The sequence below is a fragment of the Arthrobacter hankyongi genome (assembly GCF_022012395.1).
Classification (GTDB): domain Bacteria; phylum Actinomycetota; class Actinomycetes; order Actinomycetales; family Micrococcaceae; genus Crystallibacter; species Crystallibacter hankyongi.
On record NZ_JAKLTQ010000025.1, the window covers coordinates 1 to 56479 of the forward strand.

Consider the following 56479-nt stretch of genomic DNA (forward strand, 5'->3'; position numbering starts at 1 on the left):
GGCCTGTTCTGTGAATCAGAAGCCTGTGGGGTACCGTCATGGATATCATCCTGGTCCCGGGGTCTGGCTGGATGCCTCGTCACGGTCCCAGCTCACCCCGCCGCTGGCCCGGCGGGACACCGGATCCACCCGCCCACCTTGCCCGGCATCGGGTTGCGCGACCATATCGACTCTGTCACAGCCGTGGTGGGCGCCATTGACGGCCCGGTGGTCCTCGTCGGCCACGCCGGCGGATGACGAGGCGTTGCTCACAGGGGACAGGGAATGTCGGTCCAGTTCAATTTCGCCGGGAGTGTCCAGGATGCCCGAAAATAAATGGCAAGGGGAAGCCGGTGCCAGCTAGGTACATTCGGGTCCTGAAAACCGACGGGTCGCAGATTATCGATCTTCAGCATGATGTCCTGGCAGGCGAGGGAACGAACCCGGGAGGTCTATACGAGGACTATGTCTTCGGCAATTGGGACCCAGAGCGAGAAGTCAGTCAGTTTCCGGACCGCTGCAGTAGGTGCAGCGCCCTTCGGTTTCGGCGTCGGGGCAGCTTTGCCTGACATCGAATCGTGTCCCTTCCAGTTTCTCTGCTGGAACTAGAATTCTCCGTTGAAGTGCTTCCACCAGGTTCTCCTTTTCCGCTAGAGCAAGACTCAAACGAGTGTACGTTCGGTTATTGAGGTTAATTGCGTCGTTCGATCAGCCGCTTTGCCTGACAGCCGGATAGACTGTTCCTTATGCCCGGTGACCCAGTGGGTCAGGGCGTTTTCCTGCTGAGGAAGTTCTCCTGCTGATTTTGATGGAGCACCATGGCGAGGAATTCACCGACCAGGTCCGCTGCCTCTTGGGCCGCGTCTATGATCCCGGTAAAGCGGAAAAATCCGTGGATCATTCCGTCGAACCGCCGGAGTGTGACGGCGTTGCCGGCTTCTTCGAGGCGGGCGGCGAATGCCTCGCCCTCATCCCTTAGCGGATCGAATTCCGCCGTGATCACTAAGGCCGGAGGGAGATCTGCCAGCGGTTCGTGAAGCACTGAGGCAGGGTGTTCCGCGCCCGCCCGGCTGCCTTGGAGATAGCACTCCCAGTACCACTGCATTGCGTCAGCCGTGAGGTAGAGGCCGGTGCCGAACCGTTGCATGGATTCGGCACTCATCGTCGCATCCGTAATGGGGTACACGAGGACCTGGGCGCTAATGCGGGGCAAGCTGCCGTCGCGGGCACGCAGACAAAGGGAGGCGGCAAGGTTGCCTCCGGCGCTGTCGCCGGCAACGACAAGCGGGCCGGACTGTGCCAGTTCTCCGGCTCCGCCGCTCGCAACCCAGCGGAGTACCGATTCAGCGTCCTCGATGGCCGCCGGGTATGGATGTTCCGGAGCCAGGCGGTAGTCGACGGCGACCACCGTCAGCCGCGTATGGTTGGCAAGCATACGGCAGACGCCGTCGAAAGTGTCAAGCGTGCCGATCACCCATCCGCCGCCGTGGAGGTAGACCAGGGCCCCCGGAAGCGGATTCTCTGGCACGCTTACGCGGACCGGCACGTCCGGATAATTGTTTGTCCCAGGAGCGTGCAAGCTTATTGAAGAGGCGACGTGCGGCAACTGCCCCACGAGCATCGGCGACATCTCGATGTGCGCCCGGCGCGCAGCTGCCACCGCTGTCTCGCCGTGGTCCTGCCGAGCCGGATCGGCCGTCCCGGCGCCCGCTCCGGTCAACGCCAGCACGCGTAGTGCTTGGGGATGGAGGCCTGCCGGAAGTCCTGCCTCCCGTGCAGCGGAGGCAGCGGATGAGTTCGTGGTCACCATGCCGGTCTCAGAACGACTGTTCGTCGCGCAGCTCACGTGCCTTGCGCCCGTAGAAGACAGCAGGGGCACCGTCGCCCAGCTCTACCGAAACTACCCGGCCGATCAGGACGGTGTGGTCACCCGCATCGATTACCTGCTCCGGGAGGCAGACGAGCGAGACCAGGGCGTCGGGCAAATGGGAGAGCCCGTATTCGTTGCTTACGAAGCCCGACGTGAACTTGTCATCGATCTTGGACGCGAAGCGCATGGCAATGTCCCAGTGCTCGGATCGGAGGATCGAAATGGAATATTCAGTGGCCCGCAGGAATTCCGGGTGGCACCGCGCGGACTTGTCCAGGCACACCAGGACGAGCGGAGGGGTGGCCGACACGGAACTGAAGGCCGTGGCGGTGAAGCCGTGGCTGCGGCCCTCGCTGTCCACCGTGGTAACGATGGTGACGCCACTGGCGAAGCGGGTCATGGCTTCGCGGAAGATCGCCGGGTCGACCGATTTGGCAGTTGCTGCCGCGACGGATGTCGTAGTAGTCATGGCTCCTCCTTGGGATGGACGATAATGGGTGTTTTTCATGGTGACGGTACGGCCGGGGGCGGGGCGGGGAAGTACTTGCCCCGCCCCCGATCCGGACTAGACCGCAGCCGTTTCCTCGCGCGCGGCCGGCGAAACGATCTGGGGCTCGACTTCCTCCTTGAGGAGTTTGAGCGACTGCGCCCACGGTTCCGGGTTGGCCGAATAGTCAATGCCAAGGACCAGCAGGGTTTCGAAGCCGCCGCATTCCTCCTGGAGTTCCGAGAGCTTTTCGGCCACGGTGTCCGGGGAACCGATGGCCCACTGGTGTTCGAAGAGGTACTCGACCGTGACGTCCTTGTCATCGACGGAATCATCGTGCTTCATGTGGCCGAGGAAGTTGAACGCCCGGTAGAGGGGCAGCATGTACTCCTCGTAGTAGCGGCCCAGCTCGCCGTCCAGGCCATACTTGCGCGCCTCCGCATCCGTCTTGGCCACGAAGACCTCCTTCACCACCCGCCAGTCATTGCGGTTGGGCGTGCGGCCGGCCTTGGCTGCACCTTCTTCGACGGCATCCCAATGGCTGCCCATGTATCGCTTGTTCATGCTCAGGGACATCGGAATGTGGCCGAGTTCCCCGGCGATCTTGAGCGTGCCGGAGCGTTCGCTGAAGCCGGCCATGGCGATTGGAGGATGCGGCTCCTGGAAGGGGTACATGTGCCAGCCGAGCTTGCCTTCGGCGCCCCACTCCTCGGCGATGCGGTCCACGGTCCAGAACTTGCCCTCGTACTTCCAGGGAGTCTTGTCCGTCCAGAGCTTCTTCATAATTTCCAGGGATTCCCGGGCCATAGCCCGGTGCTCGCCGGTCATGCCGTCCACGCAGAATGCCGCCCAGTCGGAGGGAATTGCGCCGGACCCGACACCCATCATCAAACGCCCTTGGGCCAGGTGGTCCAAGGCCGCGATGCGACAGGCCAGCTCCATGGGGTGATGGTACGGCAGCGCGTGGGCGCCGACGGCCAGCTTGATCCTATTTGTCTGCATCAATGCCTGGGCAATCAGCAGGTCCGGGGCGGGATTGTTTTCGTACCGGCTGGTGAAGTGTTCGCCGAGCCAGACCTCTTCGTAGCCGAACTGCTCGAGCAGGCTGATCTGTGAGAGGTCGTAGTCGTAGCCTGCCTTCAGGCTGTGATCCGGGAAATGGCCGGGCTGCATAAACATTCCTAGACGCATTGCTACTGTCCTTTCGGTGATGTGGAGAGCGATGTGGATTGGTAATGAAAGCTTCCGCCCCTGCGATCCCGGGCGGGTGTCGCAGCTTGCGACGACGCTGTGTCAGTTGGGCCGGCTCCTGGCATCCGGTAACGCGGGGGCGGACAAGGTGGCGGCAGCCGCCGGCAGTTCGGCCCGCGCGCACGCCTCGGCAATCTGCCGGTCCTGCTCGACCGTCCCGCCGGAGACGCCCACCGCACCGACCACATGCCGTCCGCGGATTATGGGCACACCGCCGCCGATGATGCTGAAGCGGCCAGTATTGGCCAGGCTCGCAGTCAGGACAGGGTCCCCTTCGAGCGCCTCTGCCCACTCGTGCGTGGGCCGGCCGGCGAAGGCCGCCACCGAAAAAGCCTTGTCCTGGGACAGCTGGATCGAGATCAGCGGTGCATCACCGAACCGGCCGAACGCCAACAGCCAGCCGTACCGGTCCGCCACTGCCACGCAGACGGGGATTTTCAGGCGCGCGGCCTCCTGCTCCGCCCGCCCGAGCGCGGCCTGCGCGCCCTGCCAGGTCAGGACACGGCGTGCAGCGTCCCCGGTTCCGTCCTGTCCGGCCATCAGATGACGAACAGTAGCAGCGTGCCGAGCAGGAGCATCGCGTAAAGCGGGGCGCCCTTCCAGACTCTGCGGTCCGGCCCGGAACCCGACTGGCGACGGTTCAGGGCGACGACGACGATAATGATGAGCCCCGTGACCATCAGGTTGGTCCAGGGATTAACGTTCAGCAGGTTTAGCAGGTTCGACACCAAGGCGATGATGAGCACGCCCACGTACGTGCCGACGATGGAACCCTTGCCCCCGGAGAGCAGGGCGCCTCCTACTACGACAGCGGCGATCGCGGAGAGCTCGTACCCGTTGGCAAAGTTGGGATCGGCGGTATTGAGCTGTGCCATGCCCAGGACTCCGGCGAGCCCGGCCAGCAGCCCGCTGATCACATAGACGCTGATCCGGTAGAGCCGGACATTGACCCCGTTGCCGAAGGCCGCCTCTTCGTTTCCTCCGATGGCATACAGGTTCCGTCCGAACACGGTCCGGCTCAGCACGAGCTGTGCCACGATGGCGGTTCCGAGCATGATGAGGATAGGCACCGGCACAGGTCCCACGGATCCGGTGGAGAGCACGGACAACCCCTCGGTCTTCAGGTAGAGGGGCTGGGCGTTGGTCAGTTGGAACGCCACCCCACGGGCGATAGTCAGCGTTGCCAGGGTGACTATGAATGGTTGCAGCCCGGCGGTGGTCACCCCCAACCCGTTAATTAGCCCGAAAAACCCGCCGGCCAACAGGCTGATGAGGATCACCCCGGTTAAGCCCAGGCTCTGGAACTGGGCGCCGACCACAGCTGCCGCTGCCGCGACCGAGGCCACGGACAGGTCGATTCCGCCTCCGCCGGAGAGGACCACCAGGGCCTGGCCGATGGCCAGCAAGCCCAGGACCGCCGACAGGCGCAGGACATTGGAGAAGTTCGTCGCAGTCAGGAAGGCCGGGGAAAGGACGGTTCCGGCGACGATGAGCAGCAGAAGCGCCGGCAGCATTCCGGAGGCCGCCATCAGGCGCATGGCCCGGCTACCGGCCCCGGTCCTGCCCGGGGATGCACCATTTGGAGGGAAGCTGCCGGCAGGTCCGCGGTCCGGGACCTGGCCGCTGTCCCGCTGCAGGGCGTTGTTGGTAGTGGTCATGATTCTTGACTTCCCATCGCAAGTTGGAGGATCGATTCCTCGGTGGCGGTAGCGGACTGGACTTCGCCGACCAACCGGCCCGCCCGCATCACGAGGATGCGGTCGCAGATTCCCAGCAGCTCGGGCAGTTCGGAGGAGATGACCAGTACCGCCGCACCGGCGTCGGTCAGCGCGCCGATCTGGCGGTAGATGTCGGCCTTGGCGCCGACGTCGATGCCGCGCGTCGGCTCGTCCAAGATGTAAACCTGCGGCTTCGCGGCCAGCCATCGGGCCAGGATGACCTTCTGTTGGTTGCCGCCGGAAAGCTGCCCCACGGGTACTCCGACCCCGGTCGCTTTGACGCCTACTTCCTCGCTTGCCCGCGAAGCATAGGCCTTCAGCCGCCGGGTCGATATGACGCGGCCGCGGGAGAGCCTGCGCAGGAACGGCAGCACGATATTGTCGGAAATGGAGAAATCCAGGATCAATCCCTGTGCCTTGCGTTCCTCCGGCACCAGCGCCAGCCCGGCGGCAATGGCATCGCGCGGGGACTTGATGGAAACAGCCTTGCCCTGGATCTTGACGGTCCCGGCGCTGACCTTGTCGATCCCGAAAATCCCCCGCGCAACCTCGGTCCGCCCTGCCCCCATGAGCCCGGCGAGACCAACGATCTCGCCGCTGTGGACTCCGAAGCTGATGTCGGAGAACGAGGTGTTGGTGAGCCCTTCGACGGACAGGGACACGCTTCGGTCAACCTCGTGCTGGGACTTGGTGTCGAAGAAGCGCTCGATCGTCCGTCCCACCATCGACCGCACCAACTGCTGTTCGCTGGTGTCCCTGGCCGGCACCCGGTCCACCACCCTTCCGTCACGAAGGATGGTGATGGTGTCGGCTATCCGGGCCAGCTCGGGAAGCCTGTGGCTGACATAGAGCAGGGCCGCTCCGTCTGCCTTCAGTGCCTCCATCACGTCGAAAAGCCGTTCGATTTCCGGATCGGTCAGCGCCGCCGTCGGCTCATCGAGGATGAACAGCCGGCCCTCCATCGCCATGCCGCGGGCAATCATGACCATTTGTTGGACAGCCGGCGGATGCGTGCGCATCTGCGAGCCTGGGTCGATGTCCACGCCCAACCGGGCGAGGATCGTCTCCGCCTGTCGCAGGAGGGACCGCTGGCGCACGAACGGTCCGCGCCGAGGCAGGGAACCGAGGAAAATGTTCTCGGCGACGGAGCGGTCTCCGGCGAAACTCAGCTCCTGAGGCACCATGCTAATGCCTCGGCGGCGGGCATCAGCCGGGGACTTAAGTGCCCGCTCCTCCCCCGCCAGCAGCAGCGTGCCGGTGTCCGGGGCGTGGACTCCGGCGATAACCTTCAGGAGCGTGGATTTGCCGGCGCCGTTTTCCCCCAGCACGGCATGGCATTCCCCGCCGTACAAATCCAGGTCCACGTCTGTCAGGGCATTGACGCCGGGAAACTGCTTCGAGATTCCACGGAGGGAGACGAACGGCACCATCCCGGGCCGGGAATCCGGGTCCACCGCCGGATCCCCGGCAGGCCTTAGCTCCTGCCCTGACGCAGAAAGCTCGGCCCCGGACGCTGTATCCATCTCAGCCCACCGGCTCGGTTTGGTCCACGGGAGTGGTGTGCTGGCTGAGGATCTCGGCATGGTTGGCCTTGATGTACTCGGCGCAGCGGACAGCCACCGCCTGCAGGGTGCTGGTGGGGTTGACCGCCGCGCTCGTCGGCAACGAGCTCCCATCGGCGATGAACAGATTGGGTACATCCCACGTCTGATTGAACTTGTTGGTGGTCGAGTTCTCCGGGGTGCTGCCCATCCGACAGGTTCCCATCAGGTGCCAGCCTGGCTGTGGAAAGTCGACGCCGCCGTTGCCGCTGGAGGACGCGTCGATCAGTCCGCCGCTGGCCGCCGCCGCCTCGCGGGCGCGTTCCCGGCCGAAGGTCAGCAGCCGCTGGTCGTTCTCGTGCAGCTGATAGTTCACGTGCACACCGGGCAGGCCGTCCGAATCCGTGATGGAGGTATCGAGCGTGACCCGGTTGGTTGCTACCGGAAGGTCTTCCCCCTGGATGTACACCAACAGATGGTTACCGAAGTGCTGGTTGAAGAACTCGCGGTGCCGCGGGCCCCACGGGGCCGTATGGCCGCTGTTGGCGCCCAGCGCGGCATGGGCAGCACCCGAGGAGCGCCCCACCTGTATGGAGAAGCCGTTGACAAAGCCGCGGCTGGGATCGGAGTGATAGAACTCCTGGCTGTAGAGCACTGCTGCCTCCGGCCCCTTGAAACCTTCCGTAGGCCCGTCGAACCAGAAGTCCTCGAAGGCCCAGGCGTGGTACATCAGGTGCTTGCCGACGAGTCCGTTGCTGTTGGCCAGACCGTCCGGATGCTGCGCCGACGCGGACATCAGCAGCAGCCTGGGCGTCCCCACGCCGTTGGCGCAGACGACGACTATCTTCGCCTTCACCTGGTGCCGGGCACCGGTGTCCCGGTCGATGTAGATCGCGCCCGTGGCCTTTCCGCCAGCGGTGGTGATTTCCTGCACGCGGGCCCGCGTCCGCAGGTCCACCCCGTTGCGCAGGGCCTTGGGCCAGTAGGTGACGTCAGGAGTGGCGATGGAGTGCCGCGGGCATCCGGCCAGGCAGGGGCCGCAGGCGTTGCAGGCCAGGCGGCCGTCCTTCGGCCTGGTCAGCAGCGCATGGTCGGCGGGCCACCAGTGCCAGCCAAGCTTCTCGAAGGCCTTGGACATGCGCAGCCCCACCTTGCCTGGGGCCATCGCAGGGCCCCAGCCCTCGGCCCGTAGGGGGTTGCCCGGGTCCCCGACCTGCCGGGCGACGCCGATTTCGGCATCGTTGATGGCGTAATAGGGCTCCAAGTCCTCATAGGAGATCGGCCAATCGATGGTGCCCTCCAGCCCGTGCTCTGTGCCGCGGCGGAAGTCCACGGGCTTGAACCGCGGCCAGGCCCCTGCATAGATTTGGGCGGAGCCTCCCACCGCGTTGTACATCAGCGGCGGGTTGGCGCCGCTGGACGGGTAGTCCTCACCTCCCTGGCGGACATTGGGGTCATGGCTCCATGCGCGGCGCTTTTCGAGCTCCCATTCCCTGGACATGTGCGGGCGGTCCATCGGGTGGAGCCAGTCGCCCTGCTCAAGGCAGATGACTTTGATGCCGTCATCACTGAGGCGCTTGGCGACGGCGCCGCCTCCTGCACCGGCACCGATTACCAAGACATCTGCTTCATCAATCCTGTTCATGCGGAAAGACCTTTCTGCGCGAAAGTCGGTTGGAAGGCAAGCGGCACCACTTCCTCGGTCCGCAAGTAAGTGCCGCGGACCTTGGCTAGGGACTCCTGGTCCCAGGCCTCGAGTCCTTCGAGGTATCCTGCGGGCTGCGGTGTCTGGCGGTAGTCCTGGCCGGCGGCCAGTTGAAGGTTGATCGCGCGCACCACCGCCGCGTGGGAGTAGTAGCCGAAGTAGACGAGCTCCCGCAGCACCGCGAACGCGTCCGCCTCCGAAGATTCGAATGCGCGCACGGCTTCATAGCCGCGCCGAGGATCCGGATCCAAAAGAGCGTCCGCGAGGGAATCAAGCCGGGCGCCGATCTGCTCGGCAGCGAGCCGCGGGTACCATTTCGGTTCCATGCCGGCGGGGGTGACGTAGCGGGCGATGAATCCGCTGATCTCGACCTCACTCGGGGCCGGGAAACCTTCCCCTGCCGGAATGAGCGTGTCCGCGAACGCATCCAGGATCCGGGCGTGACGTTCGGAAAACCGATAGTCCGGAGTGCCGCCCATCGGGGGCTTGAGGCTGATGCTTACTGGAGTTGGCATGTCCATGTCCTTTCTGGGGGCAACGGCTGCAGCAGCAGGTTGCGGTGGGTCGGGAAGCGCGGCCGGCTCAGCCCGGCCAGGTCAGCTGCAGTTCCTTGGCGGCACTTTCCTGGGTGATGACCGGGGGCTGCTCCAGCGCCAGCTGCTTCGGAACCTCCTTGTCGGTCAGGTGGTAGACGGCTGCGCGGAACGCCACATCGGCGTGCACAGGTGACCAGGGCGAAATCGCCGTGAAGGTTCCGTCGATGGCGGCCTGCACAGCCACGTCCCCGTCGACGACGGTGAAGTGCGGGATATCCGAGCGCTTGTAGTCCTTAAGTGCCTGGGCAACGCCGAAGCCGATTTCGCTGTACTGGGTAAACCAGCCGTCGATCTGCTGGCCTTGGTGCGACTGGAGGTAGTCCAGGGCCACCTTGTACCCTTGGCCGCGGCTGTAGTCGGTGGCCGCACTGTACTCGACCTTGATATCGGGGTACTTCTCCTTCAGGTGCTTGGCGAGCAGGGTCCGCCACAGGATCTGCGGCGAGGACCCGATTGCCCCGTCCGTCTCGACAATGGTTCCCTTGCCGCCGAGTTTCTTGCCGATCGCATCCGCCATGTCGGAGGTGGCCTTGTCGTGGTCCAGATAAATCCAAGTGCTGTACTGGTCCGTGGCTACGGTCCGTTCCATCCCGACGACCACCGCGCCGGACTTGGTCAACTTTTCGATCTCCGGGGTGAGCGGTTCCACCGAGTACGGCCAGATCAGGAAGGCGTCGGCCTTTTGGGCGGCGCAGGATTCCAGGTCCGCAACCTGCTTGAGTGGATCATTGTTGGTGTTGTAGGTCAGCAGCTTGACGTTGGGGTGCTTGGCGGCCTCCATCATCACGCTTTCCTGCTGGGCAACCGCCCAGGTGGACCCGGTCAGGGCTTGGGAAAAGCAGAACGTGTATGTCTTGTTAGGGTCCCCGATGGGTCCGTCGGGCAGGGGCAGCACCTTCGTATACGGCAGTGAAATGTCGCGTCCGGTCACCGGCCCCTTGGCTGCCGCCACCGGGTCCGCGCTGAAGTGGGGAGCATCTTTAGGCGCCATCAGGAACTTGTCGATCTGTGCTGCCGCTTCGTCGGCTGCCGGGGCGCTGCCGGCTGCGGCCTGTTGCGTAGTTCCTTGTCCGCATGCAGTGGTCAGCGCGAGCAGGCCTGCGCATGCCAGCGCCAGTACGCTGCGGGGGTGACGTCGTTGTCTTCCCATCTTTTCCTCCATCGAGTTCTGCCCCACGGTCGTGTGACGAACCTGAATTTAGGCTCCGGGGAAACGGGTCAACTGTCGCGTTGTGCGACAACCCCGTCCCAGTTCTGGACGAGCCGGCGTGTCGAGGGTGCAAAAGCGCCGGCGACGCGGAGAGTGTCCCAGATTGCGACACTCTGAGACAGTCTTGCTCTGGGATGATTAGGTCATGCCTTTACGGCTATCGCATCCCATTGCGATTGGGGAAGAACCGCAATAAAATACGCCGCGGCGCCACCCGCAAAGATGCCAACCACAAAGAAGTGGAGGACTGAACCAACGATGTCGACCTCAACGCCTTCGCGCGAACTTGTGAACCTCCGGGACCGCCTGCTGGAGACCGGCCGCTGGCCGGAACATCACACCCTCCGGAGCGAGATCGCCAATTCCTGGCGGCGCTGCCTTACCAGCGGGGTCGATCCGGAGCAGCGGAGCACCACGGCTGTCTCGGTTAGCAATCCGGATGCGATAGTCGCCCGGGCCTCCCGGGCCGTCATGAAACGGCGGTCCGACCTGCTGCAAGACACTCCAGTAGGGTTGCTGGTCGCGGACCGCAATGCGACGGTAGTAAGCCACTGGAGCGGCGACCAGCGGTTGGCCGGCATATTGCGCAGCGCCGGAAGCGATGAGGGCAACCTTTTGGACGAATCCGTGGCCGGTACGAACGGAGTGGGAACGGCCCTCGAAGAGCAGGCTATCGTCCGCATCAGCGGAGCCGAGCACTTCACGGATGCGTTCCAAAACTTTTCCTGCGTCGGAGTGCCGCTGAGGCATCCCATCACCCGGCGCATCCTCGGAGTCCTCAACATGACTTGCCGGCTCGAGCATGCCAATCCCTTGCTGCTGCCCTTTGCGCTGGAAACCGCCCACGAGATTGAAAGCCAGCTGTACCTGGACAGTTCCAAGACCGAACGGCTGCTGCTTGAGCAGTTCCTGTCCGCCCAACGGCGCAGCGACCGGCCGATCGTCGCACTGAATGACCGCCTAGTGATCACCAATCCCGCTGCGGCGCGCATCCTCGATGACGTGAACCAGGGCAACCTGTGGGAATTGGCGGCAAAAGCTATCCACAGCCGGACCACGACCGTGGAGAATCTCCAGGTGCCCAACGGTGACGAGGTGAGTATCCGGTTTTCCGCCGCAGAGGAAGGCGGATCCGTCATCGGGGCGGTGATGGAGATACTGCCTGCCGCCAAGCGTCCCGCCCTGCACGCGGCGGTGCGGTCGCGGACTGCGCCCGAGCCGCTGGAGGGAATGGCGGGAAGCAGCCCTGCCTGGCGCCAGGTGGAGGAATCCGCCCTCCGGTTGCGTGGCAGCACCTTGCCGATGCTGCTGCGGGGTGGTCCCGGTACCGGCAAAACCGCCCTAGCGTCGGCCATGTTCGCGCAGCAGAAGGCCGACGGGAGGCTGGTTGTCCTCGACGGCCGCCTGCAGGCCATGGAGGGAGCATCCGCCTGGGTGCAGTCGGTCCGCGACGCCATGGCCTCCCCGGACACCGTGGTTGTCCTCAGCCATCTGGAGTCCCTCAAGCCCCGCGCGGCGCAGGGCGTCTCGGCGCTAATCGATGCCCAGGCCGGCGGACGCGGCCGGCTGGTCGGCACCGTTTCGGAAGAGGGGGACCTGGACGCGTCAGTACTGCGGCTGATTGAACGCCTCTCGGTTGCCACGCTGCGCCTGCCCCCGCTGCGGGACCGTCTGGAAGACCTGCCGGAATTGCTGCAGAAGCTGTCCAGCCGGCATATTTCCAACGGGGCCCACGTGCGCTGGACGGATGAGACGGTACAAATCCTGAGCCGGCTGATGTGGCCGGGCAATATCCGGGAATTGGACAACCTGGTCCGGCTCGTCGTCGCCAAGCACCCGGGCGGGGCGATCCGCGCCGAGCACCTGCCAGGCGAAATCCGGAGCCAGGCCTCCCGACGCCAGCTGACAATGCTCGAACGGCTCGAGTACGACGCCATCATCGCGGCGGATGAGCGCGCTAAGGGCAACAAGACCGAAGCAGCCGCCCTGCTGGGCATCTCACGTGCCACGCTGTACCGGAAAATCCGCGCCTTCGGCATCAACATGGGAACCTCGGCCTTCTAAGACGGCCAGGGGGCGAACCTGATACGCCGCGGTCGCAATTTGTGACAACTTCTGGGCTCCAGGCCCATACAGACTGGCAGGACAGCACGGCATGTCCCGAAGGTCACTGCCAGCGGCATGCCGGACCCACCCCGAGCCCAGGAGTTGCACATGACCTCATCCGATCTACTTGCAGGAATTCCGCGGCCATTCCTCGCGCCCCGCCAGGTCCTGGTGGGTGACGGTGCTGCGGCCGAAGCCGGCACGGCACTGGCCGCGTGGTCGGTGCCGGCCGGGGCCGTCGGGGTGATAGCCGACAGCGCCGTCGCCGAGTTCGGCATCGCGGAGCCCCTGCTCCAGGGTCTCGAGGCCGCGGGGTACAGGACGCATTTGTTCGCGCTCCCGGTGGGAGAGCCTACCCTCGCCGCGGCGCAGGACGCACTTGATTTCCTCAGGTCCATGGGGCCGAAGGCAGTGGTTGGAATCGGTGGTGGCAGCGCCATGGACGTAGCAAAAATCGCAGCCCTTGCCGCTACCACGGACAAGCCGGTCGCGGACTTCCTGGGGATCGACCCGGAGGCCGAACCAGGGCTTCCCCTCGTCCTGGTTCCGACCACCAGCGGCACCGGTGCCGAGGTAACCCGCATTTCGATGCTGGCGGACGAGCAGGGCCGAAAGGTCATCTGCAGCCATCCGCTGCTGGTTCCGTTGCTGGCTGTCCTGGACCCCGAACTAGTGGTCGGGCTCCCACCGGCGGTCACGGCAGCGACCGGAATGGACGCCATGGCCCACGCCGTGGAGGCGTTCCTCTCCCGAAACCGCAGCCCGCTCTCCGCGCAGGCGAGTCTGCAGGCCATCCGGCTGCTGCGCGAGTGGCTGCCGCGGGCAGTTGCCCGTGGCAGCGATATGGACGCGCGTCGCGCGACGCTCTACGGCGCCCACCAGGCGGGCTTGGCCCTGAACGCCGGAGTAATCCTCGGTCATTCCCTCGCCTACACGATCGCCAACCGCAAGCACCTGCCGCACGGCGTCACCTGTGCCATCGCCCTGCCCTACTGTGTGGCATACAACGCCGGCAGTGAACTCCCTGGAGCCGATGATCTGGCTTTGGCCATCACAGAGGGCCGGTCGGATAGCCTGGACGATGCTGCCGTCGAGCTCCGGCAGCTGGCCGAGCGCCTCGGGCTGCCTACGAGCCTCGCAGACATAGGGATCCCCGCGGACGAGGCCCGCGAGATGGCTCAGGAATGTATTCACCGCTACCCCCGCCCCGCCAATCCGCGTCCCTTCGCCTTGGATGCATTGACGGACCTGGTGGCGGCCATGGCGTGCGGCGAGCTTCCCGGCAGCGGATTGCCAGGTCTTCAGAAAAACGAAGGAGTGAACGCATGAGGGTCAGCATTGAACAACTCACGGACGGCAACTGGTCCTCGGGCTTCGATGCCGGAGAGGTGGAGGACCTGAATCCGGCCGACGAGGGGGACGTTATCGGCACCATCAGCCTCGCCGGACCAGACGCCGCCCGGCACGCCCTCGATTCCGCGGCCGCCGCCTTCCACCGGTGGCGCCGGACTCCGCTCGTGGAACGGGGTGCGATCCTGGCGCGCGCGGCCGACCTGCTGCGCGACCGTGCTGAAGCGATCGCCGCCGACATTACGCGGGAGAACGGCAAGCTCCTGGTGGAGGCGCGCGTCGAAGTCGCCAAGAGCGCAGATTTCCTGGACTACTATGCAGGCGTCGGGCGTCTCTCCTATGGAGATCTGCTCGACGACGGGCGGCCTGGCACCCAGGTGTTTTCCCGCCGGGAGCCCATAGGCGTCATCGTGGCCATCGCCCCGTGGAATGATCCGATACTGACGCCGGCACGCAAGCTGTCTCCCGCCTTGATTGCCGGGAATACCGTCGTCGCCAAACCCTCGATCCAAACACCGCTGGCGCTGCAGCATTTCGCCCGTGCCCTGCACGACGCCGGACTGCCGGCCGGGGTGCTCAACACCGTGCACACATCCAACGACACCATGGCCTCCGCGGTGCTCGCGGATCCGCGGGTTTCCGGGGTGACCGTCACCGGTTCCACCGCGACGGGCTTCGCGCTGGAGAAACTGCTGGCAGGACGCAGCGTCCGGTTCCAGGCGGAGATGGGCGGCAAGAACCCTGCCGTGGTACTGCCGGACGCTGACCTGGACCTCACTGTGCGGACCATCGCCGCGGCGGCCTATGCCCAGGCAGGACAGCGCTGTACCGCCACCAGCCGCGTCTTGGTGCACCGCCAAGTCCAGGACGAGTTCCTGGACCGCATGGCAGAGGCCGCGGCCGCCCATCGCCCGGGGCCCGGGAACGCTGCCGGCTCCACCATGGGCCCGCTCATCAGCCGGGCCCATCAGCGCAGCGTACTCGAACATGTCCAGCGGGCGCAGCTCCAAGGTGCAAAGGTCCTGACCGGCGGGGAGGCACCCACGGCGGACGGAACTGGCGCCGGATGCTTCGTGGCCCCCGCCGTCGTCGCCGGAGTCACTGAGGAGATGTCACTGTGGCGGGATGAGGTTTTCGGCCCCGTACTGGCCGTCAGCACCATCGATGACCTCGACGAGGCCATCGCCAAGGCAAACGACACCGCCTATGGCCTGTCCGCGGCCATCTTCACCGGGTCCCTCGCCGCCACGCACCGTTTCATCGAGGAGGTCGATGCCGGACAGATATCGGTGAACCTTCCGACCTCGGGCTGGGACGTCCACCATCCCTTTGGTGGATTCAAGGACTCCGGTTCGGCCTTCAAGGAGCAGGGGCTGGACGGGCTGCGCTTCTACACCCGGACGAAGACGGCCGCCATCGGGCATGGAGGGTCGTGGTGAGCGTACTCGTCGTCGGTGCAGGGATCGTCGGGCTGGCGGTCGCCCGGCAGCTCCTGCTTGACCGGCCCGGGGAGGACGTCAAGGTGGTGGACAAGGAGGCCGTCGTTGCGGCCCACCAGACCGGGCATAACAGCGGCGTCATCCATGCGGGCATCTACTACACCCCGGGCTCCCTCAAGGCCGAGTTGTGCCGGCGGGGCCGGAGCCTGCTCACGGATTTCTGCCTCGAGCAGAAGGTGCCCGTCTCGGCCGTGGGCAAGCTCGTTGTCGCACTTAATGAGCAGGACCGGCACCGCCTGACCGAAATCCACAGGCGCGCCGAGGCGAACGGGGCCACCGAAGTAGTGATGATGGACGATGCCGGGCTGCGGGAGATAGAACCGCATGTGGCTGGAATCGCTGCCCTGCATTCACCGGCCACTTCCATAGTGGATTTCGCGGAAGTATCCCGGGCACTGGCGGCGGACATCGTTGCCCGCGGCGGCCGGATAATCCTGGGTTCCGAAGTCACCGGCTTCCGGCAGGAGCGTGACTGCGTGGTGGCCGAAACCACTACCGGAGAACTGAGCGCGGACAGGGCCATCGTCTGCGGGGGTCTGCAGTCCGCGAACCTCGCCGAGAAGGCCGGCTCCGACTCAGATCCGCGCATCATCCCCTTCCGAGGCGAGTACTATCAGCTCTCCGAGGCAGCAGCTTCCAAGGTCCGGGGGCTGGTCTACCCAGTGCCGGATCCGCGCTATCCCTTCCTCGGGATCCATCTGACCCGCCGCATCGGCGGGACCGTGGACGTAGGGCCCAACGCCGTGCCGGCCCTCGCCCTGCAAGGTTACCGCCGCTGGGACATCTCCGTCCGGGACCTGCAGTCCATCCTGGGCTGGCCAGGTTTCTGGACGATGGCACGGAAGAACTGGAAGATGGGGACTACCGAAATCGTGGGTTCGCTCAGCAAACGGTACTTCGCAGCCCAGGCGCGGCGGTACCTTCCGGACCTGACAACATCGGACCTGCTCCCATGGCCCGCCGGCGTGCGTGCCCAAGCCGTCAGGCGCAACGGAGAACTGGTCGATGACTTCTGGATCACCGCCCACAACAGGATTACGCTGGTGCGCAATGCGCCGTCGCCAGCGGCCACCTCCGCCCTGGCAATCGCCGAGCACATCTGCGCCGAGGTCTATGGAAGGGCAGGCGCTTGACGGCGCCGGGCCTGGTCTCCTGCGGCTACCAATCCCACACCGCCGAGTCACTGGTGGAGCGGCTGCTCGACCGCCGGGTGGGGTTGCTGGCCGACGTCCGGCTCACGCCCATGAGCCGGACGAGAGGCCTGGCGAAAAAGGCACTCGCCGCGCACCTTTCCGGGGCCGGCATCGAATACGTCCATCTGCCCTCTTTAGGCAATCCCAAGGAGAACCGGGCAGGTTTCGCCAAGGGAGATCCGCAGGCGGAGCTGAGGTATCTGGCTCTGCTTGAACGGGAACCCGCGCTGCAGGATATGGACTGGCTGGCACGGCTGGCACGAGGATCCGTCGTTGCCGTGATGTGCTTTGAACGGCAGGAAGAACACTGCCATCGGCGCGTGCTGCTCAAAGAGATGGCTGCACGGGACGTCGTGCTGCTCCCACCGATTTGAGGTGGCCACCAGACCTGCCGCGTCCTGCGACTCTAGGCTGCATGCAGCCCTGGGTCTCAGAGTGCCGGGCCTTTGATACCGGTATTGAACTGGGAGATTGGTACGGGCTGGCCTTTTACAGAGGTGCGGCCTCGGTGGTGATTCTAGCCGTGGTGCCAAGTCGGAAACTGGCAATGCGTTCGGCCTCTAAGCTGCCCGATACCGCGAAGCCCCTTCCTTGAACAGGTGCGGTTGTAGTGCCCGGCCCTGCTGTTCGGTGTAGGGCCGGTAGGACGGCGAATGCTCAGACTAAGACTTGACGCTATGAAGAAGAGTGAGCCGAAGGGTTGGAATTTCGGTGGCAGATGAACCGTTTGAACGGCGTAGTGTGTCTTGGCGACTTCCGGACTTCTTGGCGTTGTGCTCGTGGCGGTCTTTATCGGGGCAATCGCCCAGCGGATTGCAGGGCTGGGCTTCGCACTGCTGATCTCCCCGTTCCTGGTGATCCTCCTTGGCGCCCACGGGGGAGCGCTGATGGCCAACGTGTGCGGGCTCGTGTCCTCGCTGCTGATCATGTTCCGGGTCTGGCGCGACCTGGACTGGAACATGTACAGGTGGCTTGCGGTACCCGCGGTTTTTGGCAGCGTCCCGCTTCATTCGCCGCTGTCTACCTTCCATCGGCGCCTCTGGCGGTGACCGTTGGCGCGGTGGTGCTGGTGGCCCTGAGCGTGTCCTTGGTCCTGCAGCGCACCTCCGTGGTGGTGACGGGCAATTCGTCCAAGGCGCTGGCCGGCTTCGCCTCCTGAGTGACCAACGCCGTCGCCGGGGTGGGCGGACCCTCGGTCAGCGCCTACGCGCTGTTGTCCCGCTGGCCGCAGCCTCCGTTCGCTGCCACTCTCCAGCCGTTCTTTGTGACCATCGCCGTCGTGACGCTGACCGCCAAGCTTGCCCTGGACCCCGGCCAGATGCCTCCTTTCAGCGCCTTCGCCTGGATCCTGATCACCGCAATGATAGTGGCTGGCATCTACACCAGGGAGAAGCTGCAGCGGTTCATCGCCGATGCCCATACCCGGTTCGGCGTCATCGTGATCGCCTTCCTGGGAGCTGCTGCCGCGCTGGCCAAGGGCCTGGTCGATCTCTAGGACGGTACCCGATGCCCGGCCCAGGGGATATCCGCACTCAGGCCCGGGAGGCTGTTTCAACCTACGGCGCCGGCTGCTTCACTCAGGGTTCAGAAAAACAATGAGTGACGCAGCCGCCGTCAGGCAACGGCCAGACAGCCGGCTGGGCACGCCGATGGGGGTGCCTCTATGGTTTTCGTCAAGCGGCCGATGAGATGGGCACGGGCTGGGGATCTTCATAGAGGGTGCCGTCACGAAGCATGGCGAAGAGGACGTCTGAACGGCGGCGGGTGAGGGCGATGAGGGCCTGGTTGTGGCGTTTGCCCTCGGCGCGCTTGCGGTCGTAGTACGCCCGTGAGCGCGGGTGGTGAAGGGCCGCGAAGGCGGAGAGGAACAGGGCGGGTTTGAGTTTCTTGTTGCCGCGCCTGCTGATAACTTTGCGGGGCGAAGCCGGCATCCGCGGCGATCTTTCCCACCGGCGTCGTTCTTTGGGTTGGATCGGTGAGGTTGTTCCTCGCCAGTTCCAGCCGCCGGCCGAGGATATAGAGACTGGGCGGTTCTCCCGCCTCGGCGAAGATCCGGGTGAGGTGACGTTCGCTGATGCCAACGGCCGCGGCAACCTCGGCCGTGCTGAGCTGCGGATCGCCCAGGCGATCCTCGATCATATTTTCTTCCGCGGCCGAACACGGCGGCGAGGAGTGCCTTATGGGATTCGGGGCACTGGCCCGGGCATTCATCGCCATCTTCGACGGCGCGGCGCTCCAGTACATGGCCGACCCGGACGCAGCAGGGCACAAAGACCGGTTCTTCATGATGATCGACGCCATCCTGGCCAAAGCCGGGGTCTGATTCTCAAGGAGGGCGGCAGCCAGGCGGGGAGGGGAACCTGCCCAGCCTGATGTCTTTCACCGGGGCAAATCCACCCCGGAGCACTGCCCTGCACGAGGAACATAGGTTTACGTAGCAGGCTCGCTACTGCTTCTTTATTCACGCTTCCGCACCATAGGTCAATCACCATGTACTGGACTCGGAGCCCTGCGGATACGCCGATAGCCGAGCGTTATGTGCGGACCCAAAAGGCCGCCAACCTTCGGACTGCCTGCCAGCAGGCTCCGTCCCGGCTCATGCAGTGGCATTCTTGGCGGCGGATCTGGCAGTCCGAGTTTCCGGCTGGCGTTCCATCGCAGCTACCAGGTCGATGCCCGCTGCCAGTGGCAGTCGCGGGCCATTCGCAGTGAATCCGGAGACATTCCCGGACAGTCCGGCCGCGGTTGCCTGCGGCGGGCCGGTTTAGACCACGGCCTCGGAAGCGTTCGGGTCGATGGGCTCCGGCCCGGGGGCTTCCCGTCCGGACCAGGTCTTGAAGACGGTCCAGCCCACGGCGGTGAGCGGGACGGCCAGCAGGGCGCCGACGACGCCGGCGAGCATGGCGCCGGAGGTCAGGGCCAGCACGATCACCAGACCGTTCATGTGCAGTACCTTGCCCATCAGCAGCGGTTGGAGCACGTGATGTTCGAGCTGGTTCGCCCCAATCAGCACGGCCAGCACGATCAGGGCCGGGACCGGGCCGTTGGCCACCAGCGCCACCAGTACGGCCAGCGTGCCGGCCACGGTGGCCCCGATGATCGGGATGAAACCGCCGATGAACACGAAGACCGCCAGCGGCAGCGCCAGCGGCACTTGCAGGATCAGCAGGGCGGCCAGCACGATGAGGGCGTCAATGGCGGCAATGATGGCGGTGCCCCGGACGTAACCGCCCAGGACCGTGCCGCTGCGTTCGGCCGCCAGCTGTGCCTTGGCCTGGTGCCGTTGTGGCAGGAAGCCGATCAGGAAGCTGCGGATCTGTTCGCCGTCCTTAAGGAAGAAGAACAGAATGACGGCCATCAGGACCATCCCCGCCAGGATTTCGCCGGCCGTCCGCAGGCCCGTGACCGCATCGGCACCGAGCGAACCGCTGCTGAAGAACCGTTCGAGTTGCTGGCGGATGGTTTCCAGTTGGGTGTCGCTCAGGGCCAGCGGCCCGGTGTTCAGGAACGCGTGCAGCCTGTTGACTCCGTCTACCGTCCGTGCCGCAAGCTCGGCCGACTGCTGCCGGATCAGGGCGATAATCCCGCCGATGATGCCGGCGAATACGGCGAGAATGATGACGAAGGACGTGCCGACAGCCAAGGCCCTGGGCCAGCCGGCCTCAGTGAGCCGGCGGACGGCAGGGGAGATGGCCGAAGCGAGGACCAGGGCGATCAGCAGCGGATTCAGTACCAGCGGGACCCGGGTTGCGGTCCAGGCTACGGCCCAGACCAGCGACGCCACGAGCAGGACCTGGAGGGACCTGGTAGCGGCCCGGCCCAAGGCGGTCGACCAGAGCCGGGCCAGGACGGGCGCCGCAGATTGCTCTCTGGCGGGACCGGCCGGGGCTGCAGGAGTGCCAGAGGGATCGGAAGCGGGTGCCGGATCCTCCGGCCGCTCAACGGTCACCGCGGCCCCCGGCGGCTCGGACGGCCTCGGTATTGGTGATCATGGCATCTCTCCTTTGCCTCTGCTGACAGCATCAGGTCTGGCCGCTGGCCCCGCTGATGTCAACAGCCCGCCCTGCCCGGAAGACCGCCCAGGGATTAAACAAAGCACGCTGGGTATTCGACGGCAAGGGGTCGGCAGCCGGACTCCTGTACCGGTTACCGCCGTTCGGACAGCCGCGCGGCCAGGAGCCCGCTGCCGGCGAACACCAGGGTGGCGGCGAGGACCAGGAACAGGGGCGCGGTCCAGCCGCCGGTGGCGGTGTGGAGCCATCCGGCCAGCGGCGGGGCGACGGTGGCGGCGAGGTAGCCGCCGCCTTGGATGCGGGCCGAGGCGGACGCGGCTTCGTTGTCGCTGCGGGCGATGCGCGGGACGATGGAGAAGATCGCGGTGAAGCCGCCGCCCTGGGCGATCCCGCCGACGACCGCCCACAGCACGTAGGCCTCGGGGGCGGCCAGCAGCCCGGCCGGCAGCACAACCCAGCAGGCCGCGATGACCGCCACCGGCACCCAGATCCTGGTCCGGGCGGCCAGCAGCGGCACCCCGAAGGCGCCGATGATGGCCGCGATCTGGAACAGGGATGCCGCGGCGCCGGACGCGCCCGGGCCCAGCCCGCGGGTGTCGGACAGCAGCAGCGGCAGCCAGGCGGTGGTGGTGTAGTAGGAGGCGGACTGCCCGCAGAAGGTCAGGACCAGCAGCGCGATGATCCGCCGGTTGCGGGCATGCTCCGCCGCCGCGCGGGCCGTGGCGGCCAGCGCCCCGGGACCGTCCGAGGTGCGCGGGGTCCGGGGCGCCGCCGTCGTACTTCGGGCGTACTCCGGCTCGCCGGGCCCGGCACCTGCCCCGGCGGCGCGCCGGCGCGGCTGTCCCCGGAACAGCCAGTAGGCGAGGCCTGCGGCGGTCACGGCGCCCCAGGCAGCGATCGCCCAGCGCCAGCCGACGAGCCCTGCCAGCGGCGGGGTGCCGAGCAGGACGGCCATGGAGCCGACGTTCATCGTCGCCGAGTACGCGCCGGTGGCTGTCGCGGCCTGACGCCACGGCACGTCCCGGCGGATGATCACCGGCACCACGATGTTGCCCAGCGTCATCGCCGTTCCGATCAGCACCGTACCCGCCAGCACGACGGCGGCCGGCCCCACCGAGCGCAGGACCGTACCGGCCAGCACCCCGGCCAGGCACAGGATGACGGTGGCCTCCGGGCCGAAGCGGCGGATGGTCCGGGTTGCCAGCGGGGTTGCGAGCGCGAAGAGCAGCACCGGGATCCCGGTGAGCAGGCCGGCACCGGCCGCTGACAGCCCGGTGCCGGCCTGGATGTCGCCGATCACCGCGGTGGGAGCAATGATCGGGGCGCGCAGGCTCAGGGACATGACCACGATCCCGGCGAGCACCCAGGGCAGCGCCGGGCGCGGGACGGCTGGGCGGTGCGTGGCGGCCTCCTTTGTCGGCGCGGCGGGTCCCGGCTGCAGCCGCGGCATCCCCGGCAGTTGATGATCAGGGACGGGGAACCGCTGCAGATGTGCGGGTCTTATCGTTTCATGAATTCGGTTCGTGGGAGGTGCCGCCGGTGCTAGGCCCGGGCGGCCGGGGCGGGGACGCTGCCGTCGTCCTCGTAGGCCGCGGCTCCGGCCAGATCGCGGGCCGCGACGTAGCCGAAGGTCAGGGCGGGCCCGAGGTTGATGCCCCCGGCCGGGTAATGTCCGCCCATCACGCTGGCCTGGTCGTTGCCCGCCGCGTACAGCCCGCGGATCGGCCGGCCGGCGCCGTCGAGCACCCGGGCACGGGCATCGACGTCGATCCCGGCAAAGGTCCCGAAGCTTCCGGGCACCACCTTCACGGCATAGAAGGGGCCTTTTTTGATCGGGGCGAGCGAGGGGTTGGGTGTGGTCTTCGGGTCGCCGCCGTAGCGGTTGAACTCGGTCTCCCCGCGTTCGAAGTCCGGGTCCCCGCCGCGCCGTGCGTTCTCGTTGAAGCGCTCGACGGTGTCCCTGAGCCCCTGCGGGTCGATGCCGCAGTTCCGGGCCAGTTCCTCGATGGTGCGGCCCTTCTTCAGATAGCCGGAACGCAGATACGGGAACAGCGGAACGGGCAGCGGCTTGGCCATGCCCAGCGGGTACTTGCGCACGAACCGGGCATCGGCGATCTGCCAGGACTCGGCAGGTTCCCCCTCGGGCGTGGCTTCGATGAGGGCGGCGACATAGTCGTAGTAGCCGTTGGCCTCGTTGACGAACCGCTTGCCGTCGCGGCGCACGCCGATGCTTCCGGGCTTGGCGCGGTCCATGATGTGCGGGAAGATGCCCTGGCGGCCGCTGGCGTAGGGCACGAGCGAAACCGGGCACCAGGCGGCAGGGGAGGCCAGACCGGTCTTGAAGTGCGCTCCGACCTCCTGCGCCATGGCGAGGCCGTCCCCGGTGGTCTCCTCCGGTGCCAGCGTCCAGTGTTCGCGGCCGGTGGGGGTCTTGGGGAAGAGCTGCCGGCGGCGCTCGACGTCGTGCGGGAACCCGCCCGTCGCGAGCACCACGCCGCGGGCGGCGCGGATCGTGTACCGGCCCCCGGGGCCCTCCACCTCGGCGCCGGCCACGGTGCCGGCGGCGTCCGTGAGCAGCCGCCGGGCCGGGGTCGAGACGCGGATGTCGACGCCGAGGTCGTCGGCGGACTTGAGCAGCCGGCCGGTCAGCGCAGTGCCGTTGACCAGCTGCATGTTGCGGCGGTGGACCAGCAGGTCGAACACGTGCGGGACGAAGCGCCTGGCGGCGTGGAGCAGGCCGGTGACGCTGCCCTGGGACGCGGAGAGGAACTTCGTCAGGTCCGGCCCGGCCATGATCCCCATGCCGAGGAAGGAGGTCTCGTACAGTTGGTGGCGCATTTTGGCCCGCAGCCCGGGCCTGATGTTGCGCGCGTTGTACGGGGCGGGGCCGACCGAGCGGTGCCCGGTGCCGGCGCCCGGCGTCTTGCCGTAGATGTCCCTGATCCTGGCGCCGGGAGTGAACTGCAGGCTGGTCTTCCCCTGGAAGAAGCCGACCATGTGCGGCACGGCTTCGAGGAACGCCTCGACGCGGTCGGCGTCGTAGTTCTCCCCCAGCCGGTGGCGCAGGTAGGTGCGGAACTGCTCGCGGTCCTCGTCCACGCCGTCGGCCTTGGCCAGCGGGTTGCCGGGCGTCCACGCCCAGCCGCCGGACCATGACGTCGCCCCGCCGCAGACCGGGGCCTTTTCCACGACGGCAACTTTCAGCCCGTGGTAGGCAGCGGTGACGGCGGCGGAGAGTCCGCCGGCCCCGGAACCGATGACGAGGACGTCGACGTCGAGGGGCGGCTGGGTGGCGGGGGTATTCATACTGGGGCTCCGTTTGGTTGTTCGGTGGGATGTGCGGCCGTGTGGCCTAGTGGCCGTAGTCGTCGGCGTCCAGGCGCGGGCCTGTGCCCGTGTCCAGGGCGTCGATCGCGGCGCGTTCGCCGCCGGTGAGGGCGAAGTCGAAGACATCGAGGTTCTCGAGCTGGCGGGCGTCGCTGGCCGACTTCGGCACGGCAATGCGGCCGGAGTCCAGATGCCATCGCAGCACGACCTGCGCCGGTGTCTTGCCGTACGCAGCGGCCGGGCCCGTGACTGCGGGGTGGTCGAGGAACGCACCGGCACGTCCAAGGGGGCTGTAGGCCGCGGTGGCGATGCCGAGCGCCGCATGGTGGTCCAGTTGGCCCCGCTGCAGGTGGTGGGGGTCCACCTGGACCTGGTTGACTGCCGGCTTCAGCCCCTCGGCCGCGACGCGGTCCAGGTGCGCGGGCTTGAAGTTGGAAACGCCCCAGGTGCGCAGCAGGCCCTCATCGACGAGATCCTGCAGGCCGGCACAGGTCTCGACGTAGCGGTCCAGCTTCGGGTTGGGCCAGTGGATCAGGAACAGGTCCAGATATTCGAGCCCCAGCCGCTCCAGCGCCTGGCCGTAGGCTGTCCGCACAGCGGTACGGGAGTGGCCGGCCACGCTGAGCTTGCTGGTAATCCAGAGCTCGGAGCGGTCGATTCCCGAGCGGCGGATGCCTTCCCCCACTGCGTCTTCGTTGCCGTACTTCTCCGCGGTGTCCACGTGGCGGTAGCCGTTGGTGAGGCCGCGGGCGACGGCGTCGGCCGCGGCCTCACCGGCCAGCGGCCAAGTGCCCAGGCCGATCATCGGAATCCCGGCGCCGGGCGCCAGCTCGAACCGGGCCTGCTCGGCGGTGCTGTTGTTCGTCATCTCTCTCCTTGGGGTGTCGCTGCCTGTAATGTCACCGCTGAACGGCGGCGCGGAGGCCGGCGGCCTCGTCGAGTACGCGCTCTGCGGCGGCCTTCAGCTGCATGGCCCAGCCGAGTGCGCCGGTCCGGGCCACGGTGCTGTCCGAGGGGGCCTCGACGCTGACCGGCATGTCGGCCGGCAACGCCGCCACGATCTCCGCCAGGCGGAAGCCGCCGGCGCCGGGCACCCCGCGCTCGGAGCGGGACTCGGTAACCAGCCCGTCGCGGTTGGCCGGCCGCCGCTCCGGTCCGTCGCACAGCTGGAGCATCGGGACCAGGTCCGCGTTCCGTGACAGCTCCTCGAGCGTTCCGCCGAAGCGCCGGAAGTGCAGGGTGTCGAGGACGATCCGGCAGCCGGCGTGCCGGGCGAGTCCCGCCGCCGCCGGGAGGGAGTTGACCGCCTGGTAGGAAATGGGCTCGAGGGTCGGGACAATCCCGTACCCCTTGCCGTCAGCGGTCATCTGGGCCAGGGTGTCCGCCAGCCGCGGCCGGTCCGTGTCGCTGGCCGCCACGGTCAGCGATGTGGCGCCGAGGGCCTGGCCCGCCTCCATCATGGGCAGCCAGGCCTCGCGCTGGTTGCTGCCGTCCAGCAGCAGGAACTCGATGTCGCGGACCCGCACGCCGGTATCGTCCATCCGGGCGAGTGTCTCGGCCAGCATCGGGGAACCGGGCTGCAGGTTGTAGGGCCGCTCCGCGGCGGTCACCGGACGGACCCGGGCCCCGATGAAGTCGAAACCGGCCGCTGCGGCCAGGGAGACCAGCTCCGGCGGCGAACACTGCAGCAGGGAAAGCTGGGCCAGGCCGAGGCAGCGCTTCGCGGCGCTCATCGGGCCGCTCCCAGGACCGCTAGGTCCGCGGCGGCAACTTCGCCGAGTGCCGGGGTGGCGCCGGCATCGGGATCCGCACCCGCCAGGTAGGCTGTCGCACGCTGCCCGGCGTCGAAGCCGCTCTTGATGGCGTTGGAGGTGATGGCCGGTTTCTGGTCCACCAGGGTGCCGGCCAGGGTGGCCGGCACGCCGGCACCCTTGCTGAGCGCGGAATCGCGTCCCTCGGGGCTGATCAGCGGGCTGAGCGGGACGACCGAACGCGAGACCAGCAGTTCGCCGGGGGCGTCCAGCCATTCCTCGCCGCCCGGGCCAATGACGCGGACCTGTCCTCCGGCGAACTCGACGATGCGGGAGTCCAGCACGATCCGCACCTTCGGGTTGGCCTGCAGCCGGGGAACGGCAAGGATCTTCGCGCGGCGCCCCGCCTCGGGTGCGAGCACCTCCTGAGGACCGATGAGCAGCACCGAGGTGCCCCGGTCCGCGAGGGTGTCGGCCACACTCATGGCCACCGAATCCGCACCCCAGATGGTCACGGCCGCCGGTGCGGCCTCGGTGCCGTCGAGGACGCCCGGGTGCGCCGCCAGCCAGGCGCGCACATCCGAGACCAGCCCGCTGCCGGCGCCGGCGAAGGTCTGTGCAGGGCGGAGGCCCCCGGTAGCCAGGACAATGGCGTCCGCCCGGTGTTCGGCGGCCAGCCGGTCCAGCCGCGTGGTGTCCACCCCGGTGCCCAGGCGGACCTCGATGCCCAGGCGCTCGTTCTCCTCGGCCGCCCACGCCGTGAAGCGGTGGAAATCCGGTGTGGACTTCATCCGCTCGGCCTGGGCGAAGTCGCCGCCCAGCCGGGCGCCGGCGTCGAGCACGGTGACCTGGGCGCCGGCCTGGGCGAGTTCGCGGGCCGCGGTCAGGCCCGCGGGGCCGGCGCCGACGACGACGGCGCGGGATCCGGGCCGTACGGCAGGTGTGGGCACGGGAACCCGGGAACGGCCGACGGCCGGGTTGACGGTGCAGGTGACCTGGCCGATGCCGAGGTTGTCGATGCACACGTTGCAGGCGATGCAGGGGCGGTAACGCTCCCCGTGCAGAACGCCGCGGGCGAAGTCCGGGTCGGCGTGGAGGGCACGGCCGAGCGACACGAAGTCGCACATCCCGTCCCGCAGCACGGCATCGATGATTTCCGGGGAGTTCAGCCGGCCGGCCATGCCCAGCGGCAGGCCGTACTTGCGGTAGGCGCGGGCGTAGGCCCCCAGCAGCCCCGGTGCCCACTCGCCGGACTGGACGATCCATTCGCCGGCCTCGTAGCTGCCGGCCGAAAGATCGACGAAGTCCAAGGCGTCGGTGTTGACCTTGTCCATGACGGCGAGCTGGCCCGCGGCGTCGAGGCCGTCCTCGACGCCTTCGAGGACCGAAATGCGGATGCCGACCACGGCCTGCGGAACGCGGCTGCGGATTTCGTCGATGACCAGGTTCACGAATGCTTCGCCGGCACCGAATTCGTCACTGCGCCAGTTGGTGCGCGGGGACATGAACTGGTGGATGAGGTAGCCGTGGCCGCCGTGGATGTTGATCACGTCGAATCCGGCCGCAACGGCGCGGCGTGCCGCCTCCCCGTAGGCAGCGGCCAGCTCGCGGACCTCAGCGGTGGCCAGTTCGCGCGGCAGTTCGCCGCCGGCGACGTCGCAGGCCAACGGCGAGGGGGCCACGTTCTTGAACCCGGATACCTCGGTTTGCGCGGTGCGGCCGCCGTGGTTGATCTCGACGGCGGCGAGGGCGCCTTCGGCATGGACGGCGTCCGTGAAGGCCTTCATGCTGGGCACGGTGGCGTCCGTGTGCAGGCCCAGCTGGTGCGTCCGGCCCTTGCCGTCGGCGCGCACGTAGGTGGCCTCGGTGGTGACCAGCCCGAGTCCCGCACGGGCGCGGGTGACCAGGTAGTCGAGGTACTGCTCGGTCATCCGGCCGTCGGTGGTGCCGTAGTTGCGCTCCATCGGCGAGGAGGCCAGGCGGTTGCGCAGGACCACCGGGGTGCGTCCGTTGCGGCCGAGTTCAAGCGGGCGCCGGGCGTGGGCCGACCCGCCGGCTGGGGTGCTGTTCACGAGGTTCTCCTTCTAACTGCGGGGATGGTTGGCGGCCGGTGCCGCGGCCCGGGCGACGACGTTCCCGGGCGCCTCCGGCACTCCTGGCGGGAAGGGCGCGAAGCGGACCGGGACCCCGGTGCGTGCGGACTCGTAGACGGCCAGCAGGATCCGGAGGGCATTGTTGGCATCACGGCCGGTGACGGCCGGGTCCGTGCCGCGGGCCAGCGCTTGGACGAAATCACGGATCTGGCTGGTGTGGTGCGGGATGAGCCGGGCATTGATGGAGGACAGGTCGACGTTGGCCTCGGTGTCCTCGGGGTGTGCGGGCGTGGCCCGCACGGTCTCCCCGGTGGCCATGATGGTGACGCGCCCGTCCGTGCCTTCCGGGAACTCGCTGAGCTCCGCGGTGGCGCCGGTGGTTCCGGTGATGCGGATCTGGACGCCCAGGGACGGGGTGGCGGCGGTGGAGGCCGAAAGGGTGGCGATGCCGCCGGAGGCGAACTTGAGGACGGCCGAGGCTGAGTCTTCCACCTCAATATGCCCGCCGTGCTTGAAGGTGTTGATGGTGCCGTAGACCTCGGCGATGTCGCCCATGTACCACTGCAGCAGGTCGATGTAGTGGATGGCCTGGGTCATCAGTACGCCGCCGCCGTCGGTGTCCCAGGTGCCCCGCCAGGCGTCCTTGGCGTAATAGTCCGGGTCACGGTGCAGCAGGACGGAGGCGTGGCCGATCACGGGGGTGCCCAGAGTGCCGTCGTCGATCGTGGCGCGGACACGCTGCGCGGCCGGCCAGAAGCGGCGCTGGAACAAAACGCCGAGCTTGACGCCGGCGGCGTCGCAGGCGGCCACCATGCGCTCGGCGGACGCGAGGTCGATCGCGATCGGCTTCTCGCACAGCACGTGCACGCCCGCGCCGGCGGCTTCGAGGACCACGGCCTCGTGGGTCGGGTGCGGCGTGCAGACCGAGATGATGTCCAGCTCGAGGTCCAGCAGCGCGGAGACGGAGCCGACGGCGTTCCCGACCCCCCAGGCGGCGGCGGTGGCCCGGGCGCGCCCCGGGTCGACGTCGCAGACGCCGACGACCTGCACGGCGTCCAGGGCCGCGAAGGCCTCGAGGTGGTTGCGGCTGATCATGCCGCAGCCGACGACGCCGACGCGCAGCGTGCGCCGGGGGATCTGCTGGTTCACGGAAGTGCCTTTCGACGGGAAGGAGTGTGCGGGTGGGCGGCCGGCGCCTAGTAGGTGGCGCGTCCGCCCGAAAGATCGAAAACGAATCCGGTGGTGTAGGAGGCGTCCGGGGAGATGATGAATTCGATCAGGGATGCTGCTTCGGCGGGTGTACCGAAGCGCCCCATCGGGATCTTCGCTGCCTGTGCTGTTTGCTGGTCTGCCGGGACCTGCCCGAAGAGTGGTGTCAGGATATTGCCGGGGGCGAGGGCATTGACTGTGACCCCGGAGAGGGCAAATTCCTTGGCGAGTGATTTGACCAGACCGAGGATGCCGGCCTTGCTGGCCGAGTAGGCCGGCATGTTGGTGACGCCTTCTTTGCCCGCCGTGGACGAAATGTGCAGCAGCCGCCCGTAGCCTGCCTGCGCCATCCCCGGCAGGACCGCCTGGGAGACGATGAAGGCGCCCGTGAGGTTGATCCTCATGATCCGTTCGAATTCATCTACCGGGGTCGCGAGTGCCGAGGCGACCGGCCCGAGAATGCCGGCACAGTTCACCACGGCGTCGAGCCGGCCCAATGTCTGCACGGCGGAGGCAACGGCGGTAGCCACGGACCCGGGGTCCGTCACGTCCAGGGGAAGCGACGGGCCGGAGTGTCCTTCAGGCCAGTCCGCCGACGGAAGATCCGCTCCGATCACGGCGGCGCCGGACCGTCTGAGGCGTTCTGCCGTGGCCCGGCCGATGCCGCTTGCTGCTCCGATCACCAGGCAGCGTGACTCCGCGATGGAGCCCGGTGCCCGGGCAGCGGTGTTTGGTGCTGTTGCTGAAATCATGGGTCTCTCCGTCACGTGGTGCGGCCGGCGGTGCGCCGTCAGAGGACGGGCAGGCGGACCGCGTCTTGGAAGGTGGCCAGCATGCGGTCCGCGTCGGGGCGAATGCCGGTGAAGAGCTCGAAGGCCGCCGCGGCCTGCCCGACGGCCATTCGTCCGCCGTCGAGCACCTTGCAGCCCTGGCCGCGCGCGGCCTTGATCAGCTGCGTTTCGAGCGGCCGGTAGACCACGTCGGCGACCCACAGCCCGGAGTGGATGAGGGCGGGATCGACGGGAACACCTGGATGGCCGGTCATGCCGATCGGCGTTGAATTGACCAGTCCGTCCGCCTCCCGAATGCTCGCGGCAACAGAGTCTGTTCGGGTAACGGACACCTCGCTGCCCGGGAAGTGCGGGGCAAGCCGCGCGGCGAGGCTCTCGGCCCTGGCCGGGTCGATGTCCGCAATCACCAGATGCCCGGCTCCGGCACTCAGGAGCCCGAACGCTACCGCTGCGCCCGCGCCTCCCGCCCCGATCTGGACGATCGAGTCGGTTGCGGCGTACGGGAGCCCGGCCCGGAAGCCGTGCATGAAGCCGAGGTGGTCCGTGTTGTGCCCGGTTGCCTGCCCGTCATCGAAGGTGATGGTGTTCACCGCGCCCAGGATGGCTGCGTCGGGGGAGAGATCGTCCAGACCGGCCTGCACCAGCTGTTTGCTCGGGTGCGTGACGTTGAGTCCGTCGTAACCGAGTTCCGCGGCGTTGCGCACCAGCGCGGCGGAATGTTCGGCCTGCCGGCCCAGGAGGTCGAGGTCGATGATGCGGTAGATGTAGGACAGACCCAGCCGGTCCGCTTCCGTTTCGTGCAGGCGGGGTGTCAGCGAGCCGGTGATTCCGGCACCGAGCAATCCGACGACATATCGATGGGGCATCACACGGCCGCCTTGTCGGCCGCGGGCGACGGCGTCTGGAGCCGCTTGCCGGATTTCTTCAGTCCCAGCAGGGCGGTGGGCGTCCTGAACGTCTCCGGTCCCGTGAGCGTTGCGATCGCCGAGACGAGGCAGGCGAGGGCGCCGAACGTTGCGACGGGAACCCAGTTGGCCTTGTCGCCGCCGATCAGAAGTTCGGAGATCGCAGGCGCGAACCCGGCGAGCAGCAGGCCGAACATGAGGCTGATGGCCATACCCGAGTAGCGGACCTTGACCGGAAACTGTTCCGGAAAATATGCCGGGTAGATGGAGTTCGCTCCGGTGTAGGCAATCCCGATGAGCAGGATTCCGGTGAGGAAGATCAGCGGAATGTCCGCGGCGGACAGGGCGGAGAAGAACACAAAGATCATCACCGACTGCAGCACGAGCCCGGTGAGGAAGACGGGCTTGCGGCCGATCCGGTCCGAAAGCATGCCGCACAGCGGCCCCATGGCAACCGCGGTGAGGTTGGCCGCCGCGATGACGGTGAGCATCAGGCTCTTGTCGACGCCGGCAACCGTTGTGGCGTACGAGAGGGCGAAGACATTGACGAGCGTATTGAGAATGGTGAACAGCGACATCGCGGTAATGCGGAGGACCGTCACCCAGTGGTGCCGGAACAGGGCGACGAGCGGTACCTTGACCACGTCCTCGTTTTCCCGGGCTTCCTCAAAGACCGGGGGTTCTTCAAGGAGGCGCCTCAGCACGAACGCGATGACGGTAACGATCGCGCTGGCAAGGAACGGGATGCGCCAGCCCCACGCCAGGAGCTGCTCCTCCGGCAGCGACGCCACGGGAATGAAGACGAGGGTGGAGAGCACGATGCCGAACATGATGCCGCTCATCGTCCAGCTCGTGTAGAAGGCGCGCTTCCGGTCGGGGGCATGCTCAAGGGTGAGCGAGCTGGAACCGGGGGACTCCCCGCCGGCGGACAGTCCCTGCAGCAGCCTGAGGGCCACGATCAGGAGGGGCGCCGCCATGCCGATCTGGCTGTACGTCGGAAGGCAGCCGATGAGGAACGTTGACACGCCCATCAGCAGCAGGGTCAGGAGCAGAACGCGCTTGCGGCCGAACTTGTCGCCCAGATGCCCGCAGATCACGGCCCCGAGCGGACGGGCGACGTAGGCGACACCGACGGTCGCGAACGACAGCAGCATCGATGACGGGCCCGGCGCGAAGAACAGCTTCCCGAAGATCAGCGCCGCAGCCGAGCCGAAAATGAAAAAGTCGTAATACTCCAGGGCGCTGCCCACAAACCCGGAGACTGCCGCAATTTTCGCGTTGTTCCGGGGACGTGCCGGTGCCGACGTCGTCATTGACATGGTGTTCCCTTCGTGTGAGAGGAACCTGGACCACGCCGCGCCTCGTGGCGGCAGTGCTGGCTGGTTCCGCCGCCCGATGCGGCCTACCCACAAGTGTGACGACTGGCACTTTGTAAGTCCACGACTGAAATGGTCTATCACTATGCTGTTTTCAGTCTAAATAAGGAGGGTTAGTCACTCCCGGGCTGTGGAAAGGTTTGGTCGATGACGGCGAGGACGGCAGCGAGGACGGCCGAGTCGTTCTCCGAGGACCAGGCGATCGCGTGGTTCATGTAATGCTGCGGATCATCCAAGGCCACAAAGGTGGCTCCCGAAGGGATGATGCTGGCGATGCCGCTGTTCATCAGGGTGACGCCGACGCCGGCTGCAACGAACGTCAGCACCATGTAGGGGTCCGATAGCTCCTGCACCACCCGCGGCCGGAACCCCGCCGCCATGCAGGAGGCAAGCAGCACCTCCGACATGGCGGAGGAGCCGTCCATCGGCGGGGAAATGAAGTCGTCGTCGGCCAGGCTTTGCACCGGTATGGATGTTTCCCCCGCCAGCGGATGGTCCAGCGGGAGCACTGCCCCGATTTTCTCCCGGGCCACCAGCCTGGCGGTGACCGAGGGAGCGGGCGATTCGGGATAACCGACGAAGGCAAGGTCGAGGGTGCCGTTGGCCACGCTCGCCAGACCGTCTGCCGTGCGTACCCTGCTGGTGAGTTCCAGGTGGATGTCGGGGTAGCTTCGCCGCAGGGCGCGGGTCAGTGGCGGAAGCGTCAGATGATTGACCGCTCCCGAAAAGCCGACCCTGATCGTGCCCCGGATGCCTGCCACCTCCGTCTGGGCGGCCTCGCGGGCCAAGCGCATCTCCTGAAGCACCCGGTACGCCCGCGGCAGGAGGGCGTGGCCGGCGGGCGTCAATGCCACGCTTCGGGTGTTCCGTTCGAAAAGACGCGTGCCCAGATCGGACTCGAGCTTCCGGATCGTCTGGCTGAAGGGGGACTGCGCCATATGCAGGCGAAGTGCCGCGCGGCCAAAGTGCAGTTCCTCGGCAACCGCGACGAACGCTTCAAGCCATCGGATTTCGGTCATGTTCAGCCGCCTTGCTCGAAACCTCCTGTGCGGGCCCTTCAGGACTGCGGGAGGAAGCCCATATTGCCGTAAAGCAACACAATAAGCCGATGATTATGTTTCACTCCAACCCTGCGGGCGCCGGGTTTGCTCTGTCTGGCGCGGAAGGCCGCACAGCCTGTTCATAGTGGCGTTGCCTAGGGTCTGTATCAGGCATCCGCAAACATCACCGGAGGACTTATGGCGCACGACCCGCAGCATGACCAGGTAGGCAGATACGAAGGCCGCCCCTTGGTGCGGCCGGAGGAAGAGGTTGTCGACCAAGGGCTGGGATTCGATATCGACACCCTGCTGAGCCGGCGGCGGATGCTGGCGTTTCTCGGCCTCGGCGCGTCCGCGGTAGGCCTCGCCGCCTGTGGTGCCGGCTCGGGCAGCTCCGCAGGCCCGGTTTTGAGTCCGTCGTCGGCGGCGTCCGCGGCTTCGGGGGAGATTCCCGACGAGACCGCCGGCCCTTATCCCGGTGACGGATCGAACGGGCCGGACGTTCTGGAGCAGAGCGGCATTGTCCGCAGCGACATCCGGTCCAGTTTCGGGGAATCCACCGGCACCGCCGAGGGCGTGCCCATGACGCTCGAGCTGACCGTCTCCGACCTCGCCGGCGGGGGCGTCCCGTATGAAGGGGTGGCAGTCTACGTCTGGCACTGCAACCGCGAGGGCGGCTACTCCATGTACTCGGAGGGAATCACCGACCAGAACTACCTGCGCGGTGTACAGATTGCCGGCACCGAGGGAAAGGTGCGCTTCACCAGCATCTTCCCGGCCTGCTATACCGGCCGGTGGCCGCACATCCACTTCGAGATCTACCCGGACCAGGCCAGCATTGCCGACTCCGCCAGCGCGATCGCCACCTCGCAGGTCGCCCTGCCGCAGGATGTGTGCGACACCGTCTACGCAACCACCGGCTATGAGACGTCAGTCAGCAACCTCGCACAGCTGAGTCTGGACAGCGACAATGTCTTCGGCGATGACGGCGGTGCCAGCCAGCTCGCCACCGTAACCGGCGATGCTGCCAGCGGCTATACGGTCACCCTCGCCGTAGGCGTCGACACCACCACAACCCCAACCGGCGGGCAGCAACCCGGCGGTGCCCCGGGTGGGACCCCGCCAGCCGGTCCGCCTCCCGGCAGCCCGTCCAGTTAAGCTCCCGGCCCCGGCCGCCAGGGGCAGCACCGGCCGTCAACGACGCCGGGAATCACCCCCGCCGCCGGACCGGATCCCGGCGTGTTCGAGGATCCAGGCACCGACGATCCCGAGCACTTCGGCGTCGACGCCCTCGCGGATCTGGCGCTTGTAATCCTTGAGCGAAGGAACCCCGGGGTCGCGGCGCAGCAGGTGCGAGACGTCCGCAACCTCGTGGGTCGTCACCGGGCCGGGCACCGTGGCTGCGATGACGGCCAGGTCCGCAGGGTCCACCTGCAGGTCCTTGGTCCCGGTGACGGCAAGCACCGGCACCTGGATCCGTGCCAGCGACGGTGCGGGGTCGAAGTCCAGGAACTCGCGCTGCCAGCGGGCGTTGATGCGCCGGCCCTGCATGCGCACCACGTCCTCGGTGGTGGACCGGAGCTTCGCTACCGATTTCGCCTGCTGCTTGACCAGATCGGTGCGCAGCAATTTGAGCACGATGCGGGGGAACGCCGGCAGCGCATGGACGATCCTGGCAGTCTGCCAGCGTGCCGTCTCGAATCCGGAATGCGCGGAGGTGGACAACAGTACCGCCCCGTCCAGCCGGTTGTCCGGGTCGGAAGCCAGCACGGCGGCATGGTAGCCGCCTTCGCTGTGGCCGATGACGAACACCGGCAGGCCCTCGCCGGCCTCGGCCACCATCCGGTGCAGGGCGGCCGCGGCGTCCTCGGCGCTCTGTCCGAAGCCGGCGGCCAGGAAGCTGCCGCCGGAGGATCCCGTCCCGCGTTTGTCGTACCGCAGCGACGCGACGCCCCGGGCGGCCAGATCGTGGGCCAGATCGCGGCTGATCCCCAGCGGCATGCGCCGGTGGTCGGCATTGCGGTCCACCGGGCCGGACCCGGGAAGGATCAGGGCCGCGGCCGCGGGGATGCCCCGGGGCATGGTCCACGTGCCGGCAAAATCCACACCGCCGGAGGTAAACCGCACCTCGCGTTCGGTGAAGCCAGGTTCCGGCGGCAGGCCGGCGCCGGCGCGCAGGCCTGCCGCGGTCCCGGCAGGGTCCTCGACGCAGACCACGACGTTGCGGTAGCCGGCGCCGGCCAGGACCAGCCGGATGGCCGGCACGCCCTTGCGGGCGACGGCGAACGTCTTGCCGCCGCGACCCCGCCAGGTGCCGATCCGGGTCCTCCCCGGGAGCGCCAGGCCCGGGGCGCGCAGGCCGCGCACGCCGTCGAACGAGTCCGCCAGCACCTGCACATCCTTCACGGCCGACAGCGGGAAGTGCAGGTCGGAGTGGAGTCCCGCGATCTTCTCGCCGCGTGTCAGCTGCACGCGGACCTCGTTGCCCTGCACTGTTATTGCCGCCATGGTCTGTCCCTCCGGATCGCGAGTGCCGTCTTCTAGTGTCCAGCGCCGGGTCACTGCCCGGCAGTTCGATTATTATCGTTTGTGCGAACAATGTCAATCATGAGAATATAGGCCCATGGCACCTTCCAGCATTGCTGACCTGATCCTGCATCCGGTGCGCCTGCGCATTATCCAGGCGCTGCTGGGCGGACGGCAGCTGACGACGGCGGAGATCGCTGCGGAGCTGCCCGACGTCGCGGCGGCGACGCTGTACCGGCACGTGGGTACGCTGGCCAAGGCAGGTGTCCTGACGGTGGTGCATGAACGCCCGGTGCGCGGCACCACCGAGCGCACATACCGTCTGGACCTGGCCAGGACGACAGTCGACGACGGGGAACTGGCGGGCATGTCGCCCGAGGACCACCGCCGGGCGTTTACGGCTTTCATTGCCGGGCTGCTCCAGACCTTCGACCGGTACGCCGCGCACGGCAACCCGGACCTGGCCCGGGACGGGGCCGGCTACCGCCAGACCGCGCTGTGGCTGACCGACGGCGAACTCGCCGAACTCGCCTCCGGCCTGCGGGACGTCGTCAGGGCGGCGGAGGCCAACGGGCCGGGCCAAGGGCGGCGGCGCCGGATCTTCTCTACCGTACTCATTCCCGCGGACCCGCCGGAGCAGGCCCCGCCGGCCTGAATCCGGCCGCGCCCATGTAAAAAGCGGGCCAAAAGGCGGAAAATGGCTGGAAACCGGTCCCGGAGAACGAGCGGAGCGCCGTGAACGAGATCCATATCCCCGCCCCGGTAATCCCGGGAGCCGGCCCGGCCCCGGAGAGGCCGGGCGTGCTCACCGCCGCGGATGCCGAGCGGGTCCGCCACGCGCTGGACCATGCCATCTCGCCGGCCACCCGCCGGGCCTATGCCTCCGACTGGCGCTCCTTCGCCCGCTGGTGCGAGGCCAAGGGCTACCGGGCGCTGCCGGCCGCCCCCGAGACCGTCATCGCCTACCTGGCCGAGGCCGCCGCCGCGGTCCGTCCCGACGGCCGGCACGCCTATGCCACCGCTACCATCGCCCGCTGGATTGCGGCGATCAACGGCCGGCACGCCGCCGCAGGAACGCCGCCGCCGGGTGCCGACGGGCGGGTCGCCCGGGCGCTGCGGGCCGTCCGGCGCGAGCGCGCCGCGCCGCAGCGGCGGATGGCCCCGCTGCTGACCGATGACATCAAGCTCATCCTGCGTGCCACCGCGGACAGTACCTGGCCGGCCGCCGTCGCCGCGCACCGGGACGCGGCCCTGCTGCTGGCCGGGTTCGCCGGCGCCTTCCGCCGCAGCGAACTGTCTGCCCTGAATGTCTCCGATGTCATCCCCGCCCGGCACGACGGCGTGCACCTGCGGGTGCGCCGGTCCAAGACCGACCAGGAGGGCGAGGGCCAGGTCAAGGCCCTGCCGTACGGGCACGAACCGCTCACCTGCGCGCCCTGCGCGCTGTACCGCTGGCTGGACCTGCTCGACGCCGTCGACGGCCCGGACGGGCGGCCGGGACTCATGCGCGCCCTGCGCGAGGCGGCCCCCGCCGGCCAGCACATCTGCCGCCGCGACCGGCCGCGGCCCGAGCGCGAGCTGCCGCTGTTTAGGTCCCTGGCCGGGGGAGGGGCGGTGAAACCGGCACGGATGTCCGGGCATGCGATCAATGAGATGCTCAAGCGCCGCGTCCAGGCCGTCGGCCTGGATCCTGCGCAGTACGGCGGCCATTCGCTGCGGGCCGGCTTTGTCACCCAGGCGTTCCGCTCCGGGGCTGACTCGCGCTCGATCCGCCGCCAGACCGGGCACAAGGGCGACGCCATCCTGGCGGTCTATGACCGGGAGAACGCGCCGCTGGTGGGCAATGCGGTCACCAGCATCGGCCTGTAGGGCGGTGCCGTGATGTCCGGTGCTGCGTCCCGGCAGTGGAGCCTCTTCCGGGACTGGTGCACAGCCGCCGGGCTTGACCCGCTGCCGACGACGGCGGAGGCCATCGCGCAGTTCCTGCGGGAGGTGCCGGCAGCCCCCGCGACCCAGGCCAAGCGGGTCCAGACGATCCGCCGGATCCACCGGGAGGCCGGGGCGGTGCTCGCCCTGCCCGAACCCGTCGCAGGCCGGCCCTGGCGGGAAGGCGAGGGCTGGCTGGACCTGGCCGGCACCCTCGCCTGCTGCCCGGTGGACGGGTGGACCCAGGGATTGGCGGGCCGCCGCGACGCCTTCCTGGCCGTGCTGGCCGGGGCGTGCGGATTCACCCGGGAGCAGGCCCGCGCCGTCGTGCCCGCCGATATCCGGCCGGACCGGGACACGGGGTGGATGATCCGGGACGTCCCGCTGGAGCGCACGGCGGATCCGGTCGGCTGCCCGGCCTGCGCCGCCGCCCGCTGGCTGGAGGTCCTCGGCCGGCTGGACGGCCGGGGGCGGGCGTCCGCGCAGTCCTGCCTGACCGGCTACCGGCCCGGCGGGCACGACTGCCTGGAGCCGCCGGCTCCGGCGGCCCTGGAGGTGCCGACACTGCTGCCTGCGATCGACAGGTACGGATGGCTGGCGGACTGGGCGCCGCTGACCGCCCGCAGCATCTCTGCGATCCTGGCCTACCGGCAGGATGCCTCGCGGCAGCCCGCCGTCGACCACGGCCCGCCGGAGCGCGAGGGCGAACGGCGCGAGGACTACCAGCGCGCCTCGATGCAGGAACTGGCCGAGATCCTGGACGTGCTCGAGCGCAAGGCCGACGAGGCGTTGCGCGCCTCGGACGCGGTCATTGCGGACACCCATTCGATGCTCGGCCGGATCCGCGGTCGCTGAGGATGTTCCACGGGAAACCTTCCCGGCACGACTCGCCCAACTTTGCCCGGCGCAAGGTGGGCAGAACCGGGATCTGCCCACTGCCGGCGGGGAAAACGAGCAGCTCCGCACGGCGGTGCCTGCGGACTATTCCGCGCTCCGGCGCCTGGCCCGCATGCCGTCTGCCTGGCGGCGCGCGCGGCGGGACTCCGGGACGGTGCCGGGCGGCGCCGTGTCCGGGACGCCGGCATAGACCGGCTGGGCCGTTCCGCCGGGATCCGGGGCACCCGGCTCGGGGCGGGCGCCCTCGGGGCGGTCGTCCCGGGCGGTGGCCTTGACGACGAGGACGGCGACCGCGGTGGTGACGGGGACCGCGAGGACGAGCCCGATGGAGCCGGCGAGCGTGCGGACCACTTCCTCCGCCAGCTGGCCGGTGGTCAGGGCGTCCAGCAGGGGCCGGTCGTACAGCAGGACCAGGATGAGCACCGGCAGCGCCGCTCCAGCGTAGGCGAAGGCAATGGTGTAGACGGTGGAGGCGATGTGGTCCCGGCCGATGCGCATGGCGGAGGCGAAGAGGCTGCGGGCGCTGGTATGGGGGGCCAGTTCGTGCAGTTCCCAGACGGCGGAGGACTGGGTGATGGTCACGTCGTTGAGCACGCCGAGCCCGGAGATGACCAGTCCGCAGGTGATCATGCCCGAGATCGAGAGCTGGTCGGAGGCGTTGATGAGCTGGTAGGTGTTCTCGTCCCCGGCGCCGGTCAGGTAGGCGGAACCGGTACTCCAGGCGGCCAGCAGCGCGGTGATGCCCAGCCCGAAGAGGGTGCCCAGCAGTGCGGTGGAGGTGCGGGCCGAGAACCCGTGGGCGAAGTAGAGCACGCCGAACATAATGGCCACCGAGCCGACCAGGGCGACCGGCAGTGCGGGCCGTCCCTCGAGCAGGGCCGGCAGGACGAACGTCGCCAGGATCGCGTAGGCGCCGACCAGCCCGATGATGGCACGTAGGCCGCGCCACCGGGCGACGGCGATGACGACGACGGCGTACAGCACCGCCAGCAGCGCGACCGGGACGGTGCGGACGAAGTCGACGAAGACGTAGGCCGCGCCGGTACGGGCATCCATCACGCCGGAGAGGTCCAGGTAGCGGATCCGGTCACCGGCCTCGACGCCGTGGGACTTGGCGATTTCGGGGGTGATTTCCACCGGTACGGCGGCGCCGCCGCCGTCGGGCAGCGTGCGGGCGACCAGGCATTGCTGGATCTGGCCGCCGGCCGCCGCGGCGGGTGCGGAAGACGGGCAGTCCTCGGTGCCGGCCTGCTGGACCGTGCCGGTAACAAAGTCGACCCCGGGGGCCGTGGCGTAGGGGTTGGAGATCTGCACGTCCCCGCGGTCCCCGCCGGGCCACATCAGGGCCATGGCCAGGACGGTGAGCACCGCCAGCGGGACCAGCACGGCGGTCAGCAAGACGTTGGCGCGGCGCCGCCCGGCCCGGGCCGGCGCGGACAGCTTCCCGGGCTCCGGATGCGAATGTGCGTGGCCCATCAGCCGTTCGACCTCATGGTCCGAGCCTACGGTCCGGAGCCGGCCCGGCGGCGATTCGGCGCGCTCGCAGGCCTAATTAATGCAAGCGGTTCGCATTACCTCGGCGGCTACAGGTACCCGTCCGGATCCTCGCCGCGTGTTTCGGCGAATTCCGCGGCCAGGGCGGCCATGGTGTCCCCGAACACCATGAAGCCGTTCTCGACTTCGTGGAAGCCAAAACCCCGCCAATACTTCTTCAGGGACTCGGCGCCCTGCCCGGCGGCACCCTCGTCGGCGTCCGGATCCTCCGGCGGGGCGGCGTCCAGGACGGTCAGCCAGGCATGGCGTCCGATGGTTTCGATGATCGCGTTGAGGATCCAGTAGCCGAGCTTCCGGCCGCGGAATTCCGGCGCCACGGTCAGGGAGGAGACGATCAGCAGATCCCCGTCCTCGCGCATCCCGGCCTCGTCGAGCAGTTCCGGGTGGTCCACGCCGAACACCTCGCCGAACCGGGCCAGTTCCGCATCGTAGGATCCCAGCGTGTCGAACAGGTCGATCAGCCCGGCGTCCGGGACCAGGTAGACGACGGCCGAACCGACCTCCCGCAGGTCCTCGCCGTCGTCCTCGCGGTCCGAAACGTCGGCATGCACGGCCACGGTCCAGCGCAGCGGATAGTCTTCCGGCTCGTGTCCGGTATGCGGGATGCCCCGGTAGCTCAGCCGGTAGTCGTACTGCAGGTACTCCGGATCGATGATATTCATGCCCGCACCTCCCCCATGGTCCGGGCCCGGGCGGACCCAAGAAAAGTCTAGAGTCGGCAGCGGCCAAAGGGTAGATGCACGGCGGGCTCAGGCCAGCAGGGCCCGGGCCTCCTCCCAGATGCGCCGCGCCACCGCACCGGCGGGCTCGGCCGCGGCCAGCGCCGCCGACTGGCCGGCCCAGACCTGCATCCGGTGGAGGTCGCCTTCCTTCTGCCCGGCCGCCCGCATGCCGGCCGTCAGGCCGCGCTGGACCGGGTAGGGGGCCGGAGCGGGAGCGTCGGCGGCGGTCGCCGCCTCGACGTAGTCGGTCAGGATGCTGCGTCCGGCGCGGCCGCTGAAAACCCGGCTCACCACGGTATCCTCGGGGGCCGTGCGGGCCAGGGCGTCGGCCCAGGCGGGATGGATCCCGGCCTCGGGGCAGCGTAGGAAACCGGTGCCGATCTGCACCGCGCTGGCCCCCAGGGCCAGGGCGGCCGCGACGCCGCGCCCGTCGGCGATACCCCCGGTGGCGACCACCGGCACGCGCACGGCGTCCACGACGGCCGGCAGCAGCGCGAACAGGCCCACCGCCTGCTGCTCGGCCTTGGCCGCGTCAAAACACCCGCGGTGCCCGCCGGCCTCCGCGCCCTGGACCACGACGACGTCGGCACCGGCGGCCTCGGCGGCACGGGCTTCGGCAACGGTCGAAACGGTCGCGAACCAGGCAATGCCGCGGTCCTTGAGCTGGGCGACGAAGTCCGGCGGGTAGAGTCCCATGATCGAGGACGCCACAGCCGGCGCGGCGGCCAACAGCGCTGCGCACTGGGCCTGGAAATCCTCGGGCACGGCATCGCCGGCCTCGGCCGGCACCGGCGGTCCCCACGCGGCGAGGAAACCGCGGACGCGGGCCTCGTGGGCCCGGTCGCGCACCGGGGCAGGATCCGGGATCCACAGATTGATCTGGAACGCGGTGCCGCTGGAGCGCGCCTTGCCGGCCCAGGCGAGCAGTTCGTCGGGCTTCAGCAGCAGCGCGCCGCAGGCGCCGAGACCGCCCGCCGTCATGACCGCGGCGGACAGCGGCGGCGGACACGCCCCCGCCATGGGGGCCAGCAGGATGGGCAGGCGCAGGCCGAAGCGGGTGCAGAACGCCTCGGCCCGGTTCGTCATCGTACTCATGGGCTCCTCCTGGCCTCGGGGCCGGACCGCGCCGGGTCACGGCCGGAACAAACCATTCTCCGCTTCGGGGCGGCGGTTACGGAAGCCGCTCGAGTTCCGGTTCGGCCACGTCCGCGGCCGCTGTCTGCGGCACCGGCGGCGGGTCGCCGGGATCCTCGCCGGTCCAGACCTTGATGACAGCCCAGCCGACGGCGGTCAGCGGCACCGCCAGGACGGCGCCGACGATACCGGCCAGGATGGTGCCGGCGGTCAGGGCCAGCAGGATGACCAGGCCGTGGACCTTCAGGGCGTTGCCCATCAGCACCGGCTGCAGGAAGTTGCCCTCCAGTTGGTTGATGCCCACGACGACGGCGAGGGTGATCAGCGCGGCCGCCGGCCCGTTCGAGACCAGCGCGACCAGCACGGCCAGGGCGCCGGCGGCGGTGGCGCCGACCATGGGGATGAATCCGCCGATGAAGGTGATCACTGCCAGCGGCAGGGCCAGCGGCACCTGCATGACCAGCAGCGCGCCGCCGATGACCACGGCGTCCACGCCGGCGACGGCGGCGGTGCCGCGGACATAGCCGCCGAGCACCTGCAGGCTGCGGGCCCCGGCCAGTTCGGCCCTGGCCCGGCGTCCGCCGGTGAAGGCGCGCAGGATAAAGGCCCAGATCCGCTGCCCGTCCTTGAGGAAGTAGAACAGGACCACCGCCATGAGCACGAACCCGGTGGCGAACTGGGTGGCCGCGCCCAGGCCGGTGATCGCCCCGGAGGTGAACGCGCTGCTGCCGAGGAACTCCAGGGCCTTGTCGCGGGCGTCCTGGATGGCCGCGTCGTCGACCGGGAACGGCCCGGTCTTCACGAGCGCGTACAGCTGGTCGAAGCCGGCCCCGGCCTTCGCCACGAGCGTCGGCCATTCGCCGCGGACGGCGAAGACGATCCCGGTGGTAATTCCGCCGAACACGGCCAGCATGCCCAGGAAGGAGACCCCGGTGGCGGCCGCCGCCGGCCAGCCGCGGCGCCTGAGCCAGGAGACCAGCGGGGCAATGGCCGCGGCCAGGATGAGGGCGATGAGCACCGGGATCACGATCAGCGTGACGCGGGTCAGGGCGTATACCAGCACGGAGGCCAGGGCCAGGATCAGCAGGGTCTGGGCGGATCGGACTGCGGCGCGGCCCAAGGTGTCGGACCAGGGGCTCCGCGGGGCAGGTTCAGGCATTCAGGTTCCTTCGGCTCGGACGTCGGTGCACTCACCTTGACCGTAGCCGACTCCGGCCGGTACCCCGCACACCGGCGGGGCTGTCTCACTTGACGGTCAGCGTCCCAAGCATCTGCGGGTGGATGGAGCAGTGGAAGGGGTAGCTGCCGGCCTTGGAGGGGGCGGTGAACGTCGCCGTCCCGCCGTTGGCCTTGACCTCGACGTTGAAGGCCGAGCCCGTATCGGCGGTCACCGTGTGCTCCACGGTGTCCTTGTTGGTCACCGTGACCGTGGCACCTGCGGGGACGGAGGCCGGCGTCTGGAAGGCGAAATCGCTGATCGTGATCACCGCAGCCGCGGCCGCCGGGCCGGATCCTTCCATCATGCCGGGGGAGGACATCGGCGAGGACGTGCCCATCGGCATGCTCGAGGCGGTGCCCGGGCTGCCCGTCCCCGGCGGACTGCCGGGAGCGCAGCCGGCGGAGAGCAGCGCCACCAGCGCCAGAATGCCCAGTGCCTTGCCTGTCTTCATGACGTACCACCTCTGATCGTGCACGAATCCGTTGTGTTCCCTTCTAATTTTGCTCCGTTTCGCCTGCGGCGGCTGCGGCTAATTTGGTCAGGCCGCGACGCGCAGGACGACGTTGCCCTTTTTGCGGCCGGTGTCGACATAGCGGTGCGCTTCGACGATCCCGGGGAGGTCCCAGCTGCGGTCGGTGACCGGGCGGTACCGGCCCGATTCTGCGAGGTCGACGAGGAAGGCCAGGTCTTCGGCCCGGTAGTCGACGCTGCCTGCGGTGACCAGTTTTCCGCTGGCCCGGCTGCGCCGCGGCGCCCGCAGTATTCCCTTGAGGTCGGCGACGACGAGCAGCAGGGCTCCGCCGGGGTTGAGGGAGGCCTCGACCCGTTCGAAGGGGGCGTTGCCGACACAGTCGACGATGACGTCGTAGGTCCGGGCCCCGGCGGCGAAGTCCTCCGTGGTGTAGTCGATCACCTGGTCCGCGCCGAGTGCGGCGACCAGCTGGCCGTTGGCGTTGCTGCAGACGCCGGTGACATGGGCACCCAGATGTTTCGCGAGCTGCACGGCGGCCGTTCCCACCGCCCCGGCGGCGCCGTTGACCAGGACCGTGCTGCCCGGCTGGACCGCGGCGCGGTCCAGGAAGGCCCGTGCGGTGATCCCACCGAAGACGAGCGTCACGGCCTCCTCGAAGGAAAGGTTGCGGGGTTTGGCCGTGATCGCCCCGTCCTGCGGCAGGCACACGTATTCGGCGTGGCCGCCGAATCTGCCGCCGAGCATCGCGATCACCTCGTCGCCGGGCGCGAACGCCGTCACGTCCGGGCCAACGGCCTCGACCACCCCGGCGACGTCCATGCCCAGGATGCGGTGGCGGGGCCGGAAGACGCCCAGCCCGAGCGCGGCCAGCAGCCCCAGGCCGCCGGGTACGTCGCGGCTGCGGGCGCGGCGGTCGGCGGCGCTGACCGTGCTGGCATGGACTTTGACGAGCACGTCACGGCGCCCCGGCGAGGGTCTGGGCACCTCCTCGATCCGCACGACGTCCGGAGATCCGAACCTCCGGTACACGGCGGCCTTCACCGCGCAACTCCGGCCTGGGCCGCTGCGGACCGCTCGGCGGCACCGGAGGCCCGCGCGAATGCCCGGGAGCGTCGGTGGATGAAGTATTCCGCCACCGCCAGGTTGATCACCCACGCCGCCCCCATGTGCACCGCCCGGACCAGTTCGCCGGCCGGGCCGACCAGAAGGATCCAGGCCGCGGACACCGGAACCATGGTTCCCGCGCCAAGCCCGATGGCGTAGCCGCGGGCCATCCACGCGCCGTGCCGGGCAAAGTCCCGGCGCCGGACCGCAACCAGTCCCAGGACGATGCTCGCCACCATGGCCGAGCCGAAGACCAGCCGCAGGATGAGCATTAGCTGTCCGTCGAAGGGCGGCAGGTCGTAGAAGGCCGCCATCCACAGGCCGGTCAGGGCGGCGAGCAGGCCGGCGGGGACGAGAAGGCGTCCGGCGATCCGGTGCCAGCCGCGCCGGCCGCGCAGCGAGGGCACGAACTGTAACGCCCCGAGCAGGCAGTACACGGTGACGCTGGGAATGTGGACCAGCACCGGGATGGGCGAGTCGAAGAACCGTGCATTGTCCGGTGTGACCGGGGCGCCGCCGGTCAGCTCGCCCAGACGCAGCGCGCCCTGGATCAGCGGGACGAGGCTCAGCAGGATCAGGCCGGCCGGCGCGAGCCATTGGCCCCGGGGACGGCGGGCCGCTGGGACGGCGCCAACGGTTGTTGTTGTCATGATTGGGTCCTTCGCTCCTGTGGTGTACGGTGTACACCTTATGGGCCCAACGGTAGGTATACGGCGTACACTTGTCAAGGGAGGGCAGGTCCAGGCAGCTGTCCAGGGAAGGGGGTCCGGATGGCCCAGCAGATCGACAGTGGCCGGCGCGTGCGGCTGAACCGGGACCGGGTGCTGCAGGCCGCCGTCGCGCTTGCCGACGAGACCGGCATCGAGTCGCTGAGCATGCGCCGGCTCGCCCAGGAGCTCGGCGTCGTGCCGATGGCGCTCTACAAGCACGTGGCCAACAAGGAGGAGCTGCTCGACGGCATGGTCGAGGCCATCGTCGGCGAGATCGACCCGCCCCTGCCCGGCGCGGACTGGCAGGGGGCGGTCCGGCAGCGGGTGCTCTCGGCGAGGCTGGTGCTGCTGCGGCACCCGTGGGCCCGCCAGGTGCTCGAATCCCGCACCAACAAAACCCCCGCAGTGCTGGGGTACATGGATTCGTTCATCGGCATGTTCCTGGCCGGCGGCTTTTCGATCGACCTCACCCACCACGTGATGCACGCCCTCGGCAGCCGCATGTGGGGATTCACCCAGGAACTGTTCCAGGACCCGGCCGTTCCGGCGGCGGACGCGCCGGAGGCCCTGCCGCCGGAAGCGCAGGCCGCCATGCTCCAGCAGCTGGCCCAGCGGTACCCGAACATCACGCAGGTTGCCATGGCCGCCGCGCACGAGGACAGCTCCGTCGTCGGGCCCGGCTGCGACGACCAGTTCGAGTTCGAGTTCGCCCTCGACCTGCTCCTCGACGGCTTCGAGCGGCTGCGCCGGCGGAACTGGTCATCGGCGCGGGCGAAGGCGGGGCGGGGATAGCCGCCCTTTCTGCTAGAAGACGCTGACCAGTGCCAGCTGTCCGCGCCCTGTGATGGTTTCCCCGTCCGGGCTGCCGGTGACTGCGTCGAATTGGGCCAGCTGCTGGCCGGCGGCAGTGGCAGCGCCGTCGAGGAGCACGCCGAGCTGGAATTCGTGCAGCTGAACGGGCTGCCGTTCGATGACCGGGATGACCGCCACGGAACCTTGCGCGGAGGCCGGCCTGAGCATCAGGTTCAGGTTCCTGACCGGCCCGGCGGGAAGATCCGAAACAGTCTCGGCCCCGCCGTCGAACTCGAACGGCTGGAGCCGCTGGATGCGGTGCCGGACGCCGTCGACGGTGAGGTCCAGCGGGCCGCCGTCGACGACGGTGAGGATGCGGCGGATGCCGGGAAGGCGGGAGAACGGTGCCGGCCGGCCCACATCGGCCAGGCTGAGCCGCCACTGCCAGCGACCGTCCCCGGGCGGCTGGCGGACTGCCGCTCCGCTCCGGCCGGACGCGAGTTCGACCGTGCGTCCTGCGCCGTTGAGCCAGGGGGAGGGGCTGAGGTCGGCGAAGCGGATGACCGGTTTGGCAGGCATGATTGTCGTTGGTCCTTAGGTCACGGCAAGGGCGGAGGGGGCGGTACCGCCCCCTCCGCCTCAATAATGCGGTAAACCGGGCACGCGCGCTATGCGCGCGAGGGCGAGCCGAGCTGGACCGGTTCTTCGTCGATCAGGTAGGCCTCCTCGGCGTGGGCCGCGATGTCGATGCCGCGCAGCTCGTCGCCCGGGTCGATCCGAAGACCGACCGTGAACTGGACGATCTTGGCAGTGATCCAGGTGACGGTGAACGTCGTCACCGGCGGGCAGGGGGCTAGAGCCGTTCCGGGGGCGGTGCGGAAGGGGCGAAGTCGCGGTCTTGGAGCAGCGAGGTGACCCAGGGGACCGGGTGGCCCCGGTGGTGGATGCCCACCGCGGCCGCCACGATGACTGCCCCTAGAACACCACAGATGATGTCCGTCATGGTGTCTTCCAGGCCCGCGTGCTGTGCACGGGTGCCCAGGACGGAGTCGCTGGTGAATTCGGCGATTTCCCACGCGGCGGCGGCGAAGCCGCCGGAGGTGATTATCCCCGCCACCACCAGGAACGGGGGAAGGGCAACGCCCGTCCGCCGGCCGGCGACACCCAGGGCGAAGGTGACGGCGCAACCGACCAGGACGCCGGAGAACGTGTGGACGGGCTTGTCCCACTGGGTCCAGAAGGCATAGAGCCCCAACCGGCTGCCAACCAGCGGTCCTGCAAGCAGGAACCCGAAATAGCAGCCGTGCAGCCAGGTCGGGAACCGGGAACGGATTGCCGTTTCCACCGCGGAGGGCACCAGTGCCGCGACGACCAGCATGGTCGGGACGGCGGCTTCGCCCCAAGCCTGCGATACGGCGGACACCGCCAGGAAACAAAGAAAAAGCAGTTCCACCGGGAGCAGCATCCTCGTTCCGGGGGCATTCAGGAACAACCGGACGGCCGAACGGAAGGGCAGGGCCGCGGGGCCGGCACGGCCTTCCACACCGGCGCGGTTGCCGGTCACGGGCTCACGGACCGCCGCGAGCTCCGGGTTCCCTCCGGCCTGGCCGAGGGTTTCGGAGCTCTCCGCGGGGTTGCTGTCCGGGTCGGGGCCGGGCTGCACGGCAGCCTCATCCCCCGGATCGGGCCGCTGCCCGGGGCACCCGCCCCGGATCGGCCGCGTCGTATGGAACGACGGCGGGACCGGGCCCGGCTGGCCGCGCCCCCGGGGACGCCGGCACGGCCCCGGCCCGGCGAAGCCGGCGCCGTGCCGCCGCCCGGTGGCGTAAGAACCCGGAGGGGACCTGCAGCAAACCCAGGGCCCGGCTGACGTCGCCTGTCATACCCTGAGTGTAATGACGGCCACCCGCCGGAGGAACGGTGGAACAGGATCCTTTAGCCGGCACGAGCTTGCCGAGGCTCCCCGCCCTCGACGGCTGTCCACGTTGTGAGACGGCACACATTAGTTGACATTTCAAGTAATAATGTGAAACTGGATGCATACGCATATAAATGCGCAGCGCGGGAACCACGACACAACGGTGACCGCAAAATCAATTAGAGATTGGACTGACTCATGCAGCTTGAGAACAAGGTCGCATTCATCACCGGCGGCGGTTCGGGGCTCGGCCTCGCCACCGCAAAGACCTTCATCGCCGAGGGCGCGAAGGTCATGATCTTCGACTTCAACCCCAAGTCGCAGGAAGTCGCCGACGAGATCGGCGCGAAGTTCGTCCAGGGCGACGTCTCCAAGGCCGAGAGCGTCGAGGCTGCCGTCGCGAAGACGGTCGCGGAATTCGGCGGCCTTGACATTGCCGTCGCTTCGGCGGGTGTCGGCGGCGAGGGCGACGTCGTCACTTCGTCCGTCGAAAACTGGGAGCGCACCAACGGCATCGACTACTCGGGCGTGTTCTACACCAACAAGTACGTCATCGAGCAGCTTCTCAAACAGGGGAAGGGCGGCGTCGTGGTTAACCTCGCGTCGATGTTCGGCCTCGTGGCCGTCTCGAACAACATCGCTTACTCGGCCTCGAAGGGCGGTGTCGTGAACATGACCCGCGCCGCCGGGACGATGTACGCCAAGGAGGGCATCCGTGTGAACGCGGTGGCCCCGGGCGTGATCCGTACCCCGCTCATCGACGAGCCCACCCTGGAGCAGTATGCCAACCTGCACCCGGCCGGCCGCGTCGGCGAGGCGCAGGAAGTCGCCGACCTCATCACCTTCCTCGCCAGCGACAAGGCGAAGTTCATCACCGGCGCGACCATTCCGATCGACGGTGGATATACGGCCGTCTAGCCCGAAACCCGCAGCATCCGGGCACGCCCCCTCCATTCGAGGGGGCGTGCCCGTTTCCCGGGGCCGCGGCAAGCGGCGAACCGGGCGGACAGCATGGAAGGGGCAGAAAACAGGCATTGAAGGTTTCGGCTGAACGCCGCAGTTTGCGGTGTCAGCGGTCGCTATCCCTCGACGCAAGTACGAGGCCTGCTGCGCCTGCCTGCCCGCGAGGCGCCGAAGCAGCCCGGTGGAGGGCGGCCCTTGGAATAGACGAAACCCTGCGGCGGCGACCGGGTTTCGGCCGGGGCTTACTTCGCGATCCTGCCGACGATCCAGCGGGCCACCAGCCGGTCGATTCCAGGCAGATGGGTGGCCCGGATGATCCATCGGCGCACCAGGCGCTGGGTCCGGTTCGCGGGGAGGAACGACGACGCGGCGCGCCTGCCTGAGGCCTGTGCCTCCTCGACCACAGGCCGCCACCGTCGTTCGAATTCGGCGAGGGCCGGCCCGATTTCTGCCGGCGAAGCTGCCGGTCCGAGGACATCCCCCAGCAGCGCGGCAGCGGCGATGGCGAGCGATCCGCCCTGTCCGGCCAGGAGCGACACGGCTCCGCAGGCATCCCCCACGAGAACTGTCCGTTCCCGGTGCCAGCCCGGCATGACGATCTGCGCCACGACGTCGTCGTATGGATGTTCCGGACACAGTTCGAGCAGCCGGTCAACAGCACTACCGAGTCCGGCGAACTCGCGTCGCAGCCGTTCCCGCGGACCCTCGGACCGCAGGTGCCCGGCCGCGCCTTCCATATTCCGGTAGACCATGAAAGCCGCCACTTCCGCCGAACGGACGCTGTAGAGCCCTGCTGCCCGCCCGATGCTGTCGGTGAGAACGAACCGGTTCCGGAAACGGGCATTAAGGTGCGGATCGGTCACGATAAAGGCGGCGGCCCGCATCCCCAGCGGGTGCAGATAATTCTCCTCCGGGCCGAACACCTGGGCGCGCACTCGCGAGTGGATGCCATCAGCGCCGATGACCATGTCTGCGGCGTGCGGGACGTTCGCTGAGCCCTCGACGGCGATCCGCATCCCGCCGTCGTCCCGCCAGACCCGGGAAACCGGCGCGCCATAGCGGACCCGCACCCGGCCCGGGGTCACGTCGTCGAGCGCCGCGAGAGCGGCGCGCTCCAGATCGGGGCGCAGCAGGCTCAGCACCTTCCCGCCGGCCAGCCGGGCGAACCGGCCGTAATCGAGGCTGCAGGTGCGGCATCCCGTTGCATCGACATACTCGGCGGCCTCGACGTGGTAGGCCACCGCTGCGAGCCGCGGATAGATGCCAATCTTTTCTGCGGCCTCCACCCCTGGGCCGAAGAAATCCATCATGTAGCCGTCGGCGCGCGGAGCGGACGATTTCTCGAGGAGTTCGACGTCCCAGCCGGCCAAACCAAGCTGGCGGGCTGCGACGAGGCCCGCAATGCCCGCCCCGACGACCACGGCCTTCATATCCTGCTCCAAATGATCAATCTGCCGGGCCGGAGCAGCCCGGAGGGAGCGCACAGGTTCCACGGCACCCGCGGTCCCTTTTTTGGCTCTCTCCTCGACGCCTGTCCAGCCTCCGCGGGTGCCGTGCGGCCGGTAGTGGTTGCAGGATCCAAGACCGCGGCCGGAGGGTAGCGGTTAGGCTCGGACCGTTTTCTGCCAAGACGTCAGACAGCCCCGAACCTTCGCTCGGATGCGACGCCCCGAGGCTGCCCGATCCGATCGTCGACCGGTTACTTAAGGGCGGCGGCGCCGGCCTCGGCGACGGTCTGGTCCTGTTCGCCGGAGCCGCCGCTGACGCCGATGGAGCCGACAACCTGGCCGTTGCGGCGGAGCGGAAGGCCGCCGGCGAAGATCATGATCCGGCCGTGGTTGCTGGCGTGGATGCCGTAGAACTGCTGGTTCGGCTGGGAGTTGTCACCCAGGTCCTTGGTGGCGACGTCGAAGGCCCGGGAGGTGAAGGCCTTGTTGATGGAAATGTCGATGCTGCCGATCCAGGCACCGTCCATGCGGACGTGGGAAACGAGGTTGCCGCCGGCGTCGGCCACGGCAATGTTCATGGGCTGGCCGATCTCGGCCGCCTTGGCCTCGGCGGCGGCGATGACGGTGCGGGCGTCTTCCAGGGTGACAGTGTCCATGATTGCTCCTTCATCCAAAAGCCGCTGAAAGCGGCCTGTTCGACCTAGCCGTGGGGGGGGGTGAGAGCCGGGCCGGTTGAGGGAGTCTACCGCTGCGGGACCGACGTGGCGACAGCAGTAGAGCGGGAACTTTCCGCACCACCTTCCGTGTTCCTGGGAGTGGACCGGACATGAGCCTTTCGATTGCACGTGGTCCCGCAGCGGAAGGCCTGCCGCTCCAGCGGCTCTGCGGCCCCGGCTACCCGGGCCGGAGGTGTCCTTCCGGGGTTCCGTTCGAAGCCTTGGCTCTAGGAAGCCAAGCCCGGTCAGGCCTGCAAGCTGAGCCCGGCAGTGCGGATCTCCAAGTCCATCTCCGCTTGGGCCTCGGACATCAGGGCGAGCGTTGTGGGGTCCCGGAGCACGTCGCCGCGCGAAGACGGCACGAGAACGGAAAAGGATGCGAGTACAGCGCCCCCGGCGCTATGGAGGGCCATGCCCAGCGCATGCAGCCCTGCCTCCGTTTCCTCCTGGTTGAGGGCGTATCCGAGCCGCCTGGTTTCCTCCAGCATGCGCAGCAGCCGCCCGAATTCTGCCTCGCCCAGATAGCTTCCCGCGAGCTTGGCGGAGTGGCTTCTGTAGAGCCGTTCGAGAAATGCCTGGTCGTGTCCGGCGAGGATGGCTTTTCCGCCGGCGGCCAGCCGGGCGTCCTGCACGAGTCCCGTCCGGTCCCCCACCCGCAGGAGCTGGCCGCCCTCGAGAGTTGTGAGCACCCGGGTCCGCGCGCCGGTGCGGAACATCAGGCTGACGCTTTCGTCGAGCCGGCCGGCGAGGAGTTCCAGGTGTGAATGGAGGAGGGTCTTGAGTTTGCGGGTCCAGGGCGAGGGCGATGGCGGGGCGCCCATGGACGGGCCCGGAACGTAGGCGCGGGTTTCGTCCTGGGCCGCGAAGTCGCGGTAAACCAGCATCGTCAATAGCCGGTGCGCGGCCGAGGGCGAGATGTCCAGCTCGCGGGCGACGTCGGAGAGCCGGGCGCCGCCGGTGTCGCGCAGAATCTGGATCAGGCGCAGTGCATGGTCTACCGAGTTCAGGGCGTACCGGGGCCGCTGATAGACATCCTTTTGTTTGCCCATTATGGACATAGAGAATACAGCCTTCAGGGTTCATGGATTCGGCGGGAACGAGCGCTTGGCAGGAATGGCAGGACCAGACCCGGAAAACCCGTCCCACGGTTCATGAGTGGGGCCTTCTGTAACCATCAGGTGCGTCACGCAGGCCCCACACATGTGAGCGGGATTCCTAGTGGATGTCGCTCAGCTCGGCCTTGTGGTTCTCGCGGAGCCACCGGACGAACAGCAGCGACATAAGGAGCACACCGATGTTGATGGCGGCAATGGACCAGATGTTGCCGGTGCTGGCGAGGGCGGCAGCGACCATCGGGGCGGGTGCGGAAAAGAGCACCTGGGAGAAGGAGAGTGACAGGGCCGATCCCGAGAAGCGCATGTTGGTGGGGAACTGTTCCGAATAGAGCGCCGGCTGTGCACCGAATTCGAACTGTACGCCGCTGATCGCAACGGTCACGGCGAGCACGATGAGGACGACGTTGCCGGACTCTGCGGCGGGGAAGAACGATGCGACTGCAATGAGCTGGGCGATAATGCCGATGATGAGGACGGGCTTGCGGCCTATCCGGTCGCTGACGAATCCACCCAGCAGGCCGACGCCGACGGAGATGCCGTTGGCCACGAGGATCATGGTAAATGCGGTTCCCTGGCTGAAGCCCGCATTGACGGTGAGGTAGTTCAGGCCAAAGACCGAGATGGTGTAGAAGGTCACGTTGGAACCGGCGCGCACCAGCATGAGCCTGGTGATGGTCCACGGCTGCGCCTTGAGGACCTGAAGGCCGTTGACGGATTCTGCCGCGGTGGCCTTCTGTTCGAGGAAGACGGGGGTCTCCTCGAGGCGCAGGCGGATGTAGATGCCGACGACGACCAGCAGAATGCTCATGAGGAAGGGCACGCGCCAGCCCCAGGCCTGGAACGCGGTTTCACTCAGGGAGCTGCTCAGAATGACCAGGGTGACGTTGGCCAGGACCTGGCTGAGCGGGGAGCCGATGTTGATAAACGCACCCAGGAACCCGCGCTGGTTCGCATTCGCATGCTCGAGGGTCATGAGCTGTGCGCCGGTTGCCTCGCCGCCGAGTGAGAAGCCCTGAAGGAACCGCAGCGACACGAGGACGACGGCGATCGAGACCCCTTGGTTTGCCGGGAGAAGGCCGATGGCCAGCGAGCTGATGCCCATGAGGATGAACGTGCCGAGCAGCACGGGCCGGCGGCCGTACTTGTCTCCAAGGTGGCCGCAGATGACTGCCCCGAGCGGGCGTGCGAGGAACCCGACTCCGAACGTGGCGAAGGAGGCGATCAGGGCGCCCGCCTCGCCGAGACCGGAGAAAAAGAGCACGGGGAAGATAGTGGCAGACAGGGCGCCGTAGACCGCGAAGTCGAACCACTCAAGCGCCGAGCCGAGGGCACCGCTCGTGACGGCCTTCCGCTTTTGGGAGCGCTGGGCGGAAGTCGCAACAGAGTTGCCGCCGGGGGGAGGAGCAATGGGGGATAGGGTTTCCCGGGTCATATTTCAAGCCTTTCATTTCGTGGGCAGATGCTGGCCCCCGCACGTCCCGTCTTTGGGACCGGTATGAACCTAGTCACACGTTCAAACATCGCCAACTTCATTTCTGCCATGTGGAAAAAGTCGCGCTCTCGAGCTGTGTTGGTGAGGCAAGGCTGTGCGTTCAAGGGCAATCGGAGTCGACGAGATGGAGCCGGAATTCTGTTATGTGGAAAATTTCGTGCGCAGCGTTCAATGGATCCTTTATCTTCGCTGTGGCGATGCAGGGCATTCCGGAATGCGGAAGTCCGAGACGAAGATATATAAGGAGCGTGAGGTGGCATGACACGAAGCTGGTCGCGGGAGGTCGTCGTCCTGGGCGGCGGACTGTCGGGGCTGCGGGCGGCGTCGGTGGCGGCCGCAGAAGGCGCCAGCGTGACGCTTCTGGAGAAGCAGGACCGTCTCGGTGGCTCGTCCGAACTGTCCGCCGGCATGTACTGGACCGCGCCCGATCTGGCTTCGTACCGGCGGCGGATTCCGCACGGTGACATGCGGCTGGCCGGTCTTGTGATCCAGGCCTATGAGGCAGGCCTGGCAGAAATTCGCGCCAGCGGCGTCCATGTCGATGCCGAGGCAACGCCCGGAATCATGGGGTTCGGCCGGGGGTATTCGTTCGATGTCAAGTCCTACCTGAAAATCCTCGAAAGCAGGCTTCTCCGGTCGAATGGAGAGGTGCGGACCGGCGTCCGGATTCGCTCGGTTGCGTCCTCGGGTCCGCGCCGGTTCCGCCTTGAGGTGGAATCGACAGGCACCCGCCAGGAGATCCATACCGATGCCATCATCCTGGCCACAGGCGGATTCCAGGCATCACCTGCACAACGGGCGGCCCACATGCCCGAAGTCGGGGCTGGCATCCTGCTCCGGTCGAACCGCGGCAGCGAAGGCGACGGACTGAGCCTAGCCGTGTCCCTGGGCGCGGCTTTCGCCGGAGACCTCGGTACCTTTTACGGACATCTTGTGCCTCACCCAGTTGCCAACTTCACGCCGGACCGGTTCATGCTCTACTCGCAGTATTACTCCAATCACGGCATCCTCGTTGCGGCCGACGGCCGGCGGATCTCCGACGAATCCCGCGGCGACGAGATCCTCAACCAGGACCTCGCCGAAGTCGACGGGATGACCGCATTCCTCATCTTCGACGAGGAGGTGCGCTCGACCTACGGGGTGTCCGAACCCTTCGCCAACTTTGGGCGGGTTGACCGGTTCGCCTTCGCGGTGGAGGCCGGCGCCCGGCACGCCAAGGCAGAGACCCTCGGGGAACTCGTCCAACAGCTGGATGCGCTCGGCGTCGATGCCGCGCAGCTCACGAAGACACTCGCCGGCGACGTCGAGGTGTCGTCACTGGCACGCCGCGTCTCGCGCGGTCAGCCACCGACGGTCCGGCAATTGGAGAAGCTGCGAAGGCAACCGTTCTACGCCCTCGAGGTCCAGCCCGCGATCACGTTCACGCTCGGGGGAATAGCTGTTGACGACAGCACCGCGGTGCTGAATTCCGCCGGCGAGAGAATCGAAGGGGTTTACGCCGTGGGTGCAGACCTCGGCGGGCTCTCCAACTACGGCTACACAGGCGGGCTCGCACCCGCGCACATCACCGGCAGCGTCGCCGGCCGCACCGCGGCCCGGTTCGTTAGTGAGGCGCACATCCGGCCGGCCCAACGGCCGGTGGCGGATGCCATCAAGGAAGGGGAAACCTCGTGCTGAGAAAGCGCATCGCACTACTGCAGCGCCGGTCCGACATGTCGTTCCAGGACTTCGACCAGCACTGGGCTACCGGGCACGCCGAGATCATCTCGACCCTTCCCGGGTTGAAAGAGTATGTGCAGAATTCCGTCCGGTCTTTCTGGACCGACGGGGATCCGGCCGCGACGGTCGACGGTGTTGTCGAGGTTTGGTTCGACGACACCGCCGTCTCGTCACCGGAAAACCACACGTCGAGGGAACAGCAGGATGATGAAGTCAGGTTCATCCGCACGCTGACCGCATTCACGGTGACGAACCGCGAAAGCTACGATGCCCGCGCGAAGATATGGGTCCTCTCGCCTGAGCCCCTCGGTAACCTGCCGGTGGCGGCGGCAGGGCAGGAGGCCATGGCTGCGGTGCCGGAACCGGGATTCAGCCTGATGGAGCGTCCGAGACTGCTGCGGGAGCCGGCGGCACCGGCCTCGGTTGTCGTCTATCCGGTGCGGGCAGGAGACGCCGATGAGCTGTTCAACGCCGTGGTGGACAGCGCCTCGCGCGATCCGGCGTCCAAGGGGGTCAGGGTACTGCAGACCGTTTCAAGACGGGTCCGTTGACCGCCGGCCGCGGCCGACGGCGGTTCGGATGGCTCTAAAAAGGAACTATGAGGAGGACAGCATGATGGAGAACCAGATGGTTGCCGCGGAACCGACGGCCGAGGAGGCGGCAGCGCTTGATGAGCTGTACCGGGACTTCGCGGCGGAGTCCCTGGTGCCGTTGTGGACCGAGATCGGTGACCTGATGCCGATGCACCCGAAGCCGGCGGCGGTGCCGCATGTCTGGCGCTGGAACACGCTGCTGCCGCTGGCCGAGCGCTCCGGGGAGCTGGTGCCGGTGGGCCGGGGCGGGGAGCGGCGGGCGATTGCGCTGGCGAACCCGGGGCTGGGCGGCCGGCCGTACGCGACGCCGACGCTGTGGGCGGCGATCCAGTACCTGGGCGGGCACGAGACGGCTCCGGAGCACCGGCACTCGCAGAACGCGTTCCGGTTCGTGGTCGAGGGCGAGGGCGTCTGGACGGTGGTGAACGGGGATCCGGTGCGCATGTCCC

Annotated in this window: 53 protein-coding genes and 2 pseudogenes (1 of these 55 cut by a window edge); 17 read left to right on the forward strand and 38 right to left on the reverse strand. The window is 68.0% G+C overall.

The genetic code is table 11. From position 1 onward, the window contains the following. Window positions 1–45 precede the first annotated feature (45 nt). From LVY72_RS24965 to LVY72_RS21295, 10 genes are all read right to left on the reverse strand, one after another. Window positions 46–252 carry a hypothetical protein gene (locus LVY72_RS24965; protein ID WP_372463749.1) on the reverse strand — a complete coding sequence of 69 codons (207 nt, stop codon included), beginning with the start codon at window positions 250–252 and terminating at the stop codon, window positions 46–48. Between the two features lie 493 nt (window positions 253–745). Beyond that, window positions 746–1708, reverse strand: a complete 963-nt coding sequence (locus LVY72_RS21255; RefSeq protein ID WP_237826287.1) for an alpha/beta hydrolase — start codon at window positions 1706–1708, stop codon at window positions 746–748. Between the two features lie 88 nt (window positions 1709–1796). Next, complete coding sequence (locus LVY72_RS21260; RefSeq protein WP_237826289.1) at window positions 1797–2318, reverse strand: flavin reductase family protein; 522 nt, start codon at window positions 2316–2318, stop codon at window positions 1797–1799. A gap of 96 nt (window positions 2319–2414) precedes the next feature. After that, window positions 2415–3527, reverse strand: coding sequence for an LLM class flavin-dependent oxidoreductase (locus tag LVY72_RS21265; RefSeq protein WP_308190855.1), 1113 nt, complete (start codon window positions 3525–3527; stop codon window positions 2415–2417). A 102-nt stretch (window positions 3528–3629) separates the two neighbouring features. Further along, window positions 3630–4127 (reverse strand): GlcG/HbpS family heme-binding protein, encoded by a 498-nt coding sequence (locus LVY72_RS21270; protein WP_237826295.1) that lies wholly within the window; start codon window positions 4125–4127, stop codon window positions 3630–3632. Then, window positions 4127–5245 (reverse strand): ABC transporter permease, encoded by a 1119-nt coding sequence (locus LVY72_RS21275; protein ID WP_237826296.1) that lies wholly within the window; start codon window positions 5243–5245, stop codon window positions 4127–4129. The genes LVY72_RS21270 and LVY72_RS21275 overlap by 1 nt, the downstream gene beginning before the upstream one ends. Further along, window positions 5242–6828: a sugar ABC transporter ATP-binding protein gene (locus LVY72_RS21280; RefSeq protein ID WP_237826297.1), complete on the reverse strand. Its 1587-nt coding sequence runs from the start codon at window positions 6826–6828 to the stop codon at window positions 5242–5244. The genes LVY72_RS21275 and LVY72_RS21280 overlap by 4 nt, the downstream gene beginning before the upstream one ends. A gap of 1 nt (window position 6829) precedes the next feature. Next, the gene (locus LVY72_RS21285) at window positions 6830–8491 is read right to left on the reverse strand and encodes a GMC family oxidoreductase (RefSeq protein ID WP_237826299.1); all 1662 of its coding nucleotides are present in this window, start codon (window positions 8489–8491) and stop codon (window positions 6830–6832) included. Beyond that, the gene (locus tag LVY72_RS21290; protein ID WP_237826301.1) at window positions 8488–9066 is read right to left on the reverse strand and encodes a gluconate 2-dehydrogenase subunit 3 family protein; all 579 of its coding nucleotides are present in this window, start codon (window positions 9064–9066) and stop codon (window positions 8488–8490) included. The genes LVY72_RS21285 and LVY72_RS21290 overlap by 4 nt, the downstream gene beginning before the upstream one ends. Window positions 9067–9133: 67 nt before the next feature. Further along, a complete protein-coding gene (locus LVY72_RS21295) occupies window positions 9134–10297 on the reverse strand; it encodes a sugar ABC transporter substrate-binding protein (RefSeq protein ID WP_237826303.1) in 1164 nt (387 codons plus the stop codon). Between the two features lie 318 nt (window positions 10298–10615). On the opposite strand from LVY72_RS21295, the gene LVY72_RS21300 reads away from it, so the two are divergent. The 7 genes from LVY72_RS21300 (at window position 10616) to LVY72_RS21330 (ending at window position 18000) form a co-directional block, all read left to right on the forward strand. Then, window positions 10616–12421, forward strand: a complete 1806-nt coding sequence (locus LVY72_RS21300) for a sigma-54-dependent Fis family transcriptional regulator (RefSeq protein ID WP_237826305.1) — start codon at window positions 10616–10618, stop codon at window positions 12419–12421. Window positions 12422–12571: 150 nt separating this feature from the next. After that, window positions 12572–13792 carry an iron-containing alcohol dehydrogenase family protein gene (locus tag LVY72_RS21305; RefSeq protein WP_237826307.1) on the forward strand — a complete coding sequence of 407 codons (1221 nt, stop codon included), beginning with the start codon at window positions 12572–12574 and terminating at the stop codon, window positions 13790–13792. Beyond that, a complete protein-coding gene (locus tag LVY72_RS21310; RefSeq protein WP_237826310.1) occupies window positions 13789–15252 on the forward strand; it encodes an aldehyde dehydrogenase family protein in 1464 nt (487 codons plus the stop codon). Before LVY72_RS21305 ends, LVY72_RS21310 begins: the two co-directional genes overlap by 4 nt. Continuing rightward, window positions 15249–16445, forward strand: a complete 1197-nt coding sequence (lhgD, locus tag LVY72_RS21315) for an L-2-hydroxyglutarate dehydrogenase (RefSeq protein ID WP_308190856.1) — start codon at window positions 15249–15251, stop codon at window positions 16443–16445. Before LVY72_RS21310 ends, lhgD begins: the two co-directional genes overlap by 4 nt. Continuing rightward, window positions 16442–16879, forward strand: a complete 438-nt coding sequence (locus LVY72_RS21320; protein WP_237826314.1) for a DUF488 domain-containing protein — start codon at window positions 16442–16444, stop codon at window positions 16877–16879. The genes lhgD and LVY72_RS21320 overlap by 4 nt, the downstream gene beginning before the upstream one ends. A gap of 405 nt (window positions 16880–17284) precedes the next feature. Then, window positions 17285–17554, forward strand: a complete 270-nt coding sequence (locus LVY72_RS21325; protein ID WP_237826316.1) for a hypothetical protein — start codon at window positions 17285–17287, stop codon at window positions 17552–17554. 110 nt (window positions 17555–17664) lie between these two features. Next, window positions 17665–18000: a hypothetical protein gene (locus tag LVY72_RS21330; protein WP_237826318.1), complete on the forward strand. Its 336-nt coding sequence runs from the start codon at window positions 17665–17667 to the stop codon at window positions 17998–18000. A gap of 178 nt (window positions 18001–18178) precedes the next feature. On the opposite strand, the pseudogene LVY72_RS24970 reads toward LVY72_RS21330, so the two are convergent. Both LVY72_RS24970 and LVY72_RS24975 read right to left on the reverse strand, forming a co-directional pair. Next, a pseudogene (locus LVY72_RS24970) lies at window positions 18179–18409 on the reverse strand (IS110 family transposase); the annotation flags it as partial. 61 nt (window positions 18410–18470) lie between these two features. Beyond that, a pseudogene (locus LVY72_RS24975) lies at window positions 18471–18749 on the reverse strand (hypothetical protein); the annotation flags it as partial. Here LVY72_RS24975 and LVY72_RS21340 point away from each other — a divergent pair. After that, window positions 18685–18828, forward strand: coding sequence for a hypothetical protein (locus LVY72_RS21340; protein ID WP_237826319.1), 144 nt, complete (start codon window positions 18685–18687; stop codon window positions 18826–18828). The pseudogene LVY72_RS24975 and the gene LVY72_RS21340 sit on opposite strands and share 65 nt — an antisense overlap. Before the next feature lie 441 nt (window positions 18829–19269). On the opposite strand, the gene LVY72_RS21345 is transcribed toward LVY72_RS21340, so the two are convergent. The 11 genes from LVY72_RS21345 to LVY72_RS21395 all read right to left on the reverse strand — a co-directional run bounded on the left by LVY72_RS21345 (window position 19270) and on the right by LVY72_RS21395 (window position 32989). Then, window positions 19270–20328 (reverse strand): AI-2E family transporter, encoded by a 1059-nt coding sequence (locus tag LVY72_RS21345; RefSeq protein ID WP_237826320.1) that lies wholly within the window; start codon window positions 20326–20328, stop codon window positions 19270–19272. 323 nt (window positions 20329–20651) lie between these two features. Continuing rightward, entirely contained in the window at window positions 20652–21968 is a 1317-nt protein-coding gene (locus LVY72_RS21350) for an MFS transporter (RefSeq protein WP_237826322.1), read from the reverse strand. Between the two features lie 92 nt (window positions 21969–22060). Then, entirely contained in the window at window positions 22061–23824 is a 1764-nt protein-coding gene (locus LVY72_RS21355; RefSeq protein WP_237826324.1) for an FAD-dependent oxidoreductase, read from the reverse strand. A 46-nt stretch (window positions 23825–23870) separates the two neighbouring features. Continuing rightward, entirely contained in the window at window positions 23871–24713 is an 843-nt protein-coding gene (locus LVY72_RS21360; protein WP_237826328.1) for an aldo/keto reductase, read from the reverse strand. 31 nt (window positions 24714–24744) lie between these two features. After that, window positions 24745–25578, reverse strand: a complete 834-nt coding sequence (locus tag LVY72_RS21365; RefSeq protein ID WP_237826329.1) for a sugar phosphate isomerase/epimerase family protein — start codon at window positions 25576–25578, stop codon at window positions 24745–24747. Beyond that, window positions 25575–27668 (reverse strand): oxidoreductase, encoded by a 2094-nt coding sequence (locus LVY72_RS21370; protein WP_237826331.1) that lies wholly within the window; start codon window positions 27666–27668, stop codon window positions 25575–25577. Before LVY72_RS21370 ends, LVY72_RS21365 begins: the two co-directional genes overlap by 4 nt. A gap of 12 nt (window positions 27669–27680) precedes the next feature. Continuing rightward, window positions 27681–28838, reverse strand: coding sequence for a Gfo/Idh/MocA family protein (locus tag LVY72_RS21375; protein ID WP_237826332.1), 1158 nt, complete (start codon window positions 28836–28838; stop codon window positions 27681–27683). Window positions 28839–28885: 47 nt separating this feature from the next. Then, on the reverse strand, window positions 28886–29650 hold the full coding sequence (locus LVY72_RS21380; RefSeq protein WP_237826333.1) for an SDR family NAD(P)-dependent oxidoreductase: 765 nt from the start codon (window positions 29648–29650) through the stop codon (window positions 28886–28888). A 38-nt stretch (window positions 29651–29688) separates the two neighbouring features. Then, a complete protein-coding gene (locus tag LVY72_RS21385) occupies window positions 29689–30555 on the reverse strand; it encodes a shikimate dehydrogenase (protein WP_237826334.1) in 867 nt (288 codons plus the stop codon). Continuing rightward, window positions 30555–31913, reverse strand: coding sequence for an MFS transporter (locus LVY72_RS21390; protein ID WP_237826335.1), 1359 nt, complete (start codon window positions 31911–31913; stop codon window positions 30555–30557). The genes LVY72_RS21385 and LVY72_RS21390 overlap by 1 nt, the downstream gene beginning before the upstream one ends. A 170-nt stretch (window positions 31914–32083) precedes the next feature. Then, window positions 32084–32989 (reverse strand): LysR family transcriptional regulator, encoded by a 906-nt coding sequence (locus LVY72_RS21395; protein WP_237826338.1) that lies wholly within the window; start codon window positions 32987–32989, stop codon window positions 32084–32086. Between the two features lie 219 nt (window positions 32990–33208). Between LVY72_RS21395 and LVY72_RS21400 the strand changes: the two genes are divergently transcribed. Further along, window positions 33209–34168, forward strand: coding sequence for an intradiol ring-cleavage dioxygenase (locus tag LVY72_RS21400; RefSeq protein ID WP_237826339.1), 960 nt, complete (start codon window positions 33209–33211; stop codon window positions 34166–34168). Between the two features lie 36 nt (window positions 34169–34204). Here LVY72_RS21400 and LVY72_RS21405 read toward each other — a convergent pair whose 3' ends face one another. Continuing rightward, on the reverse strand, window positions 34205–35518 hold the full coding sequence (locus LVY72_RS21405; RefSeq protein ID WP_237826341.1) for an alpha/beta hydrolase: 1314 nt from the start codon (window positions 35516–35518) through the stop codon (window positions 34205–34207). Window positions 35519–35633: 115 nt separating this feature from the next. On the opposite strand from LVY72_RS21405, the gene LVY72_RS21410 reads away from it, so the two are divergent. The 3 genes from LVY72_RS21410 to LVY72_RS21420 all read left to right on the forward strand — a co-directional run bounded on the left by LVY72_RS21410 (window position 35634) and on the right by LVY72_RS21420 (window position 38317). Continuing rightward, complete coding sequence (locus tag LVY72_RS21410; RefSeq protein WP_237826343.1) at window positions 35634–36191, forward strand: helix-turn-helix domain-containing protein; 558 nt, start codon at window positions 35634–35636, stop codon at window positions 36189–36191. Between the two features lie 80 nt (window positions 36192–36271). Further along, window positions 36272–37405: a site-specific integrase gene (locus LVY72_RS24790; protein WP_237826345.1), complete on the forward strand. Its 1134-nt coding sequence runs from the start codon at window positions 36272–36274 to the stop codon at window positions 37403–37405. A gap of 12 nt (window positions 37406–37417) precedes the next feature. Beyond that, a complete protein-coding gene (locus LVY72_RS21420) occupies window positions 37418–38317 on the forward strand; it encodes a hypothetical protein (RefSeq protein ID WP_237826347.1) in 900 nt (299 codons plus the stop codon). Window positions 38318–38443: 126 nt separating this feature from the next. On the opposite strand, the gene LVY72_RS21425 is transcribed toward LVY72_RS21420, so the two are convergent. The 7 genes from LVY72_RS21425 to LVY72_RS21455 form a co-directional block, all read right to left on the reverse strand. Further along, window positions 38444–39835: a YibE/F family protein gene (locus tag LVY72_RS21425; protein ID WP_237826353.1), complete on the reverse strand. Its 1392-nt coding sequence runs from the start codon at window positions 39833–39835 to the stop codon at window positions 38444–38446. A gap of 107 nt (window positions 39836–39942) precedes the next feature. Continuing rightward, window positions 39943–40575 (reverse strand): hypothetical protein, encoded by a 633-nt coding sequence (locus LVY72_RS21430; RefSeq protein ID WP_237826355.1) that lies wholly within the window; start codon window positions 40573–40575, stop codon window positions 39943–39945. Between the two features lie 87 nt (window positions 40576–40662). Next, entirely contained in the window at window positions 40663–41730 is a 1068-nt protein-coding gene (locus LVY72_RS21435; RefSeq protein ID WP_237826357.1) for an NAD(P)H-dependent flavin oxidoreductase, read from the reverse strand. 76 nt (window positions 41731–41806) lie between these two features. Further along, window positions 41807–42928 (reverse strand): AI-2E family transporter, encoded by a 1122-nt coding sequence (locus LVY72_RS21440; RefSeq protein ID WP_237826358.1) that lies wholly within the window; start codon window positions 42926–42928, stop codon window positions 41807–41809. Between the two features lie 85 nt (window positions 42929–43013). Further along, complete coding sequence (locus LVY72_RS21445) at window positions 43014–43439, reverse strand: cupredoxin domain-containing protein (protein ID WP_237826360.1); 426 nt, start codon at window positions 43437–43439, stop codon at window positions 43014–43016. Window positions 43440–43526: 87 nt separating this feature from the next. After that, window positions 43527–44501: an NAD(P)-dependent alcohol dehydrogenase gene (locus tag LVY72_RS21450; RefSeq protein WP_237826369.1), complete on the reverse strand. Its 975-nt coding sequence runs from the start codon at window positions 44499–44501 to the stop codon at window positions 43527–43529. Further along, entirely contained in the window at window positions 44498–45214 is a 717-nt protein-coding gene (locus tag LVY72_RS21455; RefSeq protein WP_237826372.1) for a DUF2306 domain-containing protein, read from the reverse strand. Before LVY72_RS21455 ends, LVY72_RS21450 begins: the two co-directional genes overlap by 4 nt. Before the next feature lie 120 nt (window positions 45215–45334). On the opposite strand from LVY72_RS21455, the gene LVY72_RS21460 reads away from it, so the two are divergent. Continuing rightward, a complete protein-coding gene (locus LVY72_RS21460; RefSeq protein WP_237826375.1) occupies window positions 45335–46066 on the forward strand; it encodes a TetR/AcrR family transcriptional regulator C-terminal domain-containing protein in 732 nt (243 codons plus the stop codon). Between the two features lie 12 nt (window positions 46067–46078). On the opposite strand, the gene LVY72_RS21465 is transcribed toward LVY72_RS21460, so the two are convergent. From LVY72_RS21465 to LVY72_RS21475, 3 genes are all read right to left on the reverse strand, one after another. Further along, complete coding sequence (locus LVY72_RS21465; protein WP_237826376.1) at window positions 46079–46645, reverse strand: HutD/Ves family protein; 567 nt, start codon at window positions 46643–46645, stop codon at window positions 46079–46081. Window positions 46646–46734: 89 nt separating this feature from the next. Next, window positions 46735–46905, reverse strand: a complete 171-nt coding sequence (locus tag LVY72_RS21470; RefSeq protein ID WP_237826378.1) for a hypothetical protein — start codon at window positions 46903–46905, stop codon at window positions 46735–46737. Between the two features lie 14 nt (window positions 46906–46919). Next, window positions 46920–47729: a DUF2238 domain-containing protein gene (locus LVY72_RS21475; protein ID WP_237826379.1), complete on the reverse strand. Its 810-nt coding sequence runs from the start codon at window positions 47727–47729 to the stop codon at window positions 46920–46922. A 453-nt stretch (window positions 47730–48182) separates the two neighbouring features. On the opposite strand from LVY72_RS21475, the gene LVY72_RS21480 reads away from it, so the two are divergent. Next, entirely contained in the window at window positions 48183–48902 is a 720-nt protein-coding gene (locus LVY72_RS21480; RefSeq protein ID WP_237826381.1) for an SDR family NAD(P)-dependent oxidoreductase, read from the forward strand. A 287-nt stretch (window positions 48903–49189) separates the two neighbouring features. On the opposite strand, the gene LVY72_RS21485 is transcribed toward LVY72_RS21480, so the two are convergent. From LVY72_RS21485 to LVY72_RS21500, 4 genes are all read right to left on the reverse strand, one after another. Next, complete coding sequence (locus LVY72_RS21485; RefSeq protein WP_237826384.1) at window positions 49190–50377, reverse strand: FAD-dependent monooxygenase; 1188 nt, start codon at window positions 50375–50377, stop codon at window positions 49190–49192. Window positions 50378–50646: 269 nt separating this feature from the next. Continuing rightward, window positions 50647–51051, reverse strand: coding sequence for a GlcG/HbpS family heme-binding protein (locus tag LVY72_RS21490; protein WP_237826386.1), 405 nt, complete (start codon window positions 51049–51051; stop codon window positions 50647–50649). A 305-nt stretch (window positions 51052–51356) separates the two neighbouring features. Beyond that, window positions 51357–52160: an IclR family transcriptional regulator gene (locus LVY72_RS21495; protein ID WP_237826391.1), complete on the reverse strand. Its 804-nt coding sequence runs from the start codon at window positions 52158–52160 to the stop codon at window positions 51357–51359. 166 nt (window positions 52161–52326) lie between these two features. Next, on the reverse strand, window positions 52327–53658 hold the full coding sequence (locus LVY72_RS21500; RefSeq protein WP_237826392.1) for an MFS transporter: 1332 nt from the start codon (window positions 53656–53658) through the stop codon (window positions 52327–52329). Between the two features lie 318 nt (window positions 53659–53976). Between LVY72_RS21500 and LVY72_RS21505 the strand changes: the two genes are divergently transcribed. The 3 genes from LVY72_RS21505 to LVY72_RS21515 all read left to right on the forward strand — a co-directional run. Beyond that, window positions 53977–55395 carry an FAD-dependent oxidoreductase gene (locus tag LVY72_RS21505; protein WP_237826398.1) on the forward strand — a complete coding sequence of 473 codons (1419 nt, stop codon included), beginning with the start codon at window positions 53977–53979 and terminating at the stop codon, window positions 55393–55395. Next, on the forward strand, window positions 55389–55988 hold the full coding sequence (locus LVY72_RS21510) for an EthD family reductase (protein ID WP_237826400.1): 600 nt from the start codon (window positions 55389–55391) through the stop codon (window positions 55986–55988). The genes LVY72_RS21505 and LVY72_RS21510 overlap by 7 nt, the downstream gene beginning before the upstream one ends. A gap of 61 nt (window positions 55989–56049) precedes the next feature. Then, window positions 56050–56479, forward strand: the beginning of a protein-coding gene (locus LVY72_RS21515; protein ID WP_237826403.1) for a cupin domain-containing protein. It continues 668 nt past the right edge of the window; only the first 430 of its 1098 coding nucleotides appear in the window; it begins with the start codon at window positions 56050–56052; the stop codon falls past the right edge of the window.

Coding starts and splice junctions, on each gene's coding strand:
- LVY72_RS21260 (WP_237826289.1), bottom strand. CDS start 2,318: ATGACTACTACGACATCCGTCGCGGCAGCAACTGCCAAATCGGTCGAC.
- LVY72_RS21265 (WP_308190855.1), bottom strand. CDS start 3,527: ATGCGTCTAGGAATGTTTATGCAGCCCGGCCATTTCCCGGATCACAGC.
- LVY72_RS21270 (WP_237826295.1), bottom strand. CDS start 4,127: ATGGCCGGACAGGACGGAACCGGGGACGCTGCACGCCGTGTCCTGACC.
- LVY72_RS21275 (WP_237826296.1), bottom strand. CDS start 5,245: ATGACCACTACCAACAACGCCCTGCAGCGGGACAGCGGCCAGGTCCCG.
- LVY72_RS21280 (WP_237826297.1), bottom strand. CDS start 6,828: ATGGATACAGCGTCCGGGGCCGAGCTTTCTGCGTCAGGGCAGGAGCTA.
- LVY72_RS21285 (WP_237826299.1), bottom strand. CDS start 8,491: ATGAACAGGATTGATGAAGCAGATGTCTTGGTAATCGGTGCCGGTGCA.
- LVY72_RS21290 (WP_237826301.1), bottom strand. CDS start 9,066: ATGCCAACTCCAGTAAGCATCAGCCTCAAGCCCCCGATGGGCGGCACT.
- LVY72_RS21295 (WP_237826303.1), bottom strand. CDS start 10,297: ATGGGAAGACAACGACGTCACCCCCGCAGCGTACTGGCGCTGGCATGC.
- LVY72_RS21300 (WP_237826305.1), top strand. CDS start 10,616: ATGTCGACCTCAACGCCTTCGCGCGAACTTGTGAACCTCCGGGACCGC.
- LVY72_RS21305 (WP_237826307.1), top strand. CDS start 12,572: ATGACCTCATCCGATCTACTTGCAGGAATTCCGCGGCCATTCCTCGCG.
- LVY72_RS21310 (WP_237826310.1), top strand. CDS start 13,789: ATGAGGGTCAGCATTGAACAACTCACGGACGGCAACTGGTCCTCGGGC.
- LVY72_RS21340 (WP_237826319.1), top strand. CDS start 18,685: ATGGGATTCGGGGCACTGGCCCGGGCATTCATCGCCATCTTCGACGGC.
- LVY72_RS21350 (WP_237826322.1), bottom strand. CDS start 21,968: ATGCCGCGGCTGCAGCCGGGACCCGCCGCGCCGACAAAGGAGGCCGCC.
- LVY72_RS21355 (WP_237826324.1), bottom strand. CDS start 23,824: ATGAATACCCCCGCCACCCAGCCGCCCCTCGACGTCGACGTCCTCGTC.
- LVY72_RS21360 (WP_237826328.1), bottom strand. CDS start 24,713: ATGACGAACAACAGCACCGCCGAGCAGGCCCGGTTCGAGCTGGCGCCC.
- LVY72_RS21365 (WP_237826329.1), bottom strand. CDS start 25,578: ATGAGCGCCGCGAAGCGCTGCCTCGGCCTGGCCCAGCTTTCCCTGCTG.
- LVY72_RS21380 (WP_237826333.1), bottom strand. CDS start 29,650: ATGATTTCAGCAACAGCACCAAACACCGCTGCCCGGGCACCGGGCTCC.
- LVY72_RS21385 (WP_237826334.1), bottom strand. CDS start 30,555: ATGCCCCATCGATATGTCGTCGGATTGCTCGGTGCCGGAATCACCGGC.
- LVY72_RS21390 (WP_237826335.1), bottom strand. CDS start 31,913: ATGTCAATGACGACGTCGGCACCGGCACGTCCCCGGAACAACGCGAAA.
- LVY72_RS21395 (WP_237826338.1), bottom strand. CDS start 32,989: ATGACCGAAATCCGATGGCTTGAAGCGTTCGTCGCGGTTGCCGAGGAA.
- LVY72_RS21400 (WP_237826339.1), top strand. CDS start 33,209: ATGGCGCACGACCCGCAGCATGACCAGGTAGGCAGATACGAAGGCCGC.
- LVY72_RS21405 (WP_237826341.1), bottom strand. CDS start 35,518: ATGGCGGCAATAACAGTGCAGGGCAACGAGGTCCGCGTGCAGCTGACA.
- LVY72_RS21410 (WP_237826343.1), top strand. CDS start 35,634: ATGGCACCTTCCAGCATTGCTGACCTGATCCTGCATCCGGTGCGCCTG.
- LVY72_RS21420 (WP_237826347.1), top strand. CDS start 37,418: ATGTCCGGTGCTGCGTCCCGGCAGTGGAGCCTCTTCCGGGACTGGTGC.
- LVY72_RS21425 (WP_237826353.1), bottom strand. CDS start 39,835: ATGGGCCACGCACATTCGCATCCGGAGCCCGGGAAGCTGTCCGCGCCG.
- LVY72_RS21430 (WP_237826355.1), bottom strand. CDS start 40,575: ATGAATATCATCGATCCGGAGTACCTGCAGTACGACTACCGGCTGAGC.
- LVY72_RS21435 (WP_237826357.1), bottom strand. CDS start 41,730: ATGAGTACGATGACGAACCGGGCCGAGGCGTTCTGCACCCGCTTCGGC.
- LVY72_RS21440 (WP_237826358.1), bottom strand. CDS start 42,928: ATGCCTGAACCTGCCCCGCGGAGCCCCTGGTCCGACACCTTGGGCCGC.
- LVY72_RS21445 (WP_237826360.1), bottom strand. CDS start 43,439: ATGAAGACAGGCAAGGCACTGGGCATTCTGGCGCTGGTGGCGCTGCTC.
- LVY72_RS21455 (WP_237826372.1), bottom strand. CDS start 45,214: ATGACAACAACAACCGTTGGCGCCGTCCCAGCGGCCCGCCGTCCCCGG.
- LVY72_RS21460 (WP_237826375.1), top strand. CDS start 45,335: ATGGCCCAGCAGATCGACAGTGGCCGGCGCGTGCGGCTGAACCGGGAC.
- LVY72_RS21465 (WP_237826376.1), bottom strand. CDS start 46,645: ATGCCTGCCAAACCGGTCATCCGCTTCGCCGACCTCAGCCCCTCCCCC.
- LVY72_RS21480 (WP_237826381.1), top strand. CDS start 48,183: ATGCAGCTTGAGAACAAGGTCGCATTCATCACCGGCGGCGGTTCGGGG.
- LVY72_RS21485 (WP_237826384.1), bottom strand. CDS start 50,377: ATGAAGGCCGTGGTCGTCGGGGCGGGCATTGCGGGCCTCGTCGCAGCC.
- LVY72_RS21490 (WP_237826386.1), bottom strand. CDS start 51,051: ATGGACACTGTCACCCTGGAAGACGCCCGCACCGTCATCGCCGCCGCC.
- LVY72_RS21495 (WP_237826391.1), bottom strand. CDS start 52,160: ATGGGCAAACAAAAGGATGTCTATCAGCGGCCCCGGTACGCCCTGAAC.
- LVY72_RS21500 (WP_237826392.1), bottom strand. CDS start 53,658: ATGACCCGGGAAACCCTATCCCCCATTGCTCCTCCCCCCGGCGGCAAC.
- LVY72_RS21505 (WP_237826398.1), top strand. CDS start 53,977: ATGACACGAAGCTGGTCGCGGGAGGTCGTCGTCCTGGGCGGCGGACTG.